This is a genomic window from Litoribacter ruber (assembly GCF_018500185.1).
Taxonomy (GTDB): domain Bacteria; phylum Bacteroidota; class Bacteroidia; order Cytophagales; family Cyclobacteriaceae; genus Litoribacter; species Litoribacter ruber.
Genome location: NZ_JAHBGI010000003.1, coordinates 173015 through 230685, shown reverse-complemented (window position 1 = coordinate 230685; position 57671 = coordinate 173015). Strand labels below are relative to the sequence as shown.

58 protein-coding genes (1 of these 58 cut by a window edge) are annotated in these 57671 nt (G+C 43.0%); 35 read left to right on the top strand and 23 right to left on the bottom strand.

What is annotated here, in order from left to right:
* The 4 genes from KIH41_RS05505 to KIH41_RS05490 all read left to right on the top strand — a co-directional run.
* Positions 1 to 22: the 3' portion of an arginine decarboxylase gene (locus tag KIH41_RS05505; protein ID WP_213943969.1), read on the top strand. Its footprint begins 1367 nt before the window's first position; only the last 22 of its 1389 coding nucleotides appear in the window; the start codon falls outside the window, past its left edge; its stop codon occupies positions 20 to 22.
* A 305-nt stretch (positions 23 to 327) separates the two neighbouring features.
* Complete coding sequence (locus KIH41_RS05500; protein ID WP_214161791.1) at positions 328 to 579, top strand: hypothetical protein; 252 nt, start codon at positions 328 to 330, stop codon at positions 577 to 579.
* Between the two features lie 144 nt (positions 580 to 723).
* Positions 724 to 1296 carry a DUF4199 domain-containing protein gene (locus KIH41_RS05495; RefSeq protein WP_214161790.1) on the top strand — a complete coding sequence of 191 codons (573 nt, stop codon included), beginning with the start codon at positions 724 to 726 and terminating at the stop codon, positions 1294 to 1296.
* 219 nt (positions 1297 to 1515) lie between these two features.
* A complete protein-coding gene (locus KIH41_RS05490) occupies positions 1516 to 3312 on the top strand; it encodes a DUF2207 domain-containing protein (protein ID WP_214161789.1) in 1797 nt (598 codons plus the stop codon).
* 20 nt (positions 3313 to 3332) lie between these two features.
* On the opposite strand, the gene KIH41_RS05485 is transcribed toward KIH41_RS05490, so the two are convergent.
* The gene (locus tag KIH41_RS05485; protein WP_214161788.1) at positions 3333 to 3698 is read right to left on the bottom strand and encodes a DUF2200 domain-containing protein; all 366 of its coding nucleotides are present in this window, start codon (positions 3696 to 3698) and stop codon (positions 3333 to 3335) included.
* Between the two features lie 128 nt (positions 3699 to 3826).
* Here KIH41_RS05485 and KIH41_RS05480 point away from each other — a divergent pair, with 128 nt between their 5' ends.
* On the top strand, positions 3827 to 4213 hold the full coding sequence (locus KIH41_RS05480; RefSeq protein WP_214161787.1) for a VOC family protein: 387 nt from the start codon (positions 3827 to 3829) through the stop codon (positions 4211 to 4213).
* Positions 4214 to 4387: 174 nt separating this feature from the next.
* On the top strand, positions 4388 to 4882 hold the full coding sequence (locus tag KIH41_RS05475; protein WP_213943975.1) for a cupin domain-containing protein: 495 nt from the start codon (positions 4388 to 4390) through the stop codon (positions 4880 to 4882).
* A 5-nt stretch (positions 4883 to 4887) separates the two neighbouring features.
* On the opposite strand, the gene KIH41_RS05470 is transcribed toward KIH41_RS05475, so the two are convergent.
* Complete coding sequence (locus tag KIH41_RS05470) at positions 4888 to 6030, bottom strand: sensor histidine kinase (RefSeq protein WP_214161786.1); 1143 nt, start codon at positions 6028 to 6030, stop codon at positions 4888 to 4890.
* Positions 6031 to 6290: 260 nt separating this feature from the next.
* On the opposite strand from KIH41_RS05470, the gene KIH41_RS05465 reads away from it, so the two are divergent.
* The 4 genes from KIH41_RS05465 to KIH41_RS05450 all read left to right on the top strand — a co-directional run bounded on the left by KIH41_RS05465 (position 6291) and on the right by KIH41_RS05450 (position 10514).
* Entirely contained in the window at positions 6291 to 6719 is a 429-nt protein-coding gene (locus KIH41_RS05465) for a DUF1801 domain-containing protein (protein WP_214161785.1), read from the top strand.
* A gap of 464 nt (positions 6720 to 7183) precedes the next feature.
* Entirely contained in the window at positions 7184 to 7717 is a 534-nt protein-coding gene (locus KIH41_RS05460) for an RNA polymerase sigma factor (protein ID WP_213943978.1), read from the top strand.
* On the top strand, positions 7717 to 8514 hold the full coding sequence (locus KIH41_RS05455; protein ID WP_213943979.1) for an anti-sigma factor: 798 nt from the start codon (positions 7717 to 7719) through the stop codon (positions 8512 to 8514). The genes KIH41_RS05460 and KIH41_RS05455 overlap by 1 nt, the downstream gene beginning before the upstream one ends.
* A gap of 461 nt (positions 8515 to 8975) precedes the next feature.
* Positions 8976 to 10514 (top strand): DUF4394 domain-containing protein, encoded by a 1539-nt coding sequence (locus KIH41_RS05450; protein ID WP_246538976.1) that lies wholly within the window; start codon positions 8976 to 8978, stop codon positions 10512 to 10514.
* Positions 10515 to 10580: 66 nt separating this feature from the next.
* Here the strand turns inward: KIH41_RS05450 and KIH41_RS05445 are convergent, their stop codons facing one another.
* The 3 genes from KIH41_RS05445 to KIH41_RS05435 all read right to left on the bottom strand — a co-directional run bounded on the left by KIH41_RS05445 (position 10581) and on the right by KIH41_RS05435 (position 12736).
* Entirely contained in the window at positions 10581 to 11096 is a 516-nt protein-coding gene (locus tag KIH41_RS05445; protein WP_214161784.1) for a hypothetical protein, read from the bottom strand.
* 104 nt (positions 11097 to 11200) lie between these two features.
* Complete coding sequence (locus tag KIH41_RS05440) at positions 11201 to 11554, bottom strand: hypothetical protein (RefSeq protein ID WP_213943982.1); 354 nt, start codon at positions 11552 to 11554, stop codon at positions 11201 to 11203.
* Positions 11555 to 11767: 213 nt separating this feature from the next.
* A complete protein-coding gene (locus tag KIH41_RS05435; protein WP_214161783.1) occupies positions 11768 to 12736 on the bottom strand; it encodes a calcium/sodium antiporter in 969 nt (322 codons plus the stop codon).
* Positions 12737 to 13353: 617 nt separating this feature from the next.
* Between KIH41_RS05435 and KIH41_RS05430 the strand changes: the two genes are divergently transcribed.
* The 6 genes from KIH41_RS05430 to wrbA all read left to right on the top strand — a co-directional run bounded on the left by KIH41_RS05430 (position 13354) and on the right by wrbA (position 19138).
* Entirely contained in the window at positions 13354 to 14103 is a 750-nt protein-coding gene (locus KIH41_RS05430; protein WP_213943984.1) for a hypothetical protein, read from the top strand.
* An 89-nt stretch (positions 14104 to 14192) separates the two neighbouring features.
* Positions 14193 to 14732 carry a DUF4136 domain-containing protein gene (locus KIH41_RS05425; RefSeq protein ID WP_213943985.1) on the top strand — a complete coding sequence of 180 codons (540 nt, stop codon included), beginning with the start codon at positions 14193 to 14195 and terminating at the stop codon, positions 14730 to 14732.
* A gap of 399 nt (positions 14733 to 15131) precedes the next feature.
* Positions 15132 to 17102, top strand: a complete 1971-nt coding sequence (locus KIH41_RS05420) for a hypothetical protein (protein ID WP_214161782.1) — start codon at positions 15132 to 15134, stop codon at positions 17100 to 17102.
* 70 nt (positions 17103 to 17172) lie between these two features.
* Positions 17173 to 17958 (top strand): DUF2490 domain-containing protein, encoded by a 786-nt coding sequence (locus tag KIH41_RS05415; protein ID WP_213943987.1) that lies wholly within the window; start codon positions 17173 to 17175, stop codon positions 17956 to 17958.
* A gap of 26 nt (positions 17959 to 17984) precedes the next feature.
* Positions 17985 to 18458, top strand: coding sequence for a hypothetical protein (locus KIH41_RS05410; protein WP_213943988.1), 474 nt, complete (start codon positions 17985 to 17987; stop codon positions 18456 to 18458).
* Positions 18459 to 18520: 62 nt separating this feature from the next.
* Complete coding sequence (gene wrbA / locus KIH41_RS05405; RefSeq protein WP_214161781.1) at positions 18521 to 19138, top strand: NAD(P)H:quinone oxidoreductase; 618 nt, start codon at positions 18521 to 18523, stop codon at positions 19136 to 19138.
* A 119-nt stretch (positions 19139 to 19257) separates the two neighbouring features.
* Here wrbA and KIH41_RS05400 read toward each other — a convergent pair whose 3' ends face one another.
* The 7 genes from KIH41_RS05400 to accC form a co-directional block, all read right to left on the bottom strand.
* Positions 19258 to 19722, bottom strand: a complete 465-nt coding sequence (locus KIH41_RS05400; protein ID WP_214161780.1) for a hypothetical protein — start codon at positions 19720 to 19722, stop codon at positions 19258 to 19260.
* A 73-nt stretch (positions 19723 to 19795) separates the two neighbouring features.
* Positions 19796 to 20272, bottom strand: coding sequence for an IS200/IS605 family transposase (gene tnpA / locus KIH41_RS05395; RefSeq protein WP_214161779.1), 477 nt, complete (start codon positions 20270 to 20272; stop codon positions 19796 to 19798).
* Between the two features lie 365 nt (positions 20273 to 20637).
* Entirely contained in the window at positions 20638 to 21993 is a 1356-nt protein-coding gene (locus KIH41_RS05390) for a hypothetical protein (RefSeq protein ID WP_213943992.1), read from the bottom strand.
* Between the two features lie 93 nt (positions 21994 to 22086).
* Positions 22087 to 22647, bottom strand: a complete 561-nt coding sequence (locus tag KIH41_RS05385) for a YdeI/OmpD-associated family protein (RefSeq protein ID WP_214161778.1) — start codon at positions 22645 to 22647, stop codon at positions 22087 to 22089.
* 21 nt (positions 22648 to 22668) lie between these two features.
* Positions 22669 to 23250 (bottom strand): Maf family nucleotide pyrophosphatase, encoded by a 582-nt coding sequence (locus KIH41_RS05380; RefSeq protein ID WP_213943994.1) that lies wholly within the window; start codon positions 23248 to 23250, stop codon positions 22669 to 22671.
* 3 nt (positions 23251 to 23253) lie between these two features.
* On the bottom strand, positions 23254 to 24579 hold the full coding sequence (locus KIH41_RS05375; RefSeq protein ID WP_213943995.1) for a DUF1015 domain-containing protein: 1326 nt from the start codon (positions 24577 to 24579) through the stop codon (positions 23254 to 23256).
* Positions 24572 to 26074, bottom strand: coding sequence for an acetyl-CoA carboxylase biotin carboxylase subunit (accC, locus tag KIH41_RS05370; RefSeq protein WP_214161777.1), 1503 nt, complete (start codon positions 26072 to 26074; stop codon positions 24572 to 24574). Before accC ends, KIH41_RS05375 begins: the two co-directional genes overlap by 8 nt.
* A 175-nt stretch (positions 26075 to 26249) precedes the next feature.
* Between accC and KIH41_RS05365 the strand changes: the two genes are divergently transcribed.
* On the top strand, positions 26250 to 27500 hold the full coding sequence (locus KIH41_RS05365) for an aminotransferase class I/II-fold pyridoxal phosphate-dependent enzyme (protein ID WP_214161776.1): 1251 nt from the start codon (positions 26250 to 26252) through the stop codon (positions 27498 to 27500).
* 102 nt (positions 27501 to 27602) lie between these two features.
* Positions 27603 to 27785, top strand: a complete 183-nt coding sequence (locus KIH41_RS05360) for a histone H1 (protein ID WP_213943998.1) — start codon at positions 27603 to 27605, stop codon at positions 27783 to 27785.
* Between the two features lie 123 nt (positions 27786 to 27908).
* On the opposite strand, the gene dapA is transcribed toward KIH41_RS05360, so the two are convergent.
* Positions 27909 to 28769, bottom strand: coding sequence for a 4-hydroxy-tetrahydrodipicolinate synthase (gene dapA / locus KIH41_RS05355; RefSeq protein ID WP_213943999.1), 861 nt, complete (start codon positions 28767 to 28769; stop codon positions 27909 to 27911).
* Positions 28770 to 28834: 65 nt separating this feature from the next.
* Positions 28835 to 29323: a DUF6913 domain-containing protein gene (locus tag KIH41_RS05350; RefSeq protein ID WP_214161775.1), complete on the bottom strand. Its 489-nt coding sequence runs from the start codon at positions 29321 to 29323 to the stop codon at positions 28835 to 28837.
* A 67-nt stretch (positions 29324 to 29390) separates the two neighbouring features.
* On the opposite strand from KIH41_RS05350, the gene KIH41_RS18205 reads away from it, so the two are divergent.
* Positions 29391 to 29516 carry a hypothetical protein gene (locus tag KIH41_RS18205; protein ID WP_262897959.1) on the top strand — a complete coding sequence of 42 codons (126 nt, stop codon included), beginning with the start codon at positions 29391 to 29393 and terminating at the stop codon, positions 29514 to 29516.
* A gap of 37 nt (positions 29517 to 29553) precedes the next feature.
* Here KIH41_RS18205 and ligA read toward each other — a convergent pair whose 3' ends face one another.
* Positions 29554 to 32007: an NAD-dependent DNA ligase LigA gene (gene ligA, locus KIH41_RS05345; RefSeq protein ID WP_214161774.1), complete on the bottom strand. Its 2454-nt coding sequence runs from the start codon at positions 32005 to 32007 to the stop codon at positions 29554 to 29556.
* A 219-nt stretch (positions 32008 to 32226) separates the two neighbouring features.
* On the opposite strand from ligA, the gene KIH41_RS05340 reads away from it, so the two are divergent.
* The 8 genes from KIH41_RS05340 to KIH41_RS05305 all read left to right on the top strand — a co-directional run bounded on the left by KIH41_RS05340 (position 32227) and on the right by KIH41_RS05305 (position 39298).
* Positions 32227 to 32859: a TetR/AcrR family transcriptional regulator gene (locus tag KIH41_RS05340; protein ID WP_213944002.1), complete on the top strand. Its 633-nt coding sequence runs from the start codon at positions 32227 to 32229 to the stop codon at positions 32857 to 32859.
* 312 nt (positions 32860 to 33171) lie between these two features.
* Positions 33172 to 33843 carry a bifunctional isocitrate dehydrogenase kinase/phosphatase gene (locus tag KIH41_RS05335; protein ID WP_214161773.1) on the top strand — a complete coding sequence of 224 codons (672 nt, stop codon included), beginning with the start codon at positions 33172 to 33174 and terminating at the stop codon, positions 33841 to 33843.
* On the top strand, positions 33840 to 34472 hold the full coding sequence (locus tag KIH41_RS05330) for an NUDIX hydrolase (RefSeq protein WP_213944004.1): 633 nt from the start codon (positions 33840 to 33842) through the stop codon (positions 34470 to 34472). The genes KIH41_RS05335 and KIH41_RS05330 overlap by 4 nt, the downstream gene beginning before the upstream one ends.
* 71 nt (positions 34473 to 34543) lie before the next feature.
* The gene (locus KIH41_RS05325; protein ID WP_214161772.1) at positions 34544 to 35797 is read left to right on the top strand and encodes a DUF819 family protein; all 1254 of its coding nucleotides are present in this window, start codon (positions 34544 to 34546) and stop codon (positions 35795 to 35797) included.
* Between the two features lie 5 nt (positions 35798 to 35802).
* Positions 35803 to 36039 (top strand): (2Fe-2S) ferredoxin domain-containing protein, encoded by a 237-nt coding sequence (locus KIH41_RS05320; protein ID WP_213944006.1) that lies wholly within the window; start codon positions 35803 to 35805, stop codon positions 36037 to 36039.
* Positions 36040 to 36283: 244 nt separating this feature from the next.
* Complete coding sequence (locus tag KIH41_RS05315) at positions 36284 to 36829, top strand: cupin domain-containing protein (RefSeq protein ID WP_214161771.1); 546 nt, start codon at positions 36284 to 36286, stop codon at positions 36827 to 36829.
* A gap of 213 nt (positions 36830 to 37042) precedes the next feature.
* On the top strand, positions 37043 to 37873 hold the full coding sequence (locus tag KIH41_RS05310; protein ID WP_214161770.1) for a hypothetical protein: 831 nt from the start codon (positions 37043 to 37045) through the stop codon (positions 37871 to 37873).
* Positions 37874 to 37909: 36 nt separating this feature from the next.
* On the top strand, positions 37910 to 39298 hold the full coding sequence (locus KIH41_RS05305) for an amidohydrolase family protein (protein ID WP_214161769.1): 1389 nt from the start codon (positions 37910 to 37912) through the stop codon (positions 39296 to 39298).
* A gap of 5 nt (positions 39299 to 39303) precedes the next feature.
* On the opposite strand, the gene dprA is transcribed toward KIH41_RS05305, so the two are convergent.
* From dprA to KIH41_RS05290, 3 genes are all read right to left on the bottom strand, one after another.
* Entirely contained in the window at positions 39304 to 40422 is a 1119-nt protein-coding gene (gene dprA, locus KIH41_RS05300; RefSeq protein ID WP_214161768.1) for a DNA-processing protein DprA, read from the bottom strand.
* Positions 40403 to 40756 carry a MerR family transcriptional regulator gene (locus KIH41_RS05295; RefSeq protein ID WP_214161929.1) on the bottom strand — a complete coding sequence of 118 codons (354 nt, stop codon included), beginning with the start codon at positions 40754 to 40756 and terminating at the stop codon, positions 40403 to 40405. Before KIH41_RS05295 ends, dprA begins: the two co-directional genes overlap by 20 nt.
* A gap of 260 nt (positions 40757 to 41016) precedes the next feature.
* Positions 41017 to 41994, bottom strand: coding sequence for a M23 family metallopeptidase (locus tag KIH41_RS05290; protein WP_213944012.1), 978 nt, complete (start codon positions 41992 to 41994; stop codon positions 41017 to 41019).
* A gap of 130 nt (positions 41995 to 42124) precedes the next feature.
* Between KIH41_RS05290 and alaS the strand changes: the two genes are divergently transcribed.
* From alaS to KIH41_RS05250, 8 genes are all read left to right on the top strand, one after another.
* Complete coding sequence (gene alaS / locus KIH41_RS05285) at positions 42125 to 44755, top strand: alanine--tRNA ligase (protein ID WP_214161767.1); 2631 nt, start codon at positions 42125 to 42127, stop codon at positions 44753 to 44755.
* Positions 44756 to 44830: 75 nt separating this feature from the next.
* Positions 44831 to 46288, top strand: coding sequence for an Asp-tRNA(Asn)/Glu-tRNA(Gln) amidotransferase subunit GatB (gene gatB, locus KIH41_RS05280; RefSeq protein WP_214161766.1), 1458 nt, complete (start codon positions 44831 to 44833; stop codon positions 46286 to 46288).
* Position 46289: 1 nt separating this feature from the next.
* Positions 46290 to 47408, top strand: a complete 1119-nt coding sequence (locus tag KIH41_RS05275; RefSeq protein WP_214161765.1) for a TlpA disulfide reductase family protein — start codon at positions 46290 to 46292, stop codon at positions 47406 to 47408.
* Positions 47409 to 47694: 286 nt separating this feature from the next.
* Positions 47695 to 48162, top strand: a complete 468-nt coding sequence (locus KIH41_RS05270; RefSeq protein ID WP_213944016.1) for a nucleoid-structuring protein H-NS — start codon at positions 47695 to 47697, stop codon at positions 48160 to 48162.
* A gap of 37 nt (positions 48163 to 48199) precedes the next feature.
* Positions 48200 to 48778: a hypothetical protein gene (locus tag KIH41_RS05265; RefSeq protein WP_213944017.1), complete on the top strand. Its 579-nt coding sequence runs from the start codon at positions 48200 to 48202 to the stop codon at positions 48776 to 48778.
* A complete protein-coding gene (locus KIH41_RS05260) occupies positions 48775 to 49614 on the top strand; it encodes a hypothetical protein (RefSeq protein ID WP_213944018.1) in 840 nt (279 codons plus the stop codon). Before KIH41_RS05265 ends, KIH41_RS05260 begins: the two co-directional genes overlap by 4 nt.
* Positions 49601 to 52048 (top strand): leucine-rich repeat domain-containing protein, encoded by a 2448-nt coding sequence (locus KIH41_RS05255; protein WP_213944019.1) that lies wholly within the window; start codon positions 49601 to 49603, stop codon positions 52046 to 52048. Before KIH41_RS05260 ends, KIH41_RS05255 begins: the two co-directional genes overlap by 14 nt.
* Before the next feature lie 162 nt (positions 52049 to 52210).
* A complete protein-coding gene (locus tag KIH41_RS05250; protein ID WP_213944020.1) occupies positions 52211 to 54379 on the top strand; it encodes a cation:proton antiporter in 2169 nt (722 codons plus the stop codon).
* 139 nt (positions 54380 to 54518) lie between these two features.
* Here KIH41_RS05250 and KIH41_RS05245 read toward each other — a convergent pair whose 3' ends face one another.
* The 5 genes from KIH41_RS05245 to KIH41_RS05225 all read right to left on the bottom strand — a co-directional run bounded on the left by KIH41_RS05245 (position 54519) and on the right by KIH41_RS05225 (position 57504).
* On the bottom strand, positions 54519 to 55010 hold the full coding sequence (locus tag KIH41_RS05245; RefSeq protein ID WP_213944021.1) for a Dps family protein: 492 nt from the start codon (positions 55008 to 55010) through the stop codon (positions 54519 to 54521).
* Positions 55011 to 55018: 8 nt separating this feature from the next.
* Positions 55019 to 55429 carry a thioredoxin domain-containing protein gene (locus KIH41_RS05240; RefSeq protein WP_213944022.1) on the bottom strand — a complete coding sequence of 137 codons (411 nt, stop codon included), beginning with the start codon at positions 55427 to 55429 and terminating at the stop codon, positions 55019 to 55021.
* A 154-nt stretch (positions 55430 to 55583) separates the two neighbouring features.
* Positions 55584 to 56606 carry a hypothetical protein gene (locus tag KIH41_RS05235; protein ID WP_213944023.1) on the bottom strand — a complete coding sequence of 341 codons (1023 nt, stop codon included), beginning with the start codon at positions 56604 to 56606 and terminating at the stop codon, positions 55584 to 55586.
* A gap of 9 nt (positions 56607 to 56615) precedes the next feature.
* Entirely contained in the window at positions 56616 to 56942 is a 327-nt protein-coding gene (locus KIH41_RS05230; RefSeq protein WP_213944024.1) for a DUF3817 domain-containing protein, read from the bottom strand.
* Position 56943: 1 nt separating this feature from the next.
* The gene (locus KIH41_RS05225) at positions 56944 to 57504 is read right to left on the bottom strand and encodes a hypothetical protein (protein WP_214161764.1); all 561 of its coding nucleotides are present in this window, start codon (positions 57502 to 57504) and stop codon (positions 56944 to 56946) included.
* Positions 57505 to 57671 lie beyond the last annotated feature (167 nt).

Genomic DNA, 57671 nt, shown 5'->3' with positions numbered 1-57671 from the left:
GTTGAAGACTTTGGGGTATTAATGTAATAGGTACTATGTACTATGTACTATGTACTAGGTATCATGTACTAAGTACTAGGTATTGAGTAAATTATCGTGGTACTTGGTGTGCTTGGTACCAAGTACCACGTACCAAGTATACCGGCAATTGGGGTTTGATTTTAGTCTTTAGGCTAGGATATAATCCTATTGATTTAGGCCTGCGGCCTAAAAGAGAGCGTATGTTGCCCATGTATAGAGGCTGCTGCCGTGTGGGTTCGCCACAAATACTTGGTGCCTGGTACTCTTTGTACGTGGTACCCAAACTTTTACCCAACTAAAAACAAAATGTTCGACAGCCCCGACTATCCAAAACCCCTTTCTGAATCAGATTTCGAAAACTGGCTCGAGGAAGGGCGTAACAGCCCGATGCCCTATAGCTATTTGCTGATCGTGTGGGATGAGCTGGAGGCAAGATACATTCCTGTCTATGTAGAAAGTAGGGAGGAACTTCAAAGTTATCCGAAATATGGCAGCTCACCCGAAAGGCAGTCATTGATTGCAGCTTACGATATTTATTCGGAAAGCAAGGTTGGTTGATAAAGAGGTAAGAGGAAAACGGTAGGCTCTCATGACCTATTTTCCATCTCCCGTCTCCGGTCTTCCGTCTTTTTTTTATTCTCCTAAATGTTGCATTAAAAACAAAAGTTTTATTTATTTAACATGTTTTAAAACTTTTACACAATGGAACAGATAAAGACAGTAAATGAATTGGAAGAGACTTCTTCACTTTCTCAGTCGGCTATTAGAGCAGGCGTTATTTTAGGTTTGATCAGCACATCGCTCACCTTCTTGCTATATTTCGTAGATTATACCCTACTTGCAGCCAGTTGGATGGGGTTGGTGAGCATGGCCTTGATGATCGGTGTGGTAATCTATTTTGGGTTTGATTATCGGAAAGAAATTGGAGGGTTCATTAGCTTTGGAAAAGCGTTTCAGTTTTCTTTCATTGCTTTGGTAATGAGTTCTCTTATTGCCTCTATTGGAAGTTTGTTGCTCTTCAATGTGGTAGACCCCAACCTGCCTGTAGCGCTTGGCGATGTGCAGTTTGAAAATGCCCTTGCCATGATGGAGCGCTTTGGTGCCGCGGGAGCTATGAGCGGTGATCAGATGGATGAAATGAGAAATGGCTTATATGATAATTACAGTGTCATGGGGGTAATTAAAAGCTTTGGTGTGCTTATCATCATTTCCGCCGTTCTTTCTTTGATTATAGGAGCTGTCATAAAAAAGCGTGATAAGTCATTAGATATGTGATTTTTGTGATGATGGCAGGACGGAAGACCGAAGACCGAAGATGCCGGCAATTCTAGCATCAGACCAAAATATTGGTAATTTTCCCTCATGTCGGTGCGATTGCGGAATTACAGATAAATAAATAAGAATAAGAAAAAGGCCCAGAATCGGGCCTTTTTTTATGGGTGCAGGACTATTTACGATTATACTTTATATCATTGAATGAGTTATATTTAAATTATGATGCGTAGAATAACAGTGTTTATGTTGCTTTTGACCTGCCTGTCAATAGCAAAAGTTCATGCGAAAAAAAGCTATAAAATCGACCATGTTAGAATCGAGGCTGTTGTTTTTCCGGATGGTGAGGTTCAGGTGGTAGAAAAGCGGGCTTACAATTTTAAGGGCAAGTTTTCTTACGCGTTCAGGAATTTTCCCCATCAGGAAAACGTCACCTTTGCGGATTTTGAGGTCATGGAAGGCGAGGTGCAATTTCCATTCTCAGGAGAGGAGGAAGAAGGATTTGCGGTGCTATTGGACAAGAAAAATCACCAGGAGTTGGGCTGGGCCTTTGATGCACGGGACGAAATTAGGGAGTTTACCATCGCCTATACCGTCAATGGGCTGGTCGAGAGGTATGAAGATGTAGCGGTGCTTTACTATAAATTCATAGATAGCCAATGGGATGTGCGGCAGGAGAACGTATCGGTCACTATTCGGTTTAAAGGTAAAGGTGATGAAGAAGGAGAGGTGCTGCACTGGCTCCATGGCCCTGCGCAGGCCTTTTCAGAAATGCAGGATGATGATGCCATCAAACTTGAAAGCAATTTTTTGACGAAAAAGGACATGCTTGAGGTTCGGGTTCTTTACCCTGAAGCTTGGTTTGAGGAAGTTCCCCAGCGATCCGGTATGGTGGCTGTTGACATTAAGACTGAAGAGCAGAAATGGGCCGAGGAGGCTAACGCAAAAAGGCTGGCCGCTAAGGAAAGGGAAGCCTTTTTTGCTGATATATATGCAAAAGCCCCATTTATCGCGATGGGTCTATTTCTTGTAGGATTTGGGTTTGCCCTTTTTATATACCGAAAATTCCGCCCAGAGTACCCTAAAGCGGAGTCTAGCCAATCCATAGAAAACCGGCCTCCTTCCAATCTTCACCCGGCCTTTGTTAACTACCTGCTATATGGGTACCTAATCGGCAGGGAATTGACTGCAGTGCTTTATCAACTTGCGTATAAAAAAATGTTAAGGTTGGAAGACAGAAATGAAGATGGGAAAAACAGCAATAAAAAACTGTTTTGGATATTGGACCGGGAAAGGTTCAAAGGTGATGAAAATACACTGTATCCTTTTGAACACTTAGTCATCCATCAAATTTTCACAAAGATTTCCAAAGGTGCCAATGAAGTCAGCTTTTACGAGATGCAAAAGGCCAAACACAATTGGGCTTCCTTCATGGCAAAGTTTAACAAAGCAGTTGCGGAGGAGGGCAAAGGCTTGGATATTTGGAATGCCAGAAGTATCATTGGAATGTATTGGATGGTTGGGCTGTCAATTTTCATGTTTTGCACGTTTGCCTTGGGATTGGCTTTTATTAAAGAATGGTCTCTCCTCTTGGTGCCCTTGCTGGTAATTTTGATAGTGTTGTGCATCCGCCTTCCTAGGAGACAACCTAAGTATCAGCAGGAATATTTCAGGTGGCTGAGCTATCGGAAATATCTCAAATCAGCCTTGAGGAGGAAAAGTGATGAGAAGTTGGATTATGAGCTTCTGAATGAGCATTTAATTTATGGGACCACCCTGGGGTTGACCAAAAGTAATATTGATAAGCTGCTCACGAATGTTCCAAATGGAAATTATTCCCACTACCTTTTCTGGTATGTGGTACTTTTTAACAATGGATCGGCCCCATCTTCCAAAACCATTTCCAATATGGTGAGCAATTTGTCCATAAGTCCCATGAGTTCGGGAGGCGGAACAGGTGGTGGAGCATCTTTTGGCGGTGGAGGAGGCGTGTCGGCCGGTGGAGGCGGGGCCAGATAAAAAGCATAATAAAATTGTCCTTATTGGCCACGTATGATTTTCTCCATTTTCCTTCCTTTGGCCAGCTCATCCACCAGTTTGTCGAGATACCTTACCTGTCGGGTAAGGGGAGTTTCGATGTCCTCAATTCTGTAGCCACAGATCACACCAGTGATAAGGCTGGCATTGGGGTGGAGTCTGGCTTGTTGGAAGAAAGTCTCAAATGTAGCTTTCTCATCGATGAGGTCCTGCAGCTTTTTGTCATCAAAGCCAGTCAGCCACTCAATTACCTGGTGGAGCTCTTCCTTTGACCTGCCTTTCTTTTCCACTTTGGTAAGATAATGCGGGTACACGGAGGCAAATGTCATTTTTGCCATACGCTCGTCATGTTCCGGTGTAGTGATCATATCAAAATAAGGTTAAGCTTTCTGTAATTTACGTTTTTTGAAATAAATATCCGAAGCAGGATGAGGAATTAGAGGAATGTCATGCCCTGTCTTTGTAGATTTGCCATGAAATTATAAATAAAGCTAAGATGAAACTGTATAGAATTATATTTCCTGTCAATGATATTGAAAAAGCAACCGAGTTTTATACTGGGGTTTTCGACCAGCAGGGAGAAAGGGTGTCTCAAGGCAGACATTATTTTGACCTGGAAGGGACAATACTGGCCTTGTATGACCCCATTGCGGATGGTGATGGGGTGGAAAAACCATGGTCTTTTCATGAAAATCAATACATCTACATCTGCACGGATCAGATAGAGCTCGTGCATCAAAAGTTTTTAAATGATCTGAACGTAAAATATGTAGATGAAAATATAGAAATTATGCCGTGGGGAGAAAGGATGTTTTATGCCAATGATCCCTTTGGAAACCCCGTTTGTTTCGTGGATAGCCAAACTGTTTTTACCGGTAGATGAATGAGGTTTTTCGGAAAACAGGTGTGCATATATCATTTATTGCATTTTTAATCAGTTTTGGGTATAGTTTATGCTGAGGTTGAAAATAGTATGGGCAATGTTATCAATCATAAAGAAGGTCACTCTATAACTTTTCTGAAAACATCAGGAGAGACACTAGGGGAGTACACTAAAATGAGAGTGAAACTGTACCCCAACTCAGACAACCCACTACACTTTCACAAAAGTTACACCCAGGAAGTAAAAGCTACAGATGGAACGGTATGCATCAAACTTAAGGGAGGGGAAAGGACTTTTTTGAAGAGTGGAGATTCTTTCTTGGTTGAAAAGTCAATACCCCATGCCGTAATTAACCCCAGTCAGGTACCCATAGAGTACGAAATCACTTGTCGTCCCGGACAGGCTAATATCGAGAAAGGATATAGGCTGAAATTCGAACTTGAAAATCAAGATATTAAACCGACGCTGCTTGATGATTGGCTGTTGATGGATCTACGCGGTACCTATCCCATTGGTTTTCGTTACAAGGTTTTTGCTAAACTTAAAACAATCTTCTTGTTCAAGTGGATGCTTTACAAGCGTCTTGACCAATTGGAGAAAAAAGTACGCCCCCAATTCAACACCTTTCATGAAAGCCAGGCAAGTACTGGGGATTTGGAAAGCGGATGAGGGATTTAAGACCGTATGTGTTGTTTGGAGGAGCTGTAATCCATTGCTGTCTCAGGTAAGGTAAAATAAAAGCTGCTTCCATTGCCATAACGTGTATTTACCCCAATCTTACCTTGGTGGATTTCCACGATTTTTTTGCAAATGGTCATGCCAAGCCCAGCCCCCAAGGTGCCGGAATTGTCCACCTGAAACATGAATTCAAAAATTTTGTCGGCCTCAGTTTTTTCAATGCCCTTGCCGTTGTCCATCACATTGATCAGTGTCATTCCATGGTCCGACTTTTGAGCAAATATCTTAACCACAGGAACGGCAGCAGACCTGAATTTCATCGTGTTACTGAGTAAATGGTAGAAAAGTAAGTGCAATTGCTTCCGGTTGCCGTACACGGTAGGGAGTTCGGCAACATTCACGGTGGCTTGATGCATTTCGAGCTTTGAATTCATATCTCTAACCACCTTATGAACCAATTCCTGCAAGCTTATTTTCTCCATTCTTGGTGCAGTGTCCAAGTGGTAGTATGTTGAAAAATCCTGAATCATCCTGTTGGAAACTCTGCTTAAGTTCTTGATTTTGTTAGCCAGGTATTGCCCCTCATTGCGGAAAAGTGCTTCACGATGCAGCAATTCTATTTCTTCCTCCAACTCCGCGATCCTTGGATGTAACCCGACTTCCTGACTAAAGACAAACTTTTCAAACTCCTCAAGTTTTTTGCTTAAGGTTCCATTGAAAATACTTAATCCCTCCATCTCAAAATCAAACCCCTTTTTTATATTTACGGGAGCGGTTTGATCCAGTAAGCTGAAAAAATAGAGGTGTTCTCCAGTGGTGAAATCTTGAATAACTTGTCCGCTAATACTACACTCTGTGCCTATACCATTGGCGGTAAAACAAAGATAGGCTTCTTTGATGCTGCCTTGGGCTTTTAAAAGGGGAAGATAGTGGTTGGTCAAAAACACCTGTGCAGCCCGATCCACCAAATCATCTAAAAAGAGCCCCTGTATAAAGTCTTTAGGCCTGTGCAGCCAGTTGGCAAAGGTTTCGTTTACCGACTTGATCTGCCTATTGAAATTACAAACCATGTAGCCACAGGGTGCATGGTCGTAAAGTAATTTTTGATCGAAAATATTGACGCTTTGTTCCAATCTCATTTAATTCTGATGATCTAAATATGCCAGATCTAACCGAAATGCTTTTGGTAGTCACACCTAGCAGACTTACAAAAATAAATAGATTCAATTTTAAGTTAAAATAGTTATATTTATATTTTTATCTGCTTAACATTTTAGCTTATTTTGGACCACTTTCTCAAAATGTGTTTAACATGAATTGCCTATGCTTACACGGGTTTTTAGGGTTCTGATCCACTGACACTATAACTTTATGTATATTTAATCTAAAACACTAAAGAATGGCTGAGATCAAAACCAAGCAAACAGATGCAGATGTGCTGGAATTTATAGAAACTTTTGCGAATACTGAGCAAAAGAAGCGCGACAGTTATGACCTGATCCAAGTCATGAGCGAATGCTCGGGCTTTGAACCCAAAATGTGGGGCCCCTCTATTATAGGGTTTGGTAAATATCACTACAAATCCGACCGAAGTAGACAAGAGGGAGATTGGCCTCTAGTGGCTTTTTCCCCACGAAAAGCTGCCATCTCTTTATATGTATATATGGGAGGGGAGCAACAAAATGAGTTGCTCAAAAATCTAGGGAAGTACAAAATGGGTAAGTCTTGTATCTACATCAAAAAGCTGTCAGACATAAATGTGGAGGTTTTGAAAAAATTGATGTTGACTACTATGCAAATGTTGGAGTCAAAATATGGAGTTGGTTAAACCAAGCCATTGACAAAAAAAAAAAAGCTACGCAGTAAACACCGCGTAGCTTTTTGCATTAACAATAAACCCAAAATAACCTAGCTGTAGGAGAAGGATTCGAACCTCCACAGGGCTGTTAGGCATGACTTGAGCTCTAAGTCTGCTTTATCCTATCATCTAAGACGACCTCCCTACCCCCGAGACAGGAGGGCTTGTCTGCCAGTTCCAACACCCTACAGTGTGATATTGAACTTTCAATACGATAAAGGTAATGAAATAATGTTTTTGTTGTCAAGTTTTTAATGTAAAATATTTAAAATTATTTTATTTGTAATAAGATTAGGGTTTTGGTAGAGAATCAGCATTTCGTTTTTTGAGGATTATAAGGTCTCGAGAAGAAAATTATAATGGTTTACAGTTACATGGTTGAACAATTTGTGGAGATATTGCTTTTAAGGAAAGTACTTTTTAAATTCAACTAATTGCAGGAAAAGCAAATCATCTCGGGACTCAAAGCACGTAACAAGGCTGCCGTGGACTATCTCTATGAGAAATATTCCAGGGCTCTTTTTGCTGTGGTGTCTAGAATAATCCTGGATAGGGATCTTGCTGAGGAGGTGTTTCATGATGCTTTTGTCAAAATAGTGGGAAAGATCCATACCTACCAGGAGGATAAGGGATCTCTATACACATGGATGGCCAACGTTTGCCGAAATGCCGCCATTGATAAAACAAGGTCCAAAGATTTTTCTAAGACTGGGCAAACCAACAATATCGACGATCATATATCAGCCCTTGAGGGGCAATCGGATACCAGTGATTATGTGGAGGGAATCGGTGTGAGAGAGCTTATTACAGAACTCAGCGATGACCAGAGATTTATAATAGACTGCATTTATTTTAAGGGCTATTCCCATAGCGAAATTGCCGAAGAGTTCAACATACCTCTTGGTACCGTAAAGTCTAGAGTGAGGGCTTCCTTTGCTGTGCTAAAGAAAAAAATGGAGAAAATATAGTGGATATTAAAGGCTACATATCGTCAGGCATACTTGAACTTTACCTCTTGGGTGAGCTTTCAGAAATGGAGCGCCGGGAAGTGGAGAACATGGCTGCGCAATATCCAGAGATTAAAGAGGAGCTCCGGCAGCTGGAGTCTGCTATGTTTGCTTTTGATAATAAAACCGGTGTTGAGCCTTCACAGCTTACCAAGCAGAAGATTTATAAAGATTTGGGATTTGAATCTCCCAAAGGTTCGATGAAGACCTTAGATACCCCTCAAGACAAGGAAACCTCCCGGTGGAAAAGTTTTGCTATTGCTGCTGGCTTGGCGGCTGTGCTCGCTTCCGTTTTTGCCATTTATTTTGCCAACAGATACTATGCTACTCAGGAAGAGTACAGGGTCTTGGTTTTGGAGAGGTCTGTGCTGGCAGAGGAAGTAGAAATCAACCGGGCCAGATATGAACAGATGGAAGAGTTTTTAGCGGGAGATTTTGACCGTATACCACTGGAAGGGGATGCCTTCGAAATCCAACAGGATGCCCAAGTGGATATCTTCTGGGATAGAAGTGAAGCACGTGTCTTAGCTTCCGTCCGAAATCTCGGCGTGTTGGATCCTGACCAAGACTATCAACTTTGGGCTATTGGAGAAGATGGGCCTGTGGGTATAGGTTTGATTAATGCCACACAGATTGGATTGCTTCAACAAATGGATGCCGTGACCGCAGCAGGTGCTTTTGCCATCACCATAGAGCCGAAAGGTGGAAGTGAAACTCCTACGCTTGAGAAACTGGTAGTCTTGGGTGAGGTAGTTTAAATAAGGCTAACATAATTTTTTTGATTCTATTATCCTATATATAATGCTATTATATACCGCTATACAATCTTCTTATCAAAATTTATTAAATTTTTTTGGATCAAGTAGATCCAGTTCCACCTCTTGCCTCGTATATCTCCCAAACGACTTAACATCATAATTTATTTATTATTCTTTATTCGGTTGAGGTGGTTGATTTTTTCAAAGGGATGCCTGCGATGGGGCGTCCCCTTTGAAAAAACGGTTTTCTAGCCACAGTCTCCCGTCTTCGGTCTCCGGTCTCCGGTCTGACAACCTATCAATCAAAGGAAAAAAGGATACCGACATCATTACGGATAATTAATTAAAATTATATGATATTTTAGTAAACATAGTTGTTCAACAAGCTGTTGTGAAACCTATTGCTAAAATTTTATTTATAAATATCTTAACTATTATTTAATCTAACTAAACCACTTATTATGAAAAAACCATTTAATTACAATGCTTTAATGGCCCTAGTCTGCGGAGCAGTACTTTGGAGCTGTACAGATGAGATCGATTCCCCTCCGGGAATGGATGGGGATCATGACAATGATACGGCAATGCCGGGTGATGCCCCGGAAATTGCGTTTACGGCTCTTTCCAGCGACAATCAGCTGGTATGGTTCCAGGCACGTGATCTTTCGAGTCCTTTAAATACGGTATCCATTACCGGGCTTGAAGATGGAGATGAGATTGTCAGCATTGACTACAGACCTGCGACAGGCCAACTTTACGGCTTGGGGTCTTCCAGTAGACTTTATATCATCAATGAAAACAGCGGAGAGGCTACCGCCCTTGGTGACGGACCTTTCTCACCTGCATTGGAAGGTGAAAACGCCTCCCTTGACTTCAACCCGACGGTGGATAGAATCAGAGTGGTGACCAATTCTGGCCAAAATCTCAGACTTCACCCTGAACTTGGGACTGTTGTAGCTGAAGATGGGGCCATATCAGGGGGTGATAACCCTATGATCGGAGCTGTAGCCTATACCAACAGCATGGCTGGAGCAGAGTCAACAGAATTATTTGACATTGATTTTAGCACCAATAAACTATATGTCCAGGACCCGCCTAATGACGGAGGACTCAGAGAAATCGGCGACTTAGGCGTAGATTTTAACGGTACTGGTAACTTTGACATCAGTCCCGACAATTCCGCAGCATTGGCAGTGGTTTACAATGAGCAGCGAAACAATCTCTATACGATCAACCTTACCACGGGTGCGGCACAGAATGTAGGCGAATTTAGCCATTCTATCATTGGTATCGCTATCAAAACCAACCCTATAGCTTTTGCCACTTCTCCGGACAACAGGCTGTACAGATTCAATCCACTATCTCCTTCTGATAATTATGTGGACTTGGATGGTCTTGGTACTGGTGAAACGGTAGTAGGCCTTGATTTCAGACCTGCCAATGGTCAATTGTATGCCATTACATCCGAAAGCAGATTAATGACAGTAAATACCGCCAATGGTGAGCTTATGGAAGTGGGTACGCTATCCCCTTACCTTGATGGAACTTCATTTGGCTTTGACTTTAACCCAACAGTGGATAGAATCAGGTTGGTCAGCAATACGGGACAGAATCTAAGACTACACCCTGATGAGGGTACTGTAGTGGAAGTGGATGGGGACCTTAATCCAGGTAGTCCATATGTGAATGCTGCGGCTTACACTAACAATATCCCGACTGCTACTGAGACCATGTTGTTTGTTTTGGATAGTGAAACCAACGCATTGTATACGCAAGATCCGCCAAATGACGGTGTGTTAAATATGGTGGGTGAACTTGGCATCGCATTTACCTCTGAAAATGGCTTTGATATAGGAGGAACGTCAGATAACGCTTATGCACTTTTGGAAGTTGACGGAGCAATGGGCGTCTACCAGATTGACCTTTCCTCAGGTGAAGCGAGTAAAGTTTCAGACTTCAATATTTCGGCTACGGCCATGGCTCTAGGATTAGGGTTCTAAAAATAAGGTGTTTGCTTTAGTATAATTGAAAAACCATCCCGATACATACGGGATGGTTTTTTTAGTTTAGACCTCCATTTCGCTTTTTTCCCTTTGAGCCAAAATCCCCTCAACCTTATGTTTCCATTTGTTGACCAGCTCAAATTCATTCTGCAGGCTGATGAATTTTTCACTGGAAAAGAAGGTGAGATTAATTGGCGTTTTGCCCGGCATATTAGGAATGAAACTCAACTGTAAATCCGTAATAATGCTGGATCCTCCATTTTGGGATGATTTTAGTTTTGAAACCTGCACATCCACGCGTTCGACTTGTTCTAAGTCAATAGTGATAACTTCTGGATTTCCATCCTTTTCCATATAAATCAATTGGGAAGCGGAATTATCCAATCCGATCCCATAGGTAAATCTCCAAGTGTCAAGTTCGTCGAGGTTGAGCCCTTTTCCCGCAGCATAGTGCCGCAGCAAGCTTTTGGTAGCCTTACGTTTTTTTCCGGCTTTTATGGCATAGTACACTATCGGTAGTGCAAACACCACCATTAAGATCAGGGAGGTAATTAACCCTGAGATATTGATGTCGATCATAATATTTGAGGTAGGCGACCGCAGTGCCCGTTTTTTCGTGCTTGCGGTCAGATTAGAAATAAAAGGAATGCCCAATCAGGGCTAGTCAAAAGTTTAAAAATATCCTACCAGAAATAGTCAAACGGAAAGATGAGTTCTTTGATGTTAAACACTATCCAGATATTATTCTGGATAGTTTGAAGGGTGATTGCCGATTGGGAATGGAAGCTTTGAAGTGCTTTGGAACTGGCAAAGAAGCCAGGTTCCAGATTTACTTCTCCCTGGGAGGGCAGAGGTTCCGAAGAAGCTGAAGAAGCCAGGAACTGCCAGTTCCCCAAGGCATCCAGTTGCTCTTCCAACTGAAAATTGGAGTCAGACTTAACAGAGGGGGCCTCGGCAAAGCAAAAGGGCAATCCTACTGTCAGGTAGAATGCAATGGCCAAAAGGCCCCTGGATATGCTTTGCTTATGTTTTCTCACTTCCTTCTAAGGCTGATAAGTTTCTAACGTAGTTGGAGAATTATTGGTTTGCCATCCTCTTATTTAAATATAAGTATATCCGCAAATTCACCAGAAAACTGCCTATTCAGGGTTTTATGTTAGAAAGGCCCGCTTCTTGGTTTCCGCCACGGCAGACATGCTTCGGTCTTCGGTCTCCCGTCCCTAAAAGTAAAGGAAAATTGGCTATTGGCATCATTGCGGATAATTTTTAAATATCAGAAAAAGGATATACCCTACATACACCGCAAGCAATAACCCTCCTTTAAACCTTCCCAAGGTATGGGTTTTATTTAAAATTAAGAAAACCCACAGGATCAGGCAGGCCAAAAAGTTGGCCGCAAGATCAAAATAATAGGCCTGGCTAAAGGGTAGGGGATTTACCAGTGCACTGGCCCCCAAAATGAGGAGGGTATTGAAGATATTGGAACCTACCACATTGCCGATGGCAATGTCGCTCTGTTTTTTGTAAGCGGCAACGGCCGAAGTGGCAAGTTCCGGCAGGGAAGTACCTACCGCCACTACCGTAAGCCCGACTAGGGCCTCGCTCATCCCCATCCGCATGGCAAACTCTACGGCTCCATCCACAATCCATTTTCCACCCAAAACCAATCCTGCTAATCCTATTATTACCAGACCAACGGCCTTAGGGAAAGATGCCGCCGGTACACTCTCCGAATCAAAAGCATCATGCTCCTTAAGGGGGATCCTGAAAGTATATGCCAGAAAGCCGAGGAAAAAGGCCAGCAGAATCAACCCATCCCAGATTGACAGGCCTATAAAGACATAATTTCCCCAAATATGGTCACTTACCAAAAATATCAAGAGCGTTGCGACGAAAAGGGCAAAAGGGATTTCCTTTTTTACCGTGGATCCCATGGCTTTTAAAGGATAGATGATGGCCGATACACCCAAAATCAGAAAAACGTTGGCAATGTTGCTGCCCAAAATATTCCCTATGGCAATATCGGTATTGCCCGTGTATGCGGCATAAATGTTCACCGTAAACTCCGGGGCAGAGGTCCCGAAAGCCACTATGGTAAGTCCAATTACAAGAGGGGTGACCCTTAAGCGGTAGGCAATCATACTCGCCCCCGTCACCAGCCATTCCGCCCCTTTCAGAAGGAGAATCAAGCCCAGAGCAGAGAATATGTATAATATCATAAAGAAGGTATGAGGAATTAAAGACTTTAACTCGATATATGGAGTATAGGTTTGGTTTAGGTGTTTAGTCGTTCCGACTCGCATAGCTGCGCTTAATGCGAGTCGGAACTGTTTAGGAGTTTAGGATTAATTACCTGGTTGTCCCAAGGCAGAGCAAAGGGGCTGTGAAAGTAGAGGCTGTACCTCTATGCTGAGCAAAATCCCACCTCAAAGATGAAAAGAAGCGCAAAGAAGGGGGATGTCTGAGTCTGGGATTATTCAGGCTGGCAAGTACCACACTTTCCCCCAGCTTCACAGACTGTGTGAAAACTGTTTGCTTTATTTTATTGGGAGGTGGTGTATTTAGAGATTAAGACAGGTATGTATAAGATAGTAAGTAGGTGTTAAACCAATGAGGTTAATTTATAGAGGAGGACTAGATGATCACTAGCTTTCCTGTAAGCATGGCCTGCGTATTATTTGCGTATTACTTTGCTTTATCTTGCGTATTACTTGCCTTTGATATACTTGTATTTCAATATTTTATTTATATTAGCTTGATATATAAAGGTTTGTGTAGTGTATAGTGGCGGTTAAAACAGGTTTTTTTTAAGGATTTCATATAAATTACATCTTTTATGAGCAAAGCAGACAGTTCGGGTGATTTTTTGGGACGGAATGGAGATTACATTTATTATAAGGTAAATGGAGAGCTAAGGAAAAGAAAGGCTCCAGGGAAGTCATTTTCAAAGAAGGTTAAAAAAGCTTCTGAATTCTCAGAATTCAGGCAATATGGAAAAATAAAAGGGAAGTCATCCTCTTTAGGCAAAATGATCAGAAAAAGCCTGATAGGTATTGAAAGGGGGTTCTTTGATCATAAAACCCATTTTAGGCTTTCCGGAGTGATACATCAAGGGATGCTGGGTGATAAAGAGCGTTTTATGTCTGGGAAGCCATTTATATTCCAGCATGCCAAATATTTGGCAGGGTTCAAATTCCACGAGGGAATGAATTTATCAGTGTATTTTTCTGATCCGGAATTTGTAAAGGAGGATGGAAGAAATAAGATCAAGTTTGAATTTATAGAGGAGAAGTTGTCTAATCTGTATGACTATATAGGTGTCAGCGTTTTAGTTGGTGGATATGATTTTAACAAGGTGGAAGGAGAATTACTGGGGGAGTCCAGTGCCATTCTTCATATAAAGAATCGACAAAGTGGTTTCTCGCTGGATTTGCCAACAATTGACCTTAATCCGGGCTTGATTTATTTGGTGATGCTAAAGATTGAACCTTATCAACTGGTCAACGGCAAATATGTGAGACTTTACAATAGGCAATACCAATACCTTGAAATTATAGATGTATTTAAAATGCGGTCGCTCAAGTAAGAGTTTGGGATACATGAAATGGGACATCCCCCAATCCATAACCGACCAAAGATAATCCCGTAGACTATAATATACCAACATAGCTTATCATGTATCGATTCGGTCTTATAGTATGCGTAGCTTTATTGTTTTCCTGTAGAACGGCCCAGGTGGAGGTGCTGGATCGGCATCAGGACTTTTCGCTAGTGCAATATTCCAGTTTTAGATTTATAGAGAACGATGGTGAGGCCTTCAGCAGGGATTATAGGGAAAAGATCAATTTTTTAAAGGATCAGATAGTGCGACAAATGGAAGCCAGGGGACTTACACACGACCGCGAAAACCCGGAATTGTTGGTCAACATCGGTATTGCCGTGGAGGACCGGGTGCAGACCCGTCAAACCGGCTTGGTCACCGATCCGGGAACTTTTAACTATATAGGACAGCGGAGGTACACCTGGAAGAGCGAAACCGTAGAAGTAGGCCGGTATCAGCAAGGCACCATGACCATACATCTCGTTGACCCAGTAATGGGGGAGGCCGTCTGGATGGGGACGGTGGAGAAGGTTTTGCCCCGCGGCGCAGGGCATCTTCAGGAGACTGTGATCAGGGGAGTGGAGAAGCTGTTTAAGCAAATTGATAGGGACTAATTTATTTCTTAAAACTGCATTTAAATGAGCATTTATTTACTCACTTTGTGGAAAAAATCACCATCATGGGATTGTTTTGCGATTTTGGGTACGGTATTTGAAATTGAATTGGGTTGCTATATTCATTAATTTCGAAAAAATCTACTCAACTGGTCTTAAGCTTTAAGAGTGAAAGGGTTGGGGGAGTTGTCGGCAGAAATTTAGGGCAATGAGATGTAGCATAGATACCTTCATTTAATCGAGATATGTGGGAATTGTTTTTTAACAGGATAAATTGGCTTATTTTTGGATAAATGTTTTGGAAATATTTTCAGTATTATTTCCAACATTTTTTTATGATCTCGGCTTTCACTTTAGTACACGTATTTGGAAATAATTAACGTTTGGATGAATAGTTTTATGTTTAGGTTACTTAAAGCAAGCCTCAGCTTGTTTTTTATTTTGGTCATCTCACACCACCTTACTGCACAGCAGCGGGACCGCTACGAGGGGGAATACACCTATAATAACGAAGACGGTACGGCTGTTTTTTCATTTTATGAAGGCAGGGATGGGGAGATTATCATCGATGGTAGTTTTAATTTTTCAAAAAGAACCATTGATACCGTGGACCGCACGGTTCTGAATAAGTTAAACGTTATAGGACGTTACATAGAAAACCAAAAGGATGGGGTATGGCGCTACGACAATGAAACGCACCGTGTGGAATTGCGTGACGTAGTGGATTTTGAAGTGATCACTGACCTGGAAAGTGAGGATTATGAACTTACGGCAGAATACCAAAAAGGCATCCTTCAAGGGACTTGGCAATACCGCGAAAACAAATTTGAAAGAAATAGGATCGAACCACTTTTTAGATCTGAGCCTTTCACTTTTCAAAACAACAAAATTGTTGGCAATATCAGTTTTGAACAGTTTGGCGATTACTTGTCTTACAACATCAATGGCCGCCTAAACAACCAAGGTGTTATGGTAGGGGAGTGGGAATTTACCTACATGGAAGATACGGTATATGTGAGGGAAACCCGTCGATATGAAGACGGATTTTTGCTGGGCATCCGAAGAACCAATATTGATACCCGTGAAGTGATTCAGGAAGTTATTTATTATGACATCATTAATAGGCTAGATAGAATCAATCAAGGAGAAGAAACCGAAATTGGCATTGCTGAGGAAAGATTCGGACTTGAGTTTAGCGACGGTTACCGCGAGGGTTTTCAGGAAATGCAAGGGCAAGCCTTGGGTAACGAGTTTCTGCGCCATGTACTTTCTCGAATCCTCCAATATGATGAAGGATTTGTCAATGAAGATGGAGAATTAATTCAATATCCCATTCATACCAGAAGATTTGAATACCCAGTTTCTAAAGAAGATAGGAATAATATTGGCGAGATAGGGGAGGTGTTTGAAAACCTCCGTGAAGAAATTGAAGGGTTTTCGACCATGAATGCCTTAGCTATTAATAGATTTAGGGACGATTCTTTGGCATTTGCCTATGAATATTATCAGAGAAGGGATTCAACTCTCAATCAACTTGAACCCATCGTTGAAATGTTGACCTCTGATCAAATCAGGTTTATCAACCAAGAAAACTTCACCAGAGAAGGCTTACCTTTCTTGCTAGAAAGTGATACAATCCGATATGATTACAGTGAGGAAGTCAGGGAGAAAGTAGTAGAGTATAGTTATGAAGAAGATGCCTCTCTTACCTCACGGGTGTTAAGTTATATCCAGCAGGAATTGGAGAAGTCAAGCCAAATAGGTGGCTATATCACCAGTGAACTTGAAGTTTTGGAACAGACGGATGATTTGGCTACTCTGGAAGCAAGAATTTTGGAGAGAAAGGCTGAGGTGGATTCCATCTACCTTAACCATGAAGCTATTTCAGACAGGGATCTTCAAATGTTTGAAAGTGTTTATAGCAATATCTTGCAATCAGAATTTAACAGGATGAGCCAATCCTACTCCGAATTGGATACTTACTTGGATAGGATGCAAAAAGGAGAAGTAATCCTGGATTTGATTAATGAAATGCAGGAGCAGTTTGATCGATTGGCAGCCGTCTACCCGACCATTGCAGATATCGATGAACTATATCAAGAAGAAACCTTTAATCCCTTTACCTATACTAGATATAATGTAAGAGCGAAAGAGCGCTTGTTTGACAATGGAGGAATGGTGTTGTTTATCCATTACGTGAGGCAGCTTGAGCAAGAAGAGGACTATACCCAGATCAAGTCCCACCTTGACAATATAGAAAGGCTGCAGGAAAGGCTGATAGAGCTTAGAGACCAAGATACGCGAAGAATTGAGCGTAGATTGGGCAGAAGAACCTCTATTAATAGAATCGAAGCCGCTCTGGATCTTTAAAAAACACACAATGCAATTAGAAACTTATTTTAAAAGGAGCCTTTTAGTTCTCGTTTTAAGTATCATTACTTTGTCTTTATATGCTCAGGAGCAGCCACCGGCGATGCCGGCTCCTGAGCCTTTTATCCCCAGCGAACGTACCAACTTGGCCCCCACCACAGAGTCTTGGAACGGTTTGTACGTGAAATTGAGGCTTGCAGACCGCTGGTTTTGGTATCAGGAGAACCATTACAGAAGGAGAAACAGTATCGATAACAGGGCGGATTTTGTAGGCCGTATGAGTCAACTGTATAACCGATTTGGGTTTACCTATTTGGTCAATGAGAATTTCGAAGTAACATTCGGTCCGACCATGGTGTGGAACTTTACCCCTGAGCCTGGAAACCCCAATTACGTAGAATCTACCCTTGAACCCCGTTTTTGGCACCAGTGGTTGCTTATCCAGCCCTTCGGCAGGGTTAAGCTATTTCATCAGTTCCGTTTTGAGCACAGGTTTAAAAGAGACAATGATTTTGGGGCCGAATATCAATATACCGATCGATACAGGTATAAGGTTTATGCCTACATTCCGATTAACAAGCCTAGAATGGGAAATAGAACGTTTTTCTTCTCACCCTCCAATGAGATTTTCTTTGAAACGGGGTCCCACATCACCAACATTTTAGAGGAAAACAGGATTTACACCGCTGTCGGATATACGCTCAATAACTTTATGTTTTTTGGTGGGCACATGTGGACGTATGGCCCTACCAATATTCCAGCAACATATAGAAATAGACATATCATCCGACTGAATTTATTTTATACGCTCGACTTTAGAGATAGAAGAAACTTAAGAAGATCACTAGCCAGGTAATGAAGAATTTAATGAATGCAAACTCGATGAAAAAAGCTGCGCTTGGAATATTGTTTCTGCTATTGACGGTCTCTTTTGGCTATGCTCAGGGGCAAGGGGAGGTGAGAGGTTATTATGGGAATCTATATGGATTTAATAGTAACCTTTTTGGCCAAACTTTAGGCGGGGAATATTTTGTAATCGACCGGGTTTCTGTTGCTCCTGCAATTGGGATCTTTTTCCCGGCCACAGGTAAAGCCAGTAATTTGGAGATAGATGCGAGGTATTATGTGCTTGATCAAACCCACCAGGTTTACGGTACTTTTGGTCTTAATTACCGCCGCAGAAGACTTGAGTTTGCCCTGCCGGAAAATGAGTTGGTGACCAATACGGGGATCAATATTGGAGTAGGGTACGGGTATAAGGTAAGTGAAGAATTTATATTGGGTTCTGAAATAAAATATCAGCCCCATGTGAATGATACTATGCTGAGAATAGGACTTTTCTATTTAATTAATTAAAGAAAACAATCCTGATAATTATATGTTGTAACATTGAATTTTTAACCCTAAAAATCATAGTTATGACACAAGTAAAAGTAGCCGTAATTTATTATACCAGCACCGGAGCCAACCATAAAATGGCCCAATGGGCCAAGATGGGTGCCGAAGAAGCAGGTGCTGAGGTGCGTTTGTTAAAAGTAAAAGAAACCGCCCCCCAATCGGCCATTGATGCCAACGAAGCCTGGAAGAAAACCCATCAAGAGCTTCAGCATGAAACCGAAGCGACCATGGATGACTTGGAGTGGGCTGATGTAATCATATTTAGTGTGCCTACCAGGTATGGTAATGCAGCTGGGCAGTTCCAAGCCTATATTGACCAGACTGGAGGCCTGTGGGCTAGTGGCAAAACTGTCAACAAGGTAGTCTCTGCCATGAGTTCTGCCATGAATCCCCACGGAGGCCAGGAATCTACCATACAATCTATTTATAAAACCATGTGCCATTGGGGCGCCATCATCGTGCCTCCGGGATACTCTGATGAGTCCGTCTTTGGAGCAGGAGGTAACCCATACGGTGCTTCTGCGACCGTCAGCCAAAGTGGTGAAATCACAACCGAAAACCTTCAAGCCGCCGTTGTTCACCAAGCCAAACGAACCGTTGAGGTCGGCAATTGGGTGAAAGCCGGAATGGGAGGTTAAGGTTTATTGTTCCGCCTAGGCGGAACGTTTATAGTTTAAAAATAGGGGCAATTGAATATCAATTGCCCCTATTTTTTTTCCTTAAGCCTTAAACCTCAAACTTCAAACTTCAAACCAACTCAAAGTCCGCCGGGGACGTTAGGATCGGTGGACCCCAGGTATCCGATGCTTAGGTGATTTTGTAGGCTGTCCTGGCTTTCATGTACCAATACCAACCCATCCAGACTTAGCCACTCTTCAATGCTTGTTTGCAGGCCATTGATTTGCGTGACATTGGTTTCGCTTCTTCCTTCCCCGTCTATTGGGTTCAACTCGATCACATCTGGCCAGTCTAGATGCTCGGAGGCATTGTTAATTGATAAGGGGTAGCTTCTGCCTGCTTCGGTACCCTGAAGCTGGACGGTGATATAAATATCTCTAATGAGGTCATTGTTAATGGTAACAGTTCCTGATACCCCTGAGTCATCAACGGGTACCATATCATAGGAGACTTCAAACTGCTCTGGAACGGGATCATCATCGGTCTCACAGGCTGAAAAAATAAACAAAGCTAAAAGCAAACTAAGCGGATACAGACTTTTCATAAAATTAATCTAACATGGTGATTATTCATCTATTCAACTTGTATGCTAGATTAATGTTCTGATGAAAGGAGATTTAGACTTGTATGTCTTCAAGTGGGGGATGGAAGAGGTAGTTTTGGTCATATTCTACTTTGTATTTTTGTAGCATGTAGCGGTATTCATTGATAAAAGTTTGAGATTGGTGGTGTGCTTCTTGGTTTTTGATGTACCTGTAGACTTTTTCCACTTGACCATGACTGTAAGAAAAGGCCGAAAAACCGTTTTGCCATTCGAATCTTGTTTGGAGGTAACTTGTTTCATTCAGCCATTTTGAGGATTTGGATTTCACTGACTGCATGACGTCTGAGAGACAATGTACAGGCTTAAAGCCAAAAAGGCAATGGACATAGTCTGATACCCCATTGACGATATAGGTCTTGCAGTCGGTTTCATTGATAAGATTACCAATTACCCCGAAAAGCTCCTGCCTCCAAGCCTTGTCCAGCATGGAGCTGTGATACTTCACCGCAAAAACTGTCTGTACCACAAGGGAAGAATATGTGTTAGCCATAAATAAAAAAGTTAAGAAGTTTACTTAAAAAGGATTGATCTAATTTAGAACAAATGATGGTAAAATCCTTGATCCTCAGTCTAATTAGTCGTTTAATTTTGTATGGCTGTATATGATTTGATTACCTGGGTTGTTGTAGCCTTATAGGGCTCTGCTAGGAGCGGCCGATGTACTGGCCCTTTGGTTCACCCCAGGGATCGCAGAGCGGGAAGGGGTTTTATAGTCCCATGGGGACGGCCGATGTGTGCACGTTTCTATATGGCTCGTCCCTCTGGGACTCCGTGTGGTGTTGCGTTGGTTTGGATCCCCAGGTTTTCACCTGGGGTTATTATATGGGTCGTCCCTCTGGGACTGGGAGTTGCGGTTTAATCAATCGAAGCCTCATATTCCACTTCGCCGTTGAGGCGGTGTTTGAACATGATTTGGTTGATGCTTTTGAGCTCTGAGTTGACGTTGTTGCCTTTTTCCTGGAGCTTTATGAGGTTGTCGCGGTAGGCTTGGAAGGATTTTTTGGCGTTTTCTTTGTCATTTTGGCGAAGGTAGAGGAGACCGGCTTCTTTGTCGATTTCGATCATAGGGGTGATGGCCAGCTTTTGGGCCTCTTTAAGGTAACCCAGTGCCAGGTTGTTTCCTTCTTCGGTATTGATGGTTTTCCGATAGACTTTGGAAAGCAGCAAGAAGTCTTCCTCTGTAGCCAGATGATTTACATACAGCCGGTCAACCAAACTCAAAGCATAATCATAATTTTTCAAATGGTACTCCTGCCATGCCGTATAGGAAATGGCTCCCGAAATATTTGCCAAAAACGCTTCCTTTTCATTATCAAACTTTCCAGGGTGCTGCTGCAGATATTGATCGGCAATCGAGGAAGCCAGTTGATATTGCTCACTGGAATACTTGGCCCCTATGCTCTGCAAGATGCTTCCGGAAATAAACTGTGCGGAAATGCCCATATCTAAAGCATCATAGGCATCAAAATAGGTACCATACCGATTGTTGGTATAGGCCATGGTCGCCGCCGAGGCCACGGTAAACAAGTTGCCCCACATATTGGCGCGCCTTTCTGCTCTAATGGCTTTTTTCGTGTTCAGTAAATTATGTTCCAAAACCACATTTGACACCCGCTCGGTCAACAATTTAACCAATTGCTCCTCATTTTCCATTTGGGCCAATTCTGCTGTCGTCAACACGATCATGCCATTGTCAAAGGAAAAAGATTCCGGGGTAGTAGATTTGACGACGACTACACTAAGGTTTCTGTTTCGGTGCTTGATCAAATCCTCCGGGAATACATTGTAGACAATTTGATACAGGTAGTCTGTCAGCATATCATCCTCAAAGAGCATGTCGTTCTTTTTGGCATTCGAATAATATTCAATGGCGTCCTCATTGAGCTCATCGCGCAGGTCCCGGTCCCAACCATCCTTTTTGATATCAGCGGCCCGGTTAGCAAACCACACCGACTCCCAATAATTAAAAGAGGTAGGCAGAAGCTCTACGCGGTCTTGGCTCACGAAATGAAAAACCTGGTTTTCCCCCTGGATGAAATACTGATACTTCTTTTTGTTCATTTCCTTCATGCCGTAAACCGGGATGGTATCGCCGGTACGATAAGGCAGGACTTCTCCTTTTACAATTCCCCACGCTGCTAATTGGGCTATGGAAGTTTGGGGTTGTGAAACAAGAACAACAATAAGGAGGGAAAATAACAATCTTTTCATATGAGGAAGGATTAGTTGATGGGCTAATATAAGAAAAATGTACTAGGTACACGGTACTATATACTAAGTATTTTAAATCAGTAGACTAAAATCTTACTTTTTGTATTTATCATGCAAGCCTTCCCCTCTCAAGACCAAAGGCTGCATCTTTTCGATGCGGGAAAGCTGGGTGGCTTCCCTTTTGGCTGATGTGATGTGTTCGATATACTCTTTTTGCTTTCCTGGTGTTAAGGCAAAAAAAGCATTTTTAAAATCAGGGTTCTTTTCAAATGCATCCTTCAAAATTGCGGGGAGATCAACTTTGTTGTTTTTCTCAGGCTTCCATGTTTTCCCCATTTTTGCGTTTTGGATTGCTTCCAATACATATTCTCTTACCTTATCAACATCAATTTCTTTGGCAGCGTAAAATTTCCAATGCCGCAAAGCTTTTGTCTTCCCCTCTTGGGAATTGCCCAACACCCCTAGGGGATCAGTTAAAAATACGCCATCGTAAAACCAAATAGATACATAGTTTTTGAATGCGCCAACACTGATTACATTGATATTATTGATCACATACACATCAGCTCCCCATTTGGTTGTTCTTTCAAGCTCCGTTTCTTCTATGATGGATTTTAGCAGGTCGACTTCGGCATTCCAGGCTTCGTTTTTCATTAGGCAAAACAGTTTAATAATTTAATTCGAATCCCAATTCTTTAGCTCTTTATAAACCTTGTGCACAGGAAGGCCCATTACCGTGTAAAAACTGCCGATGATCTTGTCCACCCCCACATAGCCAATCCATTCCTGGATACCGTAGGCACCGGCCTTATCAAAGGGTTTGTAGCGCTCAATGTAATACTGGATTTCAGCATCGTTGATTTCTGCAAAATGGACCTGGGTGACATCATCAAAGCTGATGGTTTTATGAGAGTCCATCATGCAGACGCCAGTGATTACCTTGTGAATTCGGCCTGAGAGGTTGCGTAGCATTTGGTGGGCATCTTCCTTTGTGGCAGGCTTTTCCAGGATTTTATGATCGGTAATCACTACGGTGTCAGAAGTAATAATTAAGTCCTCCTCCTTTAAACTGGAGCGGAAAGCCTCTGCTTTTTTTCTAGCCAGGTATTCGGCCACCTTTTCATGAGGCAGCTCGGGAGGATAGGACTCATCCGTGTCCTTGCTTTTTACCTGAAAGGCAATATCCAACCCCTTAAGAAGTTCTTGCCTTCTGGGAGATTTGGACGCCAGGATTACATTTTTTTCCAAGATCAACATGGCCTAGTGACTGCTGATGGTGTTGACGTGATTTTCAAAAAGCTCATAAGGAAACTCGAAATCATCCTGTAGGACGGATCCAAAGATCAATCCCGACAAAGCCTTAGGATAAAAATAAGTGGATTTCTGAGGCATAACCGACCCGCTTTCACACACTGCGATTACCTCCTTCATGGAGATTTCCTTGGTGATCACTGCGAAGTTGGCTTCTCCCTTCGAAACCTTTAAATGGCACCGGCTTAAGTTGCGCTCATAGTCGATGTTGTCTGAGAAGCGCTGTTTTTCCATGGGTATTCCCAAAATCCTTTCAATGAAAAAGTAGTGCAATATGGAAAGGTCCAAATGCTTCACCGCATCGGGAAGGTTGTGGTTAAATTCCATGAATTTTTCCGGCTTTAGGCGGATTTTATAGGCGGATTCTGGGAAAATGAGCCCGAATGCCCATTGTTTGTGCAGAATCAGCTCTTCGATTTCCTGGGGGTCATTGAGGGTTTTGATGATGAAGTCGTTTTCCAAGCGGGAAAGAATTTCTTCCTCCGAGATCTTGAGATTTTGAAATACCCGGTGCGTGGGCAAGATCCTTAAATCTTTGGTTTCCGCATTGGTAAGGTACATCATATGATAATTGTAAGCCTCTTTGCCGGTGTGAGCCGGGTTGTTGGCCATCATCTCCTTGCGATAGGAGAGGGCACCTTCATAGCGGTGGTGTCCATCGGCAAGTATGATTTTCTTATCCCGAAGGGTCTGAAGAAATTCCGAAATAATTCGCGCATCATGGATAACGCCCAGCTTTTCCCTTACCCCCTGATAATCCTCAATATCATAAAGCGGGTCGGCTACGGCCTGATCCATGTATTTTTCCAACACATGGTCTGGATCCCGATAAAGGCCATGCGTGGGGCTGGATTGAAAGCCAGTCTCTTTTAACAACTCAATTCGGTCATTGACGGCCTTTGCGATGGTGTTCTCATGACGGAGAATTACATTCTCATCCCAATCGTATGCCTTGACGTTGATTATAAACCCCTTTCGGCACATGTCCCGGTCCTGTCCAGGCAGTCGAAAGTATTGGTAATACACATAAATGCCCGGGATGCGGTCCTGTTGGATCACACCGGTGCTTTTCCATACCTCCAATGTGGCCTTGGCCTGCTGGGCCGGGTTTTCACCTTTGGGTACAGATAGGTGTATGCTGTTATGAGGGTTTTTGTATAAAGCCTCCCTTTGCTTGGGCGATACCACATCAAATAGGGGAGAAGAGAGCTCCTCTATCTGCGAACTCAATCCGGGGTTATACCGCCAAGCTTTAATAGGTAGGATTTCAGCCATGTTTTAGTCTGTTTTTCCAATTGGAGGTCACACTTCCCGTGCCGCTCTCCGCAATTTGGTGTTTGGGTTTCTGTTGTTCCAATAAAAATACACCGGCCGCTGCCAATATTTTCTGTTCTTCGGAGGTGAACTCTTCATCAAGAATCTCCGGGGAGAAATGCTTTTCCACAAACTTGGTGTCAAAATCCCCGCTGGCAAAAGCCTGGTGCTGCAACACAAACTTGCAGAATGGCAAGGTGGTTTCGATCCCTGTGATTTGGTATTCATCTATTGCCCTTACCATTCTCTCGATTGCCTTCTCCCTGGTTTCCCCATGGGTAACCAATTTGGCTATCATTGGGTCATAATAGATGGGGATATCCATGCCCTGCTCAAATCCATCATCTACCCTGATTCCAGGGCCTTGTGGTCTTTTGTAGGTTATCAGCTTTCCGATATCTGGGAGGAAATTGTTTTTTGGATCTTCCGCATACACCCTCACTTCCACAGAATGCCCGTTGATCTTGAGCTCATCCTGCTGAAAGGATATGGGCTGGCCTTCGGCAATGTGGATCTGCTCCTTCACCAAGTCGATGCCGGTAATGAGTTCCGTTACGGGGTGCTCCACCTGCAGTCGGGTGTTCATTTCCAGGAAATAAAAGTTGAGGTTTTCATCCACGATAAATTCCACGGTGCCTGCACCATAATAATTACAGGCTTTTGCCACACCGATCGCCGCCTCGCCCATGGCTTGGCGCTTTTCTTCGGTGATGACCGCGGACGGGGCCTCTTCTATGACCTTCTGGTGGCGGCGCTGCACGGAGCATTCACGCTCAAAAAGGTGGACTACGTTGCCAAGTTGATCTCCCAAAACCTGAATCTCAATGTGTCTTGGGGAAGTGATAAATTTCTCTATAAATACGGCACCATCACCAAAGGCGGAAACAGCCTCGGAAATAGCCCTTTGCATCTGCTCTTCAAACTCTTCTTCGTTTTCAACCACTCTCATACCTTTTCCGCCGCCACCAGCACTGGCTTTGATCAGGATTGGGTACCCGATTTCGGCGGCAGTTTTCTTGGCTTCCGGTATGTCGTCAATGGCTTCTTCGGTACCCGGTACCATGGGGATGTCATACTTGCTCACGGCCTGCTTGGCAGCCAGCTTGCTTCCCATTACTTCGATTGCTTCGGGAGAGGGGCCTATAAAAATTAGGCCTGCGTCCGTCACTTTCTTGGCAAACTGGGCATTTTCGGATAAAAAGCCGTATCCGGGATGGATGGCGTCCACATTTAATTCCTTACAGACCTCAATAATCTTGTCGCCTAAGAGGTAGGATTGGGCCGATGGGGCAGGGCCCAGGCATACGGCTTCGTCGGCATATCTTACGTGCAGGGCGTTTCGATCGGCTTCGCTATAGACGGCAACGGTCTTGATGCCCATCTCGCGGGCAGTCCTCATTACCCTTAAACTTATTTCCCCTCTGTTGGCTACTAAAATTTTATTGATTTTTCTCATGTATGGGTAGGCTTAAACTAAGAATCACACGAATTAAGCAAATAAATATGAGCTTTTGAAAGAATATTTGATTTGTAGGCTTTTTTTTGTTGTAACAGTCAAAATGTATTAGTTTTGGGCGTTTGTGGGCGTTGTAAAGCCAGCAAGGAGTTATTACCTAAACCTTTTAAAAGCTTTGGATATATTTGAGAAATTAAATACCAATCTTGGCCCATTGGGCAAGCATTCGGAATTGTCAGAGGGTTATTTCATGTTTCCCAAACTGGAGGGAGAAATCGCCCCTAGGATGAAATTCAAGGGTAAAGAGGTGTTGACCTGGAGTTTGAACAACTACTTGGGTCTTGCCAACCACCCTGAGATCAGGAAGGCCGATGAAGAAGCTGCAAAAAGGTGGGGTGCTGCCTACCCCATGGGGGCACGTATGATGTCGGGCAACACGGATTTGCATGAGCAGTTGGAAAATGAGTTGGCGGAATTTGTAGGCAAGGAGAAATCCTACTTGCTGAACTACGGTTATCAGGGGATCATGTCGGCTATCGACGCTTTGGTGGACCGTAAGGATGTAATTGTCTATGACAGCGAATGTCACGCCTGTATTATAGACGCATTGAGAATGCACATCGGTAAGCGGTTTGTATACCCTCATAATGACATGGACAGCTTTGAGAAGCAACTTCAAAGAGCCACCAAGTTGACTAATGAGACCGGAGGCGGTATCTTGGTGATCACCGAGGGCGTATTTGGTATGACTGGCAACATGGGTAACCTCAAAGGAATAGTTTCCTTGAAGGAGAAATACCAGTTCAGACTTTTGGTCGATGATGCGCATGGTTTTGGTACCATGGGTGCCACTGGCGCAGGCGCAGGTGAGGCACAGGGCGTACAGGATGGCATTGATCTTTACTTCTCTACTTTTGCTAAGTCTATGGCCAGCATCGGGGCGTTCATTGCCGGTGATGAGAAGATCATCCATTACTTGAAGTACAACATGCGTTCTCAGATCTTCGCCAAGTCCCTGCCGATGTTATTGGTGGAAGGGGCCTTGAAGCGTCTGGAATTGTTGAGAAACAGACCGGAATTGAAAGAAAACCTGTGGAAAGTGGTGAATGCACTTCAAAACGGATTGAAAGAAAAAGGCTTTAATATAGGAACAACGACCTCTCCGGTGACACCAGTGGTATTAAACGGTACAATTGGTGAAGCGGCTACTTTGAGCAAAGATCTTCGTGAAAACTATAACATCTTTTGTTCTGTAGTTATATACCCGGTAGTGCCTAAAGGGATGATTATTTTGAGATTGATCCCGACGGCCGTACATACTTTGGAAGACGTGCGTGAAACTATAGCGGCGTTTGAGGCCGTTAAAGACAAGTTGACAAGCGGATTTTATAAAAAATCAGCCCTAGCAGTCTCCTTTGGGGAATAATTTTTAGATCAAAAAATTTGGCAGGTCTGTTGTTTTATAAACATTTTACCTATATTCAACGAAAAATTAAACTTATCATCAACCAACAAATTAATTTTTATTATGAACAGATTTAATGAAATCAAGGATCTAGTAATGGGCATGGAAGCTGATTTTGAGAAATTTTATGACAAGAAAAATCAAGCAGCTGGTACTCGAGTAAGAAAAGGCATGCAAGATCTTAAGAATATCGCTCAAGATATTCGCAAAGAAGTTCAGGACATAAAAAATGCTGAAGCAAAGTAATAAAAAAGGTGGCCATATCGGTCACCTTTTTTGGTTATCGGCCTGGGGCCTAGTTTAAGGTTTAAAGTTTAAAGTTTAAAGCTTAGACCTTAAACTTTAAACCATAAGCCCTTAAACCACCATTCAAACCTTCTCCATTGCTGTATTGATTTTCAAATCCAGTTCCTTGGATGCTCTGAGGAGTGGTAGGCGGACTTGGTCACCGCAAACGCCTAGGTGCATCAGGAGGTTTTTGACGCCTACAGGGTTGCTTTCCGCATACATGAGTGGATTGATCTCCAGAAGCTTGAAAGTGGCCTTTTTGGACTCTTCCATGCTGCCGTGGCAGATGGTTTTGAAGATTTCGGGATAGGCATTGGCCAATACTGAGATAACCCCGTCAGCTCCGATTGCACGCATAGAGGTGGTCAGCAGGTCATCTCCAGAAATCAGCAGGAAGCCATCAGGCCGCTGGGCTGCTATAGACATGCATTGTTCCAGATTTCCGCTTGCCTCTTTTATCCCAATGATATTCTCATGAGCCGCTAATGCTAATGTGGTGTCGGCCGTCAGGTTTGACATGGTTCGGCCCGGCACATTGTATAGGATCACCGGCACTGGGCTGGCATCGGCGATTGCGGTAAAGTGTGCAATAATCCCCTTCTGGCTTGGTTTGTTGTAATAAGGGCTGACAGATAATATGGCAGCAATGTCCTTAAAATCAGTTGTCTTGATCTCATCCAGCACAGCTTGGGTGTTGTTTCCACCGATGCCGTATACAATTGGTACACGTCCTGCCGTGATTTCGATGGCGTGCCTCAGCACCTCTTTCTTTTCCTCTTTTGTCAGGGTGGCGGTCTCGCCAGTAGTGCCTTGGATTACCAAGTAATCCGCACCGCCTTTGATCAGGTGGTTGATCAGTTGTTCGGCTTCCCCGTAATTGATGCTATAGTCTTCATTGAAAGGCGTGACCATGGCTACGCCCGTGCCTTTTAATTTTTTCATTTCGTATATATTCGGGTTATGATTCAGAATTAAATCCGAAACCAGACTAGGGTCTGATTTTGGGATTAATTGATCTTTTTGAGATACTTGATCAGATTATCAATGTTTTGGGTCAGGGAAATGTTTTCCTTTTTAAGCATAAAATCCAGGTGAACTTGGTTAGCTTCATTAAAGAACCCCACCCGGTAAACCTTGGGCAACATCTGAAGCAGGTGGGCTGAGAGTGGGTCCATTTCCTCCTGCGTGACCAGTACCAAGTCTGTAGTATAGCTGGCAAATTCCCTTATCTTTTCATTAGGCTTTCCCAGCAGGTTAAAATCCATGTAATCAAAACATTCCGTTGCAGGATTTTTCTCCTTGTAAATGAAATGTAGGTTCAAGGCATGGGGCCAATGGCTTGGGAGAGCCTTTTGGGCTTCCGTGGCTTCGGCCTCATTGGCCGCTATGATGGATATGTTTTTGATTCGGTCAAACTTGACCAAATTGTGCTTGCCTGGAACCCTGCTTTGCTTGGAAACCCTGTGCCCAATAAATATCTTTTTTATCCACTCCATGGCTTAAATTTAAAGCAATTTATGGTTTTTTTGCTTTATTCAAATTAAAATCTGCTTTTACTGAATTATGATTATCCGCATTGATGCCAGTAGTCTGATTCCCTTTGATGGACTGGACGGAAGACCGAAGACGGAAGACAGAAGAGAACTCCATCGTAGCAAAGGCCAAGATTCTGGCAGTTTCAATGGTTAATAGGATTAATACGAATTTACATATTAGGGGAAATTGATTAGCTGATCAGATCCATAAACTCCTGCTCTGATATCAGTTTTACTCCCAATTTCTCGGCTTTTTCTTTTTTACTTGGGCCCATGTCTTCGCCTTCGATGATGAAGTCAAGGCTTTTGGATACTGACTTTACGTATGTGCCTCCATGGCTTTGTACTACCTCGATGATCTCATCACGCTTGAAATGGTTGAGCTTGCCGGATGCAAGTATCTTCATGCCTTCCAGTGATCTGCTTTCCAGCTTCTGCTCTTTTTCCTCGATTTCAAACCGAAGCCCATGGTTTTTTAGCCTTTCGATGGTGCGGTTGTTTTCCTCATCTTCAAAGAAGGCCTGTAGGCTGGTTACCAAAGTTTCTCCGACTCCATTTATCTCCAACAGCTCTTCTGGACTGGCAGCTTTGAGCTTTTCAATGCTTTTGAAATGCCTGGCCAGTAGCTGGGCCGTGTTTTCGCCAATATTGCGGATGCCCAAAGCGAAGAGCACCTTTTCAAAGGGTTGTTTTTTGGATTCCTCGATGCCTTTGACCATGTTGCTGACCACGCCTTCTTGGAAAGTGTTTCCCTTGATCCGGTTGATCTGCTCGGTTTGGGCTGGATCTACATTTCCTTCATATTTGAGCATGATATCATGCACTGTGTTTTCCTTTCTACAAATAGACCTGAATTCCTCGGCTGGCTTTTTAAATATCACGGCTAGCACCACAGGAACCGGAAGAAAATCCTCTATATGGTCAAAAGAACTGCTCTGGAGGGCATCTTTCAGGCGCCATATGACTGGGACATTGTAGGCTATGTTCTTTTTGGCTTTTCGCACATAGTTTTCAAATTTCTCCATCAATTCCGTCTGCTCTACACCTTCATTTTCTGCCAGGAAATTATCTATTTGGGCTAAAGGGATAGTCTTGGTGATGGCATAAAGGGCCTTCTTCAAGGACACGAATAAATACCCCTCGCTGCTTTTGGTGTACTGATCGCTGTTGACCTCCAAGCCCAGGAGTTGCTCCTTTTTCTCGGGGAGCTCATAGATGTCTGCTGGCGACACGATAAGGTGCTGCTCAATCAATGCCCGGATCCGCTCGGTACCCATGGTGTCAATATCCATGGCCCGTTTGTGGGTAAAGTGTTCAATTCTACCCAAGGCCTGTGGCGGGCAGGTTTGGGCGTTGGGGCAATAATGTTTGGCCTCTCCTTCATTTCGGATCAGCGATGTGCCACACTCCGGGCACTCTGTGATGTAGGATATGGGTTTTGTGTCAGATCTTCTTTTGTCAAGAGAAACTCCCGTGATTTTAGGGATGATTTCGCCGCCTTTTTCAACAAACACAAAATCCCCTTCATGAAGGTCCAATCTCAATATCTCATTGGCATTGTGCAGGGAGGCACGCTTCACGGTGGTCCCCGCCAGAGATACGGGCTTCAGCTGGGCTACGGGCGTGATGGCACCTGTTCGACCCACCTGATAGGTGATGGATAGAAGTTCAGTCTCGGCACTTTCTGCCTGATATTTATAGGCAATTGCCCATCGTGGGATTTTGGCGGTAAAGCCAAGCTCCTCCCGCTGATCATAGGAGTTGATTTTTAAAACCACGCCGTCAGTTTCAAGGGGCAATTCAAATCTTTTCTCTCTCCAAAGCTCGATGTATTGCAATACTTCTGTTACATCTTGACACTTTTGGTAGGTAGGTGAAACGTTAAAGCCCCACTTTTCCAGTAAGTGTATAGCCTCATCATGCTGAGATACTTGAAGGTCCTCTCCAAGAAGTTGATAGAAGTAGCAATTCAAGCGCCTTTTGGCCACAATGCTGCTGTCCTGCATTTTCACGGTGCCTGAGGCGGCATTCCGCGGATTGGCGAGAAGGGCCTCTTCATTTTGAGCACGTTCTTGATTTATTCTATCAAATTCTTTTCTGGGAAGAAAAATCTCTCCACGTACTTCAAAGCTGTCTGGGATATCCTCACCTATTACGGTAAGGGGAATATTTCGGATGGTCTTGATATTTGCAGTCACATTGTCGCCTTTGTAGCCATCACCCCGAGTGACTGCTCTGACCAGTTTGCCGTTTTCATAAACCAAACTGATCGCTACCCCGTCAAACTTGAGTTCACAGAAGTAGCTATAGTTCCGGTGACCGAGTCCTTTGGCCACCCGCTCATCAAATGCCTTGAGTTCTTCTTCGGAATAGGTGTTGCCAAGAGACAGCATTTTATAGCGATGCCCCACGGTTTCAAAATCCTTGGTGATGGTGCCACCTACCCGCTGGGAGGGGCTATCCTCCTTTAAAAATTCAGGGAATTCGGTCTCCAGTGCGATGAGTTCCTCAAGCAGTTGGTCAAATTCAAAGTCGGAAATTTCAGTGCGGTCTTCTTGGTAATAAAGGTGGTTGTGATAGTTTATCTGCTCCGAGAGGGCGGTTATTCGATCCTTGGCAGCTGATTTTTTATCCGATTGGCTCATAAAAGATAAGGGTTGGGGTTTGCCGAAAACTCAATTCCCAAAACTAGCGGTTTTGGCTGAAAATTGCGGACAATCGGTCTGATTCTTGATTAATTTCGGACAGTGAAAGGCCGAGTTTCCTATATTTGTTGCAAAATTGGTCATTGAGCTACAATTTTGAAAGCGGGTAGAAAACTTAGTTTCTGCCTATTGCTGAATTCAAGAGCTAAAAATCTAATTATGAGTAAAAAGGCGGACATAGAGGCCAAAATCTTGGCAGAGGCGTACAAGCTGTTTTTGAACAAGGGGTATAAAAACACTACCATGGACGATATCGCCCAAGGCTTGGGGATGAGTAAAAAAACGCTCTATAAATATTTTCCAGGAAAGTTTGAACTGCTTTCGGCTGCTTTTGATCTTTTGCGGAGCAAGCTTTCCATCAAAGTTGAGGCTTTGATTAGTAACACCCACATTCCCTTCCCCATTAAGCTCAAATCGTTTTTGACCATTATTGCCAAAGATTTGGCTCCGATCAATCCGGAGCTTTTGGCCGATCTGAGGGAACATGCTCCAGAGATTTGGACCGAATTGCAGGAGTATATCCGGGATTCCGCATTTTTGAGATTTCAGCGCTTGATAGAGGAGGGGGTAGAAAAGGGATTTATCGGGTCGCACATCAATAAGACTATTGTGGTACTCATCTACAGTTCAGCCATCCAAAACCTGATGGACCCGAAGTTTTTGGATCAATTTCCGGATCAGATGATGAGCGGGTTGGTGACAAAGCCTGCTGATATCTATGACCAGACAATTTCAATAATCTTCGAAGGCATACTGACAGACGAGGCGAGGGGGAGTTTTAAGGAGGCCTAATAACTAAAATTTCCGAAAAATTTACATCCGAATAAAATAAACCAGCCGATAAGGATTTTTGGAATAAGTTTTGGTAGTTATGGGTAGGTGTGCTTGAAAATACACCAAAAGTAGGGTGGAAATATATCCCTCCAAAGTTGCCCAAAAAATTCTATGCAAACGTTTGTTTGACGTTTAAAAAAATCTTTATACCTTTCCGACAGGTTATTCAATCGATTGAATAATGCACAATAGGTTTAATAGGTTTGATAGAACAAGAAAAGGTTTGGGCAATGCTCGAACCTTTTTTTTATTTAGGATTTTTATCTAAATATGACCAAGTTAAACTTTACATATTTTTTAGTTTCGCTATTTTGCCTGCTGCTAGTCTTTTGCAGCAGCCCGCAAGAAGAACATCAGGACAGCGAGGAGCAAACAGACTCCCTTGCCAATCAACCCAAATATGAACAGATTCTACACATGGGCATTCAGAAGATGCCCCGCTGGATTGAGCATTGGCAGATGCAGGGGCGGGAGTTTGATAAGATGGCATTTAAAATGCATAGGCAAACGGAATATGAAGTTTTTGAATGGCCTGAAGAATATGGGATGAACAGCGATTACCCTCTAAAGGCACACCAATTTGTGCACCCGGAGGACAAAGGAATAGTCGATCTATATGATTATAAGATTGATTTAGACGCTGATGGAAGAGTAGGATTCAACCCGGATAGTGAAGTGGCATATTTTCGGGCGAATGGGATGAAGGAAAGACTGCTTTTTATGGGGCCCATGGGCATCTTTGAAGACGCGGTGTGGGTGACAGGTTCTCATTTGTTAGTTGCGGGGCATGTGCAGGAGGGGGAGTATTTTCTTCCCAGGATCTGGCTGATCATTCCTGATGAACATCGTTATGTAGAATTTCACCATCCATTTAGCACGACCAAATACCAATCAGAGCAGTATTTAAGAAAAAAGCTCTCTAATTTAAATTTTCCTCAATGAAGCTTCAAGATGTTATTAGAAGATTTGAACGAAATTTGAAAAAACCATTGCCGGGAAGAGAGGGACAGATATTGATGGCGCCAGAGCCTTTGGATGAAGCCAGGTTCTATACCAAAGAGCCAAAAGGTGCCAAGAGGGGGGCAGTTCTCATTTTATTTTACCCAAATAAAAACGGCGTGGCCATTCCTTTTATCAAACGGCCAGTGTACAGGGGCGCCCACAGTGGGCAGGTTTCTTTCCCAGGTGGTAAGTGGGAGGAAAATGACGAAAGTCTGGAGACCACTGCGGTAAGGGAAACCTATGAGGAGATCGGAATTAATATGGAAAAGGTCAAAGTCTTTGGCCAGCTTTCCAAACTCTTTATACCGCCTAGCAATTTTGTGGTGGCACCTTATTTAGGTTTTATAGATGAAAAACCCCAGTTTCAGCCCGATCCTAGGGAAGTGAAACGGGTAATCGAATGTGAGTTCAGTTATCTCATTGACAAAAACATCAAGAAGCGCAAGGTCATGAATTTCAGGGATGACCTCAAAATGGATGTACCCTATTATGATATTGATGAGGAAATGGTTTGGGGAGCTACTGCCATGATGCTCAGTGAGTTGATGCTCGTGTGGGACAGGGTATAGGAAAGCTTTTATTTCTTTGGCTTGTGGTTTTATCTCATTTGACGTAATTATGTGGTCAAATAAGTAAGACCATGCAGGAAAACACCCCTTTGATAACCAACGATGCCGTAGTGTTAGGCATTTTGGTAGCCATATTAGCCTTAGTTTTTTCTACTAGTGCCAGCAAGCGAATTTTCTGGACAAAGTTTTACAGGGTGGTCCCATCCATATTGCTGTGTTATTTCATTCCTGCGATACTGAATTCTTTTGGCCTTATATCAGGTGAATTTTCCAATCTTTACAGAGTGGCGGCAGATTATCTGCTGCCTACATCCTTGGTATTGCTTACGCTGAGTATAGATTTTAAGGCCATCATGAAGCTTGGTCCAAAAGCCTTGGTGATGTTTTTGGCGGGGACTTTAGGGATTGTCTTGGGTGGACCGTTGGCCGTGTTGATTGTTTCGTTTTTTGCCCCTGAAGTAATTGGCGGTGCCGGACCTGATGAGGTATGGAGAGGACTGGCCACCATTGCTGGTAGCTGGATCGGTGGGGGAGCCAACCAGGCGGCCATGCTGGAAATGTTTGGGGCGAGCCCAGAGCTGTTTAGCCAAATGATTGCCGTTGACGTGCTAGTGGCCAATGTTTGGATGGCGGTATTGCTTTACTGGGCTGCCAAACCCAAGGTGATTGACAAGCTTTTCAAGGCGGATAGCTCAGCCATCCATGAACTGCAGGACAAGGTGGAAAAATACCGGGCCGGGATCATGAAAATCCCAACCATGGTGGATACCATGAAGATCTTGGGGGTGGGTTTTGCCCTTACTGGTTTTGCCCATTTGGTGGCGGACTTCATGGCACCGTTTATTGCTACAAACTTCCCTGCCTTGGGTGATTATTCTTTGGACAAACCCTTTTTCTATATCATCGTGGTAGCCACCACGGGTGGATTGGTACTTTCATTTACCAAGGCCAGAAACCTTGAAGGCGCAGGGGCATCCCGATTGGGAAGTGTGCTATTGTACGTCTTGGTGGCAACAATCGGGATGCAGATGGATTTATTGGCCATTTTTGATAACCCTACTCTTTTCTTGGTAGGACTGGTGTGGATGTCCATGCACGTGATTATCATGTTGGTGATTGCCTATTTGATCAAGGCGCCGTTTTTCTTCGTAGCTGTGGGCTCGCAGGCGAATGTGGGTGGAGCAGCTTCTGCCCCGATTGTGGCTTCAGCATTTAATCCATCTTTGGCGCCGGTTGGTGTACTTTTGGCTGTGTTGGGTTATGCAGTAGGTACCTATGGAGCTTACATCTGTGGATTGCTGCTGCAATATGTTTCCACTAACTAACTAGCATGGGAGAATATCGGGAATTCGTCTTCGTCTGTACAGGATCTGATTGCAAATCGGCCGGATGCAAAAAGCTTATCGGTGACCTAAAAGAGGCGACCAAATCGACTTATAAAGGTAGATTTAAAATCATAAAGACCAAATGCATGGACTTCTGCAAAACAGGTCCAATGGTCATATACAAAGAGGAAGTGGTTAAAAAAGCCTCCCTGGCATCCTTGCGCGAATTGTTTGATAAGTGATTTTACCTAGAATAAGGTGAAAAGGATACTGTTTCGTTGAGATTTTAAGTTGGATTTTATAATTTCATGATTATCCGCAATGATGCCATTCGCTAATTACTTTTTTCTTTTGGGGACGGCAGACCGAAGACCGAAGTAAGGATCATTCTAGCATCAGACCAAGAATTTGGCAGTTTTTGCCATCTTATGGGTGCAATTGCGGGTAGGCATATTTAAATTAAAGTTGAATTAAAATCCCAAAGAAATGCAAAGAACGATCACCAATCCCATTTTTGACGATAAAGTTACTTTTTTAAAGACCTCCGAGGAAACAAATGGGGAATATACGCTCCTGGAAATTGAGCTGGCTCCAAAAGGAGGCAACCCTCTCCATTTCCATACCTGCTATACTGAAACCTTCACTGCCAAAGAAGGCCAATTGGAAGTGAAACAGGAAGGAGGCAAATCCAAAATCCTCCAACCCGGAGAAAGCTATAAAGTGGCCATCATGGAGCCACATGGTTTTCATAATCCCAATGATGATAAAATCACCTTCCACGTAAAACTTGAGCCCGGGCAAAAGGGCTTTGAAGATTCCATCAGAATTATGTATGGGCTTGCACATGACGGTCTGGCTGACAAGCGGGGGTTGCCTAAGGATTTGGCCACCAACTTCATTTTGGCCGAGATGGGCAATATGGAAAGCCCTGCGTTTATATTCAAGCTGCTTTCACCTTTGGGAAAATATATGGCCAAAAAAGCCATTAAGAAGGGGAAGAAGAAGGAGCTTTTGGAAATGTATTGTAAGTAGTTTAAATAACCTCAGAGGATCAGAGGGCTCAGAGATTGCCGAACAATAGGATAGGTTTGATTTAGTTTGATGTTAAGTCATTTAGTTAACCGCAGAGGATCAAAGGGCTCAGAGATTGCCTGATTTTAGTATAAGTTGGATTCAGGTTATAGTCTTGAAGTGATAAACTTTTGATAATTAATTGTTTGTGCGTAAATTGATTATAGTTAATCAATGAGCTATGGGCCGGTTTGTCAAATTTTTTGTAGTGGGCTTACTGTTTTGGGGGTGTGCCGATTGGGAAGAGGAGCATGGGAGCCCGGAGGCGAAATTGAATGGTTTGAAGAAGTAAGGGAAATGCTGCGTGGTGATCTTCGGCAACCCGAAGGGCAGTTGAGCAAAACGCTATATTACCATAATATGGATAACTCCTCTCTGCGCAATTACGTGGAGCATCTCTATAATTCGGTAGGTCGAGAAGTATTAAGACTTCAACTTTCCCCTGAACGGGATACCATTTCAGTTTCGGTCTTAAACTATGACCATCAAAATCTGCTTAGCGAAATAATAATCTACTCACATCCCAGTGCAGTGGGCAGTCCGGAACCAACAGAGGGCAGAATGGGTAAGTTGGTATGGACTCGCACAGTGTATCAATTCTTTGATGACGATAGAAGGTTGAGTTCAATCGAATTGGAAACGCATTACCGGGAGCGGGAACTGTGGAGGACCTTTGCTTATGAAAATGATCTTTTGAAGAGAACGAATTATTATAATCAGGAAGAAATTATAGCTTATTATCAGTATGAGTACGAAAATGGCCTGAAGATCAAGGAGAGCCTTTATGAAGCTCCATTTGATGCAGCAAGGCAAGATTGGTTCATCCACTATAATGATCAGGGGCTCATGAGAGCCAAATCGACTTTGCTAATGATGCCTCCCGGAGAAATGGGGGATGTATTTGAGTACGAATATGATGAATTGGGCCGGCTTACGGAAGAAAGGGAATACGGTATCAATTGGGGATTGCCACTGCTAGCCAGAAAGCGGTTAGAATACTTTTAGCTTAAACCGTACTTACATTCCTTGGTTATAATAAACATGTATAAATCAGGATTTGGAAGAAGAGAATTTTTAAAGGGGATGGGCTTGGTCAGCCTAATGCCATTGGGGATGGTCAAAGCCCTTGGCAACCAATTACAGGGGCAATTTACGAGCAATAGCTTTTTGATTATCAATGCCCAGATTATTTCTATGGATAAATCTGTGGGCAACCTAAAAAGAGGAGATGTCCTGATAGAAAACGGTCAAATCTCCCGAATAGGTAATGGGTTGACTTCTGAAAAAGAGGTGGAAGTAATTGATGCGAAAGGTAAGGTTTTGCTGCCGGGTTTTGTGGAGACCCATTGGCATATCTGGACTGGGCTATTCCGGAGTATGTCGGTAAAGCCTCCTGGTAATGGGTATTTTGAAACCCAACAGGAAGTTGGGCCCCACTTTACTCCTGATGACATGAAGGTCGCTTGTGAACTCGCAGGCGCTGAAGCCATAGATTCCGGTATTACGACCCTGCATAACTGGTGTCATAACGTTCGGAGTTTTGAGCATGCCGTGGCCAGCCTGGAAGGGGTTGAGGCCTCCGGTGTCCGTGCCCGATATTCATTTGGGAATGCTGTGGGCAGAGGCAGTGAGGAGGCCATTGATTTTGCACCGTTAGAAAAGCTGAAAGCTGATTGGGATAACTATCATAACTCGGGCTTGTTTGATCTGGGGTTTGCCTGGAGGGGGATAGAAGGGAATATTGAAATAGGGACTTATGATTACCATAGGGCCAGTGAAATGGGGCTGCCCATCACTACCCATGCTTCCAGGGAAGGGGTTATCGCTAGGCTCTCCAAGGCAGGCTTCCTGAATGAAAAGCTGCAGCTTATTCACGGCATGCAGGCAACTGACTGGGAAATTGAAGCCATGGTGGATGCAGGATCTTCCATCAGCATTTCACCTTTTAGCGAGCTAAGAATCGGTTATGGTTTTCCTGAAATGCTCAAATTGCTCGATAAGGGGGCGACGATAGGCTTGTCAGTAGATACCACCACGATTTCTGGAAATGCGGATATGTTTGCCATCATGAAAAATATCCTCAATATTACCAATGCCATGGCTCAGGATGAATTTCAGATCGGTGCGGAAAGGGTATTGGAAATGGCTACTATTGAAGGTGCAAGGTCTCTGGGAATTGGGGATAGGGTAGGTTCCATCACGCCAGGCAAACAGGCGGATTTGATATTAATAGATCCCAATGCGCTCAATCTGGCACCATTCACGAGTGCGGTGGATATACTTGTTGAAGCCGGCCAACCTAGAAATGTCAGCATGGTGATGGTGAATGGGGAGATTCTTAAAAAGGATGGAAGGCTACAGAAGCAAGACGCACAAGATATAGTCAATAAAGCCAATTCTGCTTTTGAAAGGATAAAAAGTAAAGTTTAAAGCTTTTACTTTACCAGTTTATATGTCTTCCCCGGTAAGGATCTGATCAGTCCCATAAACTCCAATTGCAATAAAGAAGAGGCCAACATGGAAATAGGGATATTGGTGATCCAAGACAATTGGTCAATCTGCTGCTCGGGGTTTTCTAAAAATGCTGCAATTATGGGCCTGTGTTCATCGGAAATGTTCTCAAGCGAAAAGGCTACAGGTTGATTTTCTTGGTCCTCAGAACCTTTTGACCATGACAGAGCTTCCTCCAGGTCTTTGGTGCCAAGGTAGATATTGGCTTTCATGGTTTTGATCAGCTGGTTGCACCCTTCGCTATAGGGCGATTGCAGGTTCCCTGGGACGGCAAAAATCTCTTTGTTGTAACTGAAGGCGATTTCAGCGGTGATCAAGGCTCCTCCCTTTTTTGCGGCCTCAACTACGATAAGGGCATCGGAAAGTCCTGCTATAATTCGGTTTCTTTGGGGAAAATTCCCCGGTACCATGTCGCTGCCTGGTCTGAATTCACTGATCAGTCCTCCAGTCTCAAGCATCTGCTCTGCGGTATTTTTATGTTGGTAGGGGTAAATCTTGTCAATTGGCGAGCCCATCACCGCCACAGTAGGCAAGTCATGCTGCAGGGCCGCCCGGTGCGCCTCAATATCGATCCCATAGGCCAAACCGCTCACAATGACAGGCTGGAAGGGAGCCACTTCCTCAATTATCTTTCGCGTGACGGTTTTTCCGTAATCAGTGGCATTTCTGGTGCCAACAATCCCCAGTAGTCGGTTAGCGTTTAGATCAATGTTTCCCTTTACAAATAGAACTGAGGGGGAATCCTCTATGGATTTGAGCCTCTTGGGGAATTCCGTTGAGGCATAAGTTAAGATCTTGACGTTTAATTTTTCGGCTTGCAGGATTAGCTTTTCTGCTTGGGCCAAGTATTGATTTTTCTGTCGAAGCAATTCTAAGAGCTTGGATCCTATGCGGGGGATTTTGGCGGCTTTGCCAGGTGCAAGGTTGAAAAAGTTTTGAGCGGAACCGCTGTAACTGATGATGTTTTTATAGACTGACGGCCCGATCTTGGGGATCAGGCTAAGTGCTAGACTATAAAGGTGTTCATCGTTCCTGGTGTTCATTTATGTTGTCCCGAATTTCAATTAAAAAGTTTTTGATCTTGTGGAGCCTTTCAATCATGGCAGCCTTGTCGCTCACCTGATAGAGGTCCTTTTTGATAATGTCTTGGGCTCCCTGCAGGGTATAGCCCTTTTCTTTTACCAAATGATAAATTAGACGGATCTTCTCGATATCGTCTTTTGTAAAACGCCGGTTGCCTTTCTTGTCTTTTTTGGGCTTAATGATTTCAAATTCACCTTCCCAGTACCTGATCAAAGAGGTGGCTACCTTGAACATAGTGGCCACTTCTCCAATGGAATAATACTTTTTCTCTATTTCTTTTTCTTTGTAAGGCACTTTACTCTTATAATAAAATTGGCCCGATACACAGGGCAGGTTTGCCAAAAATAACAATTAAAATTGGAAAATAGAAAGTGATTTTGAGCAATGAGGGGAGGAATGTTTTGGAGCCGGAAGACCGGAGCCGGAAAGCTCCTATGCGGAAGGAATTGGTCACAAAGGGCACCAAGTTAAAAAGAAGGGGCACAAAGGCTTCTTCGCGGACAAATTTAAAAAAAAACTGCCCAGAGGATTTTATTCTCTGGGCAGTAAGTGGGTTAAGATAGGGATTGGTTTTCCCTGGAGGCCAGTTCGAGGATTTTGTCAAACTCGGCCGGGTTGAGGTCTTTAAAGAAGTAATGGACAGGGTTGACAAATTTGCCATCTTTCTTTACTTCGTAATGTACGTGAGGAGCAGTAGAGCTTCCTGTGTTTCCTACATATCCAATGCAGTCGCCACGTTTTACTTTCTGTCCTCTCTTGACGTTGAATTCGTTCATGTGGGCATAGCGTGTGGTAAAACCAAAGCCATGGTTGATGATGATATTCTTTCCATAACCGCCGAAATCAGTTTTTACCACTTCTACCACCCCGTCGCCTGTGGCGTAGATTGGAGTTCCCTTGGGAGCTGAGAAGTCAATGCCGCTGTGCATTTTGCGCACTTTCAATATTGGATGCAACCTCATGCCAAAACCGGATGCCAATCTGCTTAATTCCTCGTTATGAACGGGCTGGATGGCTGGGATGGATGCCCAGTACTCCTCTTTGTTCATGGCCGTTTCAGAAAGCTCATCATAGGAAACCGACTGTACATAAAGTTTGCGTTTGAGCTGGTCTACCTTGCCCATCACGTCCAGGATCATTTTTTCCTGATTAAGGCCTTTCGCTTTGATGTTTCGATACCGGTCGGTACCGCCATACCCGGCATTCCGAATGGAGGAGGGAATGGGTTCGGATTCAAAAATGACACGGTACAAATTGTCGTCACGGTCCTGCAAGTCGGCCATCATTTCATTGATCACTTCGACTTCTTCCTCCAAAAGGGAGTAGTAGAGTTTGAGCTCTTTATTCTCATTGATGAGCTTCAGCTCTTTGGGGCTGTCAAAGAAATGGTTGAACATCATGATGAAGGCGATGGCCAGAATGGAGGCCAGGGAGATTATGCCTAAAATGTTGATGCCGACATCCCATTTGCTGGGGGTGTACCTTTCGTACTTGCAGCTCTTGGGATCATAGTAATATTTTATCCTACTCATTATTAATTCCTTGGTAATTCTTATAATTTTGTAGCCTTATTATTAGGCAGGACACAGCATTACCGTGATGCCTGCTAAGATAGACAGAGTAAATTTTATTTCCGAATATCGGTTACAATTCACCTAATATATGCGCGCCAAAGAAATTAGAAATACTTTCATAGAATTCTTCAAAACCAAACAGCATTCCTTTGTCCCTTCCTCACCCATCGTAGTCAAAAACGACCCCACCCTGATGTTTACCAACGCCGGGATGAATCAGTTTAAGGATTATTTCCTTGGAAATGAGACGCCTAAAGTCAATAGGGTGGCTAACAGCCAAAAGTGTCTAAGAGTTTCCGGGAAGCACAATGATTTGGAAGAAGTGGGGGTGGACACCTATCACCACACCATGTTTGAGATGTTGGGAAACTGGTCTTTTGGGGATTATTTCAAGAAAGAAGCCATCGAGTGGGCGTGGGAGCTATTAACAGAGGTGTATAAATTGCCAAAAGACAGGCTTTATGTGAGTGTTTTTGGAGGTGATGCACAGGATGGGTTGGATAAGGATATGGAGGCCTTTGATCTCTGGAAAGGAATAGTGGATGAGGACAGGATAATTTTTGGGAGCAAAAAGGATAATTTTTGGGAGATGGGCGATACAGGACCTTGCGGGCCCTGCTCAGAAATTCATATAGATTTAAGACCGGCAACTGAAATTTCTGAGGTTTCAGGAAAATCGCTTGTCAACGAAGACCATCCTCAGGTCATAGAGATCTGGAACTTGGTCTTTATGCAATTCAACAGACAGTCCGATGGCAGCCTCAAGCCGCTTCCTGCCACGCACGTGGATACGGGAATGGGCTTTGAAAGGCTGGTACGTGCCATCCAAGGGAAGACTTCCAATTATGACACAGATGTGTTTATGCCCTTCATTGCAGCGTTGGAGAAAAAATCAGGCAAGCAATATGGGCAAGAAGAAAAACTGGACATCGCCTTCCGCGTCGTGGTGGACCACATCCGTGCGATTGCATTTACAATTGCCGATGGGCAGTTGCCTTCGAACAATAAAGCAGGCTATGTAATCAGAAGAATACTGAGAAGGGCCGTAAGGTATGGGTATACTTTCTTGGGTTTCAATAAGCCATTCATATATGAGTTAATGCCATTGTTGGCTGAAAATTTTGGAGAGATGTTTCCAGAGATTGCCAGCCAGCAGGAGTTTATTGCCAAGGTGATTTTTGAAGAAGAGAGCTCGTTTCTGAGGACTTTGGAAAACGGCTTGAAGAGGTTGGAGCAAATTAGAGCTGAATTAAAGGAAAATGGGCAGCAGGTGATCGATGGCAAAACTGCATTTGAGCTTTATGATACTTATGGATTTCCATTGGATTTGACTTCGCTTATCGCTAGGGAAAATGAGCTATCAGTAGACGAGCAGGGTTTCCAATCCGAAATGGAAAAGCAGAAGACCAGGTCCAGATCCGCTGCCGAGCAGGAAACGGGCGACTGGGTTGTGGTGAATGAAGACAACGGGGTGGAGTTTGTCGGTTATGATGCCTTGGAGGCAGATACCAAAATCCTGCGATACAGAGAAATAAAAGAGAAGAAGGGTACCAAATATCAGGTAGTGCTTGAAACCACTCCTTTCTATGCAGAAAGCGGTGGGCAGGTAGGCGATAAGGGTGTGCTTCAAAGTGAAGAAGAAACCGTAAAGGTGATAGATACTAAAAAGGAAAACGACCTGATCGTACATTTTGTAAACAAGCTGCCATCAAACCCAAGTGCAGCGTTTACAGCCAAAGTGGATGGGATCAAGCGTGCCCTTACTATGAATAACCACACGGCTACTCACTTGCTGCAATCAGCCTTGAAGAAGGTTTTGGGTGACCACGTACAGCAAAAAGGGTCTTTGGTTAATGATGAACTGTTAAGGTTTGATTTTGCACATTTTTCCAAAATGACGGATGAAGAAATCCAGCAGGTTGAAAAACTGGTGAATGAAAAAATCAGGGAAAACATACAACTGGACGAAAAAAGGAACGTGCCTATACAAGAAGCTGAATCCATGGGGGCTACAGCCCTGTTTGGAGAGAAGTATGGTGATTTTGTTCGAGTTATTACTTTTGGGTCGGATTATTCAGTGGAACTTTGCGGAGGGACCCACGTACCTTCCACAGGGAAGATTGGCTATTTCAAAATCATTTCTGAAAGCTCCATCGCTTCAGGAGTGAGAAGGATTGAGGCCATTACAGCCAATGCCGCTGAGGATTTTATTAATCAGCAAATGGAATTGGTGAAGGAGGTCCAAGAAATGCTTAAGAATCCTAAAGACCTCAAAAAAGCCATTGAGGCACTTGTAGCGGAGAAAAATGAACTTAAGAAAGAAATAGAGGCGTTACACCTTAGCCAGGCGGCGGGAATAAAAGATGAGCTTAAAAAGCTGGTCAAAGTGCAAAACGGGGTGAATGTAATGGTCGCCCAAGTGACGTTGCCTTCTGCGGATGCCTTGAAGAAGCTTTCCTTTGAGCTGAAAAACGAGCTGGCTCCGATCGTGGCTGTTTTGGCAGCGGATATTCAAGGAAAGCCGCAAGTGGCGGTGATAATCGATGAGGAGTTGGTCAAGGAAAAAGGCCTGAATGCAGGGCAGATCGTCCGAGACCTTGCCAAGGAAATTCAGGGTGGAGGAGGCGGACAGCCGTTTTTTGCTACCGCAGGCGGCAAGAAGCTTGAGGGTTTGCCGGCAGTAATAGATAAGGCCAAGAGTTTATTTGCCGAATTATAGTAATCTAATAAGATTTGTTTTTGTAAAAATAGAACTTCAAATTTGAAGGGCTATATTTAACCATAGATATAAAGAATGCTTTCAGCAGAAATCAAAGATAAATATGAATTGGTAGTAGGACTTGAGGTCCACGCCCAGTTGCTCACCCAGAGCAAAATGTACAATTCTGACTCTACGGAGTACGGCAATATGCCAAATACGAATATTTCGGTCATCACCCTTGGCCACCCAGGCACCCTTCCAAAGGTCAACAAAAAGGCCGTGGAATTTGCCATGAAAATGGGTATCGCCTGTGAGTCGGAGATCAACCGAACCAATATTTTTGCGCGTAAAAACTATTTTTACCCAGATCTTCCAAAAGGTTATCAGATCACCCAGGACAAAGGGCCGATCTGCAAAGGCGGAAAGGTCTACATCACCCTAAATGGAGAGGAGAAATCCATTGCTATCACCAGAATCCACATGGAGGAAGATGCCGGTAAGTCTATGCACCTTGCAGGGGAAGTGGATACTTTGGTAGATTTCAACCGAGCCGGGGTGCCACTTATCGAGATCGTGTCTGAACCGGATATGAGGTCTTCAGAAGAGGCTTATGCTTATTTGGCCGAGATCAAGAGATTGGTAAGGTATCTTGATATTTGTGATGGCAATATGGAAGAGGGTTCATTGAGATGTGACGCCAATATTTCGGTGATGTTGAAAGGCTCGGACACCTTTGGTAAAAAGGTGGAGGTGAAAAACATGAACTCTTTCCGTAACGTAGCCAGAGCTATCGAGCACGAGTTTGAAAGACAAATTCAAATGATAGAAGCAGGGGAGGATATTCCTTCCGAAACCAGGACTTTTGATGCGACTACTGGTACTACTTCCAGTATGAGAAGCAAGGAAGACCTGAATGACTACCGTTATTTCCCTGAACCGGACCTGAGTCCCGTTTTGATTTCTGAAGAATGGCTTCAATCCGTAAGATCCGAGATGCCTTCTTTGCCAAGGGAGTTGTTCAAAAGGTTTGTAAATGAATATGGCCTGCCTGATTATGATGCGGGTGTATTGACCGATTCTAAGGAAATAGCTTTATATTTTGAGGAGCTTTGCCAGAAAACCAAAAATTACAAAGCTGCGTCTAACTGGATGATGGGGCCTGTAAAGTCTTATCTGAACGAGCTGACCCTGCATATTTCTGATTTCCCAATTTCCCCGGCCCAATTAGCCGAGCTGATTGCCCTGATAGATGAGGGGAAGGTTAACTTCTCCGTTGCTTCGCAAAAGATCTATCCGGTGATGATTGAGCAAAATGGAAAGACACCCCTACAAATCGCCGAGGACCTGAACCTGATTCAGGAAAGCGATGAGGGTTCCATTAGGCCTATCATCGAGCAAGTGATTGCTGCCAATTCAGCCAAAGTGGAGGAATACAGAGCCGGTAAAAAAGGACTTCTGGGAATGTTTATGGGTCAAGTGATGAAACAATCCCAAGGTAAGGCAGACCCTAAGGTGGCCAGCAAAATATTGACTGAACTATTAGAAAATTAATATGAGTACATTCAAGAACAACGTTTTATTGGTAGCATTTGTCATGTTGGCTTTTGCCTGTTCCACTGATAAGGAGAAATCCTTTGATGGGGAGGTATTAATCAGCGGCAGTTTTCAAAATCAGCCGGAAGGAGCTTTGATTTTGTCCCAGTACAAGGATAATTCCAAGGAAACGATCGACTCCATAGCGGTAGGCAGTGATGGGAAATTTGAATATACGTTGTCCTTGGATGGTCCAGGGTTTTATGATCTGAATCTGATGAATCGCCAAAACATACGTTTGGCGCTTTACAATGAAGATGTTAAAATCAGCCATGATTTCAATTCCGGGGAAAAACCAGACATCAGTGGATCAAGGGATACTGACCAGCTGAAAAAGATCGACCGGTTGACTGAAGAATATCAGGAGGAAGTCAATCAGTTGAATTCGCAGTATTATGAGGCCATGAATGCCAACAACCAGGAGCGAATCAAGGAAATCCAGGAAAAAGCAATGGGACTTGAGGGTCGGCAGAGTGAAAAGGTAAAGGCGGCTATTCAGGATATGGATGGGAGTTTTGCTTCACTGGCTGCAATCGGGATGATCAACCCAAGAAGCGATTTTCAGTTTTTGGACAGTGTGGTCAATGATCTTGACCAGCGATACCCCAATACGCGGATGATTACCACGCTTAAATCCCAATTGGATGACATGCGAGCCCTTTCAATAGGACAGCCTGCCCCAGAGATTTCACTTCCTAATCCCGAGGGCCAGACGGTGAATTTATCCGATTTGAGAGGTAATTACGTGCTAATTGATTTTTGGGCTGCTTGGTGTAAGCCTTGTAGAGAGGAGAATCCTAATGTGGTGAGATTGTACAATAAGTACAATGAAAAGGGTTTTGAGGTATTTGGGGTGTCTTTGGATAGAACCAGAGAGGCATGGCTGAGAGGTATCAAAGAGGACGGCTTGCCCTGGACTCAGGTTTCGGACCTTCAATATTTTAATTCTGAAGCAGCCTCCCTCTATCAAATCAATGCAATTCCAGCCACTTATTTGATCGATCCGGACGGAAATATTATAGCCAAAGACCTCCGTGGACCTAGCTTGGAGAACAAGCTGAGCGAGCTCTTTGATTAATACAACTAGTTATTGAACACCTAAGCCTTTCTTTAAAATAAGAGAGGCTTTTTTCGTTATTACTTAAGAACTTAGACCAATACTTAAAATATGTTAAGAGGTGTAAAAATAATTATATCAACACCTTTTTTTATCGATTTATTCCTTGCAATATTGCATCGAAATCTAAGCACATCTGCCGACTGCAAACAAACTTCCAAAAATGGATTATTTCCAGATATGGAATGGTTTTTGCAAAAGGTGGGACAACGAAAAAAACAATTTAAACAATCCCTCTAAATCAAACATGAAAAAAAGAACTGCAAAATCCCCTTTGAGCAGGTTAATGACCCTAGCTCTATTTTGCCTATTAGCAATGGGTGCTTGTAAAAGTAAGAAAAAAGTGACTGAGGCGGCTCCTGAACCGCAGCCAGTAGAAGAGCCGGCTCCAGCTCCTGCACCAGCCCAGCCAAGTGCTGAAGAGGAAGCTGTAAGTAAGCTTGAAAACTACTTCAACTCAATTGCTAATTCTTCAAACGTAAACAGTGCTAATTCATCTATTCAAGAAGCCCTTTCTATGTTTGCAAATCAGCAGACCCCAGTATTGATTGTGATCTATGAGGAAAACGGTATGAAGGATTATGATGAGCCTACCACCATCGAAAAGTATCTCAACTACTTAAAAGACACCAAGAAGAACCTCAACTTCATCAGTGACGTACGTGTGGACAACAACGGTAGAGTGACTGAATTAGAATTACGTCGTAGACGATAAACAATCCCAACCCTTATAAAAAAAAGAATCTTACAAAATGAAAAAATACTTCCCTTCATTTATCCTAATGTTTTTGCTGACTTCAGCAGTAGCCGTTGCCCAGTCTAACGACATTAGCCCTCAGAGAAAACAAGCCATAGATTCATTGGCATTGGAAAAAGTAAAGGATCTTAGCAAGTACATCAGCATCATCGGAAGCAAAGAGACGCAGTTTTCTGAAGCTAACCGTGTAATGGACAGAGCTGAAGAGCTTTTTGCTCCAGGTGCTGAAATGGGTGTTTCATCTATCAACACCAAAGAAGTGGCTTACTACAAAGTGAGAAGATACTTCGAAAGGTTGATGGCATTGAACTATGATAGGGTAAATATCAGTTGGTATGATATCCATTACATCAGTGACTTGGAAAGACAGCCTGACGGTAGATTCGTAGGTGTAGTTACCGTGTACCAAAGATTTGAAGGTACATCTCAAGAAGCTGGTCTAAACTATAGAGATACCACCAAAAAAGACATCACCATCTATGTGGAAAGAAAATCCACTCAGGTTGCGGGTAGAACGATCGAGTTCTGGGACGTAATGCTAGGTGATATTCGTGTGACTGAAACTACCTCATGAGAAAAACAATCTTATTAGTACTATTAGTTATTTCATCCATTCAGTTTGCGCCGGGGCAGGGTTTGTACTCCCCCGGCCAACCTGCGGATGATGGCAGATTTGCCGCCTCAACCAAACAAGTAAACCAATTTTTTAGAAGGTTTAATGCCGAAGAAAGCCAGGATGGCAAAAAGCGGTATTACTCCAATGACGCTGAGTACAGAAGTACCGATCTCCGCAAAAAATTCCTCGATATTCTATTTGACAATGAGACTTCCAGCATTGAAGCTGAACTGAAGAAAGAATTTGTCGTGGATGTAATCAATGAAGAGCAGCCTAAATACCTTGATTTTCATCAGGGGGAATGGTTTGCCGAGGTACAAACCACCTTCAAATACCAGGGCAAGTCCGAGAATGTGACTTTGTTCATGAAGCTCCAGCCTGAAGGCTTGGGTTATGAGTGGGTAATTGAACGGGTAGGTTTTGAACCATTCAAAAAATATTTCGACAAGGACACTGGTTCCAAGAAGCAGTTCCTTCACCCGTTAAGCCATGAATTGGATTTTATGAATCTGAGAAGGGCTTTTCAAGAAAACCCTAAGCCGGAATCGTATACGCCTACCGATTATGAGCCGGATTATTTGACATTGTTTCTTTATGAAATCAAAAAAGGTCATTTCAAATTTGAGAATGTGACCGACCTGAAGTTTCATTTTTTCCAAATTGACAACTGGTACTTTGAACTCGCCCAGTTCAACAGGCCTGGTTTCAATACAGGGTGGCTGATTTCCAATCTTGTAAAGCTTCAAGAAGGGGATGAAGATGCCGTATTAAAGTACATCTATGATCAGAAATAAGGTAATTTGCTTAGTAATTGCCTTCTGTGGACCCTTAGCGGCAGTGATTGCACAAGAAATGGGTACCTATACCAAGCAGGAGGTAAAGGAGTTTTCATCCAAAGCTGAAGATCAGGTGAAATTCCTGGAGTATTTCCTCAACACAGTTGGAAATAGGGAAACCTCTGCTCGTGACAAAGACGTCATGATTAGGGAGAGCTTTGTCAAAATCTTCAGAGATGGTAAAGTACAGGTTGAGGACGATCTTTTGCTGGACAGAAAGGTAATTACCAATAAGGATGTGACGGCCTACCTGAAAGACGTGGACTTTTTTTTCCGCCACGCCAATTTCAAATTCAACATCAAGGAGGTTAAACCTTTTCTCAGGGATAATGAGGAATTGTCTTTTATTGTGACCTTGGACCGAATTCTTTCCGCGGAGGGAATTGAAGGTGAGAAAATTGAGAATACCAAACCTAGATTTATTGAGATTAATCTTGATCCCAAATCCAATGATCTCAAGATAGTAAGTATGTATACCACCAAATTGAGCCGTGATAAAGAATTGGCTGAATGGTGGGAAAGCCTTTCTTATGAGTGGAGGTCTTATTTCGAAGAGAACTTTGGTATAGCCGAAGGTGATTCGGTGGGGATGGATGTGATCACCAAAATGAGCTCAATTGATAGCATTGACCTATCGGGTAGAGAGCGGATTTTTGATCTGACTCCTATTTATGCCCTGCGTGATCTCAAATACATTAATTTGAGCAACACCAATATTGAGGATTTGGGACCTGTTTCCCACGTGACTTATCTTAAGCATCTGGATATATCAAATACCCCGACTGAGGATATTCAGTTTATCAAATATTCAGAAGCGTTGGAATACTTGGATATTTCAAATACTAAGGTTTACGATATCGAAGTGCTAAGTGTGCTGAGAAATCTTAAAACGCTAAAAGTTGCCAATACTCCAATCCGTAGCTTTGGCGTATTGAACAACTTTAGCAACCTAGAGGAGCTTGATCTGACCGAGAGTGGGTTCAACAACATGGAAAGCATTAATGAGCTTAAAAACCTTCGAAGGTTGAACCTCACGGGCAACTATTTGATCAATTATGAATACGTGTCTGAGCTTTCCAATCTGGAGTATATCAAGCTGGAGGAGACAAATATTCTGGACTTGACGCCTCTGGCTGACTTGGAAAACCTAAGAACAGTAAACATCAATAGGACTGAGGTAAGCAGCTTGTCTCCCTTGGATCAAAAAAAGTCTCTGCAGCGGGTTTATGCTGATAGAAGCAGTATTTCTGAGAAAAATGCCGATGAGTTTACCAGAAGAAATAGAAGTGTGCTTCTTATCCATAATGTGGAGAATCTACAAAGCTGGTGGAGCACCCTTCCTGAGGGCTGGAGAGAGGTTCTTTTGAAAAACTACCCCGGTTTGTCGGACAATCCTTCAGTAGAGGACCTTTCCAGCTTGGTGGGTAGTGACAATTTAGACCTTTCCAACAGTCAGATTGTGAATCTTCGACCAGTGATTAAATTCAAAAAGATCACGGAATTGGATCTTTCAAACACTAAGGTTCATGATTTAAGTCCTTTGGCAGAGGTGAAAACCTTGGAAAAGCTTGTGGCCAACAGTTCTGCAGTGACGAGCGTAGAGGCTTTGGAGAATCTGAATGGGTTAACAATCGTTGAACTCAAAGAAACACCAATCAAATCTATCAAATCTCTGAATTTCTTAAAGAACCTTGATTTTGTAGATGTAGATAAAACAGAGGTGCCTAAGTGGGAGGTTGAAAATCTTTTACAAATAAATCCGCAAACCAACATAGTTTTCCGCTCTGAAGAGTTGAATACCTGGTGGAGAGGTTTGGAAGGCGTTTGGAAGAGTGTCTTCAAGGATCAATTCGGGATTGGAGAGAACCCATCAACCCGCGAACTGCATAAGTTTACTGCTAGCACAACTGTGAAAATCTCAGGCGAAAGGATCAGTGATCTGGAGCCTCTGACGGCTTTTATCAACTTAAAGGAGCTTGAGATCAGAGATGTGCCTTTGCAGGATATCAGTGCACTGAGTAGAATGGAACGCTTGCAGAAAATTAGCATTACGCAGGCCCCAGTGATGTCCGTGGCGCCATTGGTGAATTTGTTCGAGTTGGAAGAGTTGAACCTTTCTAACACGGGGGTTGAGGACCTGAGGCCGTTGGCAAAGTTGACCAAGTTGAAAGAGTTGAACCTATCAGGTACCAATATCAAAAGACTTAATGGATTGGATAACCTTTATGACTTGAGAAGTTTGGATATAGCCAATACCAACGCAAGGACTTTGAAACCAGTAATGGGATTGAGAAATTTGGAAGAGCTTAAATGCTTTAATACTAGAATTAACAGAAGACAGGTGGAGCAGTTTCAGCGTGCCAATCCTGATACCGATGTCAGATATTATTGATTTGAATATCAATGCAGTAATATAAGTTTAAAAGCTCCGGGAATTATTTCTCGGAGCTTTTAGTTTTTAATGCTTATCTAAAACAGATTTCTTCAAAATTAGTAGAAGAACTTTTTTAGAATTATTTTGCGACAAAACTGTGATTCTAACTAAATAAAAGGAATGATTTTACTCAGTGACTTAAATTTTTCTTTACCGTTAAGCAATCCGGTACTGATTTTTTCGATCATTCTATTCATTATTCTCTTTGCGCCTCTTTTGCTCAATAAGCTGAAAATACCTCAGCTAATAGGCTTGATCATCGCTGGAGCAATCATCGGCCCATATGGATTTAATCTGCTGGAGCGGGATAGCAGTGTTGTTCTTTTCGGAACTGTTGGATTATTGTATATAATGTTTTTGGCTGGGTTGGAAATTGATTTGGCAGACTTTAAGAAAAACAGCTCCAAAAGTATCGTATTTGGGCTTTTTACTTTTCTAATACCGATGAGCTTGGGGATCTTGGCGGGGTTGTATGTTCTTAATTTCAATATCATGACCTCCGTGCTGCTTGCCAGTATGTTTGCCTCCCACACCCTCATCGCTTATCCTATCATTAGTAAGATGGGGATTACCAAAAACAAGGCGGTAAATATCACCGTAGGAGGGACCATGATTACCGATACCTTGGCACTATTGGTATTAGCAGTGATTGCCGGAATGGCAACAGGGGAGCTAAATAATGAATTCTGGATCCGACTGATCATATCAGTTATTGTTTTTGCCCTAATCGTCACATTGGGATTTCCTTTGGTGGGGAGATGGTTTTTTAAAAAGAATGAGGACAACATCAGCCAATACATATTTGTGTTGGGACTTGTGTTCATGGGTGCTTTCTTGGCGGAGGCGGCCGGGATAGAAGCCATTATTGGAGCCTTCTTGGCGGGGCTTGCCTTGAATAGACTTATACCGCATACCTCTCCGTTGATGAACCGGATTGAATTTGTGGGGAATGCGCTCTTTATTCCTTTCTTCCTGATAGGAGTAGGGATGCTCATTGATTACAGCGTATTTTTCAATGATACGGAAACCATCATTGTTGCGGTGACCATGACCGTAGTGGCTACCCTGTCGAAGTATTTAGCAGCTACCCTGACTCAAAAGACCTTCAAGTTCAGTACAGCCCAGCGGGATATTATTTTTGGCTTAAGTAATGCCCAGGCAGCGGCAACTCTTGCGGCTGTATTAGTAGGCTATGAGATAAAAATTGGCGTGGCTCCTGATGGGACTGAAATTAGGCTATTGAATGAGGCCATTCTGAACGGCACCATCTTGATGATCTTGGTGACCTGTACCATCGCCTCCTTTGTGGCTCAACGTGGCGCTACTAAGATTGCGATCCAGGAAAATCAAGGCAAGAAAGATGAAGAGGAGGAGGATGAAGAGGCCAAGGAAAAAATACTTATCCCAATTAATTATCCGGAAAATATTGAAGAGTTGATAAATCTTGGGGTGACGGTGAAATCCCAATCAGCAAAGAATAACCTGTTGGCATTGAATATTATTCCTACAGATTCAACAGATGAAAGCCTGGAGAAAAATGCCAAAAAGCTATTGGAAAAGGCCAGTGTTTTGGCCGCTGCTACGGATAATATTCTGACGGAATTAATCCGTTATGATTCCAACATTGTGAATGGAATAACTAATGTGGTAAAGGAAAACAAGGTTTCTGATATTATTCTTGGCTTGCACAAGCAGGGTGGAATTTCGGATTCTTTCTTGGGTAATCTGACCGAGGGGATTTTGAGCAAGTGTAACGCGACTACGCTAATCTATCGAAATGCCCAGCCGATCAATACCATCCAAAGGCACATCATAGTAGTGCCTATAAATGCTGAAAAGGAAATGGGTTTTCCATTTTGGCTACTTAGGGTATGGAACATAGGGAGGAATACTGGCGCCAAGTTGGTCTTTTATGCTTCTGCAGCAACCCTTGAGTTTATAAGACAGGTAAATAAGAACCACCCAATAGAAGCAGAATTTGTTGAATTCAGTGAATGGGAGGACTTTTTGATTATTTCTAGGGATATGAAAGCCAATGATGCTTTGCTTATTATTATGAGTAGAAAAACAGGTATTTCTTATAACCAGGTCATGGGTAAAATGCCGAAATACCTGAATAACTACTTCAACAAGAATAATTACATCTTGGTCTTCCCGATGCAATTTGGTTTTGATCAGAAAAACATGTCGGATTATTCGGGAACGACTTTATTTAATCCTCTTCTCAATAACATGGAGAAGTTTGATGATTTGGGTAAAACCTTGTCAAAGCTGTTTAAGAAAAAGTAGGGGTATTATATTATTTATAATGCTTGTAACTTCATAGAGGACCTCTTTTAGTATGTGTGACGGAAGACCGAAGACAGATCAAAAAGAAAGGCTTGTGTGTAACACAAGCCTTTCTTTTTGATAAATTTTACCTACATGATTAATTTTTTTGAAAGGAGGTAAGCATCCAGTGGTGAAGCTCAATGCTTTTGATGAATGCTACCAGCATATCTTCTGTGGCTAGATCGCCTAAATCTCCGACGCTTTCGGCACAGTCATTCATGTTTTCAGCTAAGATTTCGAAATCCTTAAGCACTTCATTTACCATTTCAGCAGAAGAGAGATCAGTTCCGACTTCTTTGATGTCAGAATTTTCCAAATAGTCGGTAATAAGGCTATAAGGTGTATAACCAAATACCCTGATTCTTTCCGCAATCAGGTCAATGTTTTCCATGGCCTCGTCATAAAGCTCTTCGAATTTCTCATGCAGGTCGAAGAAGTCGCCTCCAGTGACATTCCAGTGGAAGTTTCGCAGCTTCTGATAATGCACATGATAATTAGCCAAAAGCTTGTTGAGGGATTTAACGATTTTGTCTGTCTCGCTTTGTTTGTAGCCGAGTTTTTTAAACACTCGCTTATCTTTATTACTCATGGTTATTTTTATTGGTTTTTGGTTTCGTCGCTAGGAGGAATGTTCTTGAATACCATGTCCAGTGAAATGGTTTCTGCCGAACTGTCTAGCATTTTACTTACATGTTTGGAAATCAAAATAGGGGTATTTAGGCACTCCTTTTCCTTCTGAAGTATATTCAGCAGATCTTTTTCTTGCACATCTTTTCCCTCTATCTGCTCTCTGAAATAGGCCGATTCCCGGTCGAAAAGATCTATAATTCTCACCTCCAACTTGTTGGCAAGTTCAGAAATCTGGGTAGGAGTCATATCGTTTTGATACACATCCAGCTCGTTGATTACATGTTGGTGGAGAGATTTGACATAGGCTAAGGTCTCCCTGTCACCCATTTTGTTGCTGTTGTATAGAAACTTGATTTCATTTCCTTCTACTTCGAACATATGGTGATGTTGTTAAAAATTAGTGGATAAATAATATTGCATTGCAACCCATTTGAGGGCTTCAACAGGCTAAAATGTCCATAAATTATGCCAAGGTTGCCCTGTTTCTATTACTTAAACATGGATAGGAGGAGAATGTTTTTACAGGATTTCTTTATTTAGTGATTACCTGCTGCAGATTTAATCGCAGTATTTGGCCCATTTTGGTACACTTTAAAAAATCATCATTTTTATGATGTCTGGCTAAGTCTTTTTTAAGCGAATTGATGTTTTCAGGAGTGGAAATATTATCCTCTTCCATGGCCAAAAGAATGTCTTCAATTTCCGTTGGCGCAGTTTTCAGGCGGTTGGCGATCAAAGCCCGCTCTTCCCGCTGGTATTGGACCATGGATTCTGAGGTGATGTGCTTGATGCCTAGCTGGATCAAGGGGTTGTTTTGTTTGAAATACTGGGGGAGATAAATGCTCTTTTTCCCTTCATAAGACTGTTGGTCAAAATCTATAGCCCTGATCCTGTAATGGATCTCCTCAAAATCAGGTGTGATGTCCACCACAAAATTGCTGGAATGCATATCACCCAACAAACGCACAAAGCACCTCTCATTGAATTTTACAAACTCTTTCGCTAAACGAATAGGATTTAAAAGGCTACTGTTGATGTATTGGCGCATGAACATTTCCCCGGGAATCCCGGCGATATGCTCTTCAATCAGTGTGTCGCGATAGACAAGGTAATTGATCCTGTTGGGGCTGAGTAAATGCTCTAGCTCCAAACCGTAAACCCTGCTGGCATCAGCATTTTTTATATAAAAGTAATCGAAATTGTCGTTGATTTTATTGACAATCCGTACCCGGAAAGGCTGCGTATTACCATAGATACATAAGTCGACCCGATCTACATAAAGGTGTTCCATCACACCCATGTCGCCTTCAGCCTTGAGCAGTGAATAGATTTTCTTTAAGTTAAAGTATATTTCATTTCTGTCAGACTCATCAAAAAAGACCGTCTCCCAAAGTGTGTCATTGCCTTTGTAATCATACAGGGCGATTGAACTGGTATAGCGCAGCAATTCCTTATAGTGTATCGGAATATCCACCTCCCGGCCATATTTGACCAAATAATTCCTCAAAATGCCATTGATAGGGTAGATGATTTTCTTTTTGCTGATTAGCGCCATAGGGTGTGCTTAGGCTTTTTGTCCTTCCAGATAATGATATTCTTTTTTCAACTTTCTGTCAAATAGAAAGGGCCCGAATGGTAATACGGAAACCACCAGTCCCCAAAAGGTCTTCGCATAAGACCACTGAAGTTTTTTACTTGTTGGAAAAATAATATAAATGTACAGGACAAATAATGCGCCATGTGCCCAGCCCACATAGGTAACTGCCAAAGGCATATCCATGGTGTATTTGAGAGGCATGGCTATAAACAACAGCACCAAGAATGATATTCCCTCAGCTATACTTATAAATCTAAACCGATTGAGTACTTTTAGTTTTTCGCTAGGGGTCATATTATTTGTTGATTTGAAATAAAGATTGGAGGCTGGTCCAAAGCTGCTTTTTCAAGGCGACATTTTCGGAAATATCCTTAAGATCATCCGCAAACAAAATCTCAAAACTTGGTTGGGTAATGATGTATTTGCTCTTTTTGTGTTCAAATATGGGGTGATGAATCAAGCCAAAGACGATTATTTTATTGGGATTGAGCACATCTATGCAAGACTCAGGCATGTTTTCAATGTTGTCAGCGCCTATCAATGCAATGTCTTTGAGTGAACAGTTTACCGCTCCAAGGATTTTCAACAAAAATTCCTGAAGACTGCTTTCAAGTTCATGTCCCTCATGAATGACAACTATTCCTTTTTGGAATTGCCCCTTGACTTGGGCAAGGATGTCCTCAATCTGGATCTCCGCCACATTGCCATTTTCTTGTACTAATTCTTTCTGATGGGGAATCAGCGCATCATTGTTCTTGAATTTTTGGGAAAGGGAGATCTTTTGTAGCTCCTCTGGTATGATTACCATTTCCTCGGTAAGGAATAGGCTTAGGCTGCTCAGGTTCAATTCATCCATACGGCTAATTTGCCTAAAATTTGGGCTTTAAGCAATTATTAGGAGGGATAAAAATTGGGGGAAATAATGGAAAAGCTTCGCGTATTTTAAATGAAGTTTGACAGAGGACCGTCTTCACAAAAAAAAGAAAGCGGAAGGCGGTAAGGGGGTTATCCTTTACAGCCTCC

Bases quoted from the DNA above. Each gene is read 5' to 3' on its own strand.
- dapA (WP_213943999.1), bottom strand. From the start codon at position 28,769: ATGAAAAAATTAAAAGGCACGGGCGTAGCCATGGTCACGCCTTTCAAT.
- KIH41_RS05390 (WP_213943992.1), bottom strand. From the start codon at position 21,993: ATGAAAAGATTGTTATTTTCCCTCCTTATTGTTGTTCTTGTTTCACAA.
- KIH41_RS05335 (WP_214161773.1), top strand. From the start codon at position 33,172: ATGACCAAGTTAAACTTTACATATTTTTTAGTTTCGCTATTTTGCCTG.
- KIH41_RS05250 (WP_213944020.1), top strand. From the start codon at position 52,211: ATGATTTTACTCAGTGACTTAAATTTTTCTTTACCGTTAAGCAATCCG.
- KIH41_RS05340 (WP_213944002.1), top strand. From the start codon at position 32,227: ATGAGTAAAAAGGCGGACATAGAGGCCAAAATCTTGGCAGAGGCGTAC.
- KIH41_RS05310 (WP_214161770.1), top strand. From the start codon at position 37,043: ATGAGCTATGGGCCGGTTTGTCAAATTTTTTGTAGTGGGCTTACTGTT.
- KIH41_RS05490 (WP_214161789.1), top strand. From the start codon at position 1,516: ATGATGCGTAGAATAACAGTGTTTATGTTGCTTTTGACCTGCCTGTCA.
- KIH41_RS05485 (WP_214161788.1), bottom strand. From the start codon at position 3,698: ATGATCACTACACCGGAACATGACGAGCGTATGGCAAAAATGACATTT.
- KIH41_RS05430 (WP_213943984.1), top strand. From the start codon at position 13,354: ATGAGCAAAGCAGACAGTTCGGGTGATTTTTTGGGACGGAATGGAGAT.
- KIH41_RS05265 (WP_213944017.1), top strand. From the start codon at position 48,200: ATGAAAAAATACTTCCCTTCATTTATCCTAATGTTTTTGCTGACTTCA.
- KIH41_RS05320 (WP_213944006.1), top strand. From the start codon at position 35,803: ATGGGAGAATATCGGGAATTCGTCTTCGTCTGTACAGGATCTGATTGC.
- KIH41_RS05435 (WP_214161783.1), bottom strand. From the start codon at position 12,736: ATGATATTATACATATTCTCTGCTCTGGGCTTGATTCTCCTTCTGAAA.
- KIH41_RS05260 (WP_213944018.1), top strand. From the start codon at position 48,775: ATGAGAAAAACAATCTTATTAGTACTATTAGTTATTTCATCCATTCAG.
- KIH41_RS18205 (WP_262897959.1), top strand. From the start codon at position 29,391: ATGATTATCCGCATTGATGCCAGTAGTCTGATTCCCTTTGATGGACTG.
- KIH41_RS05315 (WP_214161771.1), top strand. From the start codon at position 36,284: ATGCAAAGAACGATCACCAATCCCATTTTTGACGATAAAGTTACTTTT.
- KIH41_RS05420 (WP_214161782.1), top strand. From the start codon at position 15,132: ATGTTTAGGTTACTTAAAGCAAGCCTCAGCTTGTTTTTTATTTTGGTC.
- KIH41_RS05495 (WP_214161790.1), top strand. From the start codon at position 724: ATGGAACAGATAAAGACAGTAAATGAATTGGAAGAGACTTCTTCACTT.
- KIH41_RS05225 (WP_214161764.1), bottom strand. From the start codon at position 57,504: ATGGATGAATTGAACCTGAGCAGCCTAAGCCTATTCCTTACCGAGGAA.
- KIH41_RS05235 (WP_213944023.1), bottom strand. From the start codon at position 56,606: ATGGCGCTAATCAGCAAAAAGAAAATCATCTACCCTATCAATGGCATT.
- KIH41_RS05330 (WP_213944004.1), top strand. From the start codon at position 33,840: ATGAAGCTTCAAGATGTTATTAGAAGATTTGAACGAAATTTGAAAAAA.
- KIH41_RS05410 (WP_213943988.1), top strand. From the start codon at position 17,985: ATGAAAAAAGCTGCGCTTGGAATATTGTTTCTGCTATTGACGGTCTCT.
- KIH41_RS05385 (WP_214161778.1), bottom strand. From the start codon at position 22,647: ATGAAAAACGAAGCCTGGAATGCCGAAGTCGACCTGCTAAAATCCATC.
- KIH41_RS05475 (WP_213943975.1), top strand. From the start codon at position 4,388: ATGAGAGTGAAACTGTACCCCAACTCAGACAACCCACTACACTTTCAC.
- KIH41_RS05270 (WP_213944016.1), top strand. From the start codon at position 47,695: ATGAAAAAAAGAACTGCAAAATCCCCTTTGAGCAGGTTAATGACCCTA.
- KIH41_RS05290 (WP_213944012.1), bottom strand. From the start codon at position 41,994: ATGAGTAGGATAAAATATTACTATGATCCCAAGAGCTGCAAGTACGAA.
- KIH41_RS05245 (WP_213944021.1), bottom strand. From the start codon at position 55,010: ATGAGTAATAAAGATAAGCGAGTGTTTAAAAAACTCGGCTACAAACAA.
- KIH41_RS05400 (WP_214161780.1), bottom strand. From the start codon at position 19,722: ATGAAAAGTCTGTATCCGCTTAGTTTGCTTTTAGCTTTGTTTATTTTT.
- accC (WP_214161777.1), bottom strand. From the start codon at position 26,074: ATGAGAAAAATCAATAAAATTTTAGTAGCCAACAGAGGGGAAATAAGT.
- KIH41_RS05445 (WP_214161784.1), bottom strand. From the start codon at position 11,096: ATGATCGACATCAATATCTCAGGGTTAATTACCTCCCTGATCTTAATG.
- dprA (WP_214161768.1), bottom strand. From the start codon at position 40,422: ATGAACACCAGGAACGATGAACACCTTTATAGTCTAGCACTTAGCCTG.
- KIH41_RS05230 (WP_213944024.1), bottom strand. From the start codon at position 56,942: ATGACCCCTAGCGAAAAACTAAAAGTACTCAATCGGTTTAGATTTATA.
- KIH41_RS05450 (WP_246538976.1), top strand. From the start codon at position 8,976: ATGAAAAAACCATTTAATTACAATGCTTTAATGGCCCTAGTCTGCGGA.
- KIH41_RS05325 (WP_214161772.1), top strand. From the start codon at position 34,544: ATGCAGGAAAACACCCCTTTGATAACCAACGATGCCGTAGTGTTAGGC.
- KIH41_RS05360 (WP_213943998.1), top strand. From the start codon at position 27,603: ATGAACAGATTTAATGAAATCAAGGATCTAGTAATGGGCATGGAAGCT.
- gatB (WP_214161766.1), top strand. From the start codon at position 44,831: ATGCTTTCAGCAGAAATCAAAGATAAATATGAATTGGTAGTAGGACTT.
- KIH41_RS05380 (WP_213943994.1), bottom strand. From the start codon at position 23,250: ATGTTGATCTTGGAAAAAAATGTAATCCTGGCGTCCAAATCTCCCAGA.
- wrbA (WP_214161781.1), top strand. From the start codon at position 18,521: ATGACACAAGTAAAAGTAGCCGTAATTTATTATACCAGCACCGGAGCC.
- KIH41_RS05275 (WP_214161765.1), top strand. From the start codon at position 46,290: ATGAGTACATTCAAGAACAACGTTTTATTGGTAGCATTTGTCATGTTG.
- alaS (WP_214161767.1), top strand. From the start codon at position 42,125: ATGCGCGCCAAAGAAATTAGAAATACTTTCATAGAATTCTTCAAAACC.
- tnpA (WP_214161779.1), bottom strand. From the start codon at position 20,272: ATGGCTAACACATATTCTTCCCTTGTGGTACAGACAGTTTTTGCGGTG.
- KIH41_RS05465 (WP_214161785.1), top strand. From the start codon at position 6,291: ATGGCTGAGATCAAAACCAAGCAAACAGATGCAGATGTGCTGGAATTT.
- ligA (WP_214161774.1), bottom strand. From the start codon at position 32,007: ATGAGCCAATCGGATAAAAAATCAGCTGCCAAGGATCGAATAACCGCC.
- KIH41_RS05375 (WP_213943995.1), bottom strand. From the start codon at position 24,579: ATGGCTGAAATCCTACCTATTAAAGCTTGGCGGTATAACCCCGGATTG.
- KIH41_RS05350 (WP_214161775.1), bottom strand. From the start codon at position 29,323: ATGGAGTGGATAAAAAAGATATTTATTGGGCACAGGGTTTCCAAGCAA.
- KIH41_RS05500 (WP_214161791.1), top strand. From the start codon at position 328: ATGTTCGACAGCCCCGACTATCCAAAACCCCTTTCTGAATCAGATTTC.
- KIH41_RS05305 (WP_214161769.1), top strand. From the start codon at position 37,910: ATGTATAAATCAGGATTTGGAAGAAGAGAATTTTTAAAGGGGATGGGC.
- KIH41_RS05425 (WP_213943985.1), top strand. From the start codon at position 14,193: ATGTATCGATTCGGTCTTATAGTATGCGTAGCTTTATTGTTTTCCTGT.
- KIH41_RS05470 (WP_214161786.1), bottom strand. From the start codon at position 6,030: ATGAGATTGGAACAAAGCGTCAATATTTTCGATCAAAAATTACTTTAC.
- KIH41_RS05255 (WP_213944019.1), top strand. From the start codon at position 49,601: ATGATCAGAAATAAGGTAATTTGCTTAGTAATTGCCTTCTGTGGACCC.
- KIH41_RS05480 (WP_214161787.1), top strand. From the start codon at position 3,827: ATGAAACTGTATAGAATTATATTTCCTGTCAATGATATTGAAAAAGCA.
- KIH41_RS05240 (WP_213944022.1), bottom strand. From the start codon at position 55,429: ATGTTCGAAGTAGAAGGAAATGAAATCAAGTTTCTATACAACAGCAAC.